General features: G+C 67.8%; 56 protein-coding genes and 1 pseudogene (2 of these 57 cut by a window edge). 45 read left to right on the plus strand and 12 right to left on the minus strand.

What is annotated here, in order from left to right:
- On the minus strand, positions 1-572 hold the 5' portion of the coding sequence (locus MHN84_RS13700) for a DinB family protein (RefSeq protein ID WP_241205095.1). Its footprint begins 25 nt before the window's first position; only the first 572 of its 597 coding nucleotides appear in the window; it begins with the start codon at positions 570-572; the stop codon falls past the left edge of the window.
- A gap of 1 nt (position 573) precedes the next feature.
- Positions 574-1107, minus strand: coding sequence for a DinB family protein (locus tag MHN84_RS13705; protein ID WP_241205096.1), 534 nt, complete (start codon positions 1105-1107; stop codon positions 574-576).
- 61 nt (positions 1108-1168) lie between these two features.
- Here MHN84_RS13705 and MHN84_RS13710 point away from each other — a divergent pair, with 61 nt between their 5' ends.
- From MHN84_RS13710 to MHN84_RS13745, 8 genes are all read left to right on the plus strand, one after another.
- Entirely contained in the window at positions 1169-2125 is a 957-nt protein-coding gene (locus MHN84_RS13710) for a YafY family protein (RefSeq protein WP_241205097.1), read from the plus strand.
- A 4-nt stretch (positions 2126-2129) separates the two neighbouring features.
- Positions 2130-3032 carry an ROK family protein gene (locus tag MHN84_RS13715; protein WP_241205164.1) on the plus strand — a complete coding sequence of 301 codons (903 nt, stop codon included), beginning with the start codon at positions 2130-2132 and terminating at the stop codon, positions 3030-3032.
- Between the two features lie 236 nt (positions 3033-3268).
- Positions 3269-3796 (plus strand): 50S ribosomal protein L10, encoded by a 528-nt coding sequence (gene rplJ, locus MHN84_RS13720; protein WP_221358156.1) that lies wholly within the window; start codon positions 3269-3271, stop codon positions 3794-3796.
- Positions 3797-3850: 54 nt separating this feature from the next.
- On the plus strand, positions 3851-4240 hold the full coding sequence (rplL, locus tag MHN84_RS13725) for a 50S ribosomal protein L7/L12 (protein WP_221358155.1): 390 nt from the start codon (positions 3851-3853) through the stop codon (positions 4238-4240).
- A 187-nt stretch (positions 4241-4427) separates the two neighbouring features.
- Complete coding sequence (locus MHN84_RS13730) at positions 4428-5507, plus strand: ABC transporter ATP-binding protein (RefSeq protein WP_241205098.1); 1080 nt, start codon at positions 4428-4430, stop codon at positions 5505-5507.
- A gap of 293 nt (positions 5508-5800) precedes the next feature.
- The gene (locus MHN84_RS13735; RefSeq protein WP_241205099.1) at positions 5801-7375 is read left to right on the plus strand and encodes an alpha/beta hydrolase; all 1575 of its coding nucleotides are present in this window, start codon (positions 5801-5803) and stop codon (positions 7373-7375) included.
- Between the two features lie 350 nt (positions 7376-7725).
- Positions 7726-11220 (plus strand): DNA-directed RNA polymerase subunit beta, encoded by a 3495-nt coding sequence (locus MHN84_RS13740; RefSeq protein ID WP_241205100.1) that lies wholly within the window; start codon positions 7726-7728, stop codon positions 11218-11220.
- Between the two features lie 49 nt (positions 11221-11269).
- Positions 11270-15223 carry a DNA-directed RNA polymerase subunit beta' gene (locus MHN84_RS13745; protein ID WP_241205101.1) on the plus strand — a complete coding sequence of 1318 codons (3954 nt, stop codon included), beginning with the start codon at positions 11270-11272 and terminating at the stop codon, positions 15221-15223.
- A 55-nt stretch (positions 15224-15278) separates the two neighbouring features.
- Here the strand turns inward: MHN84_RS13745 and sthA are convergent, their stop codons facing one another.
- Entirely contained in the window at positions 15279-16694 is a 1416-nt protein-coding gene (gene sthA, locus MHN84_RS13750; protein WP_241205102.1) for a Si-specific NAD(P)(+) transhydrogenase, read from the minus strand.
- Between the two features lie 73 nt (positions 16695-16767).
- On the opposite strand from sthA, the gene MHN84_RS13755 reads away from it, so the two are divergent.
- From MHN84_RS13755 to MHN84_RS13780, 6 genes are all read left to right on the plus strand, one after another.
- The gene (locus MHN84_RS13755; protein ID WP_241205103.1) at positions 16768-17520 is read left to right on the plus strand and encodes a deoxyribonuclease IV; all 753 of its coding nucleotides are present in this window, start codon (positions 16768-16770) and stop codon (positions 17518-17520) included.
- A 103-nt stretch (positions 17521-17623) separates the two neighbouring features.
- A complete protein-coding gene (locus MHN84_RS13760) occupies positions 17624-18694 on the plus strand; it encodes a phosphatase PAP2 family protein (protein ID WP_241205104.1) in 1071 nt (356 codons plus the stop codon).
- A gap of 27 nt (positions 18695-18721) precedes the next feature.
- On the plus strand, positions 18722-20353 hold the full coding sequence (locus MHN84_RS13765) for an acyl-CoA dehydrogenase family protein (protein ID WP_241205105.1): 1632 nt from the start codon (positions 18722-18724) through the stop codon (positions 20351-20353).
- Positions 20350-21288: a crotonase/enoyl-CoA hydratase family protein gene (locus MHN84_RS13770; protein ID WP_241205106.1), complete on the plus strand. Its 939-nt coding sequence runs from the start codon at positions 20350-20352 to the stop codon at positions 21286-21288. The genes MHN84_RS13765 and MHN84_RS13770 overlap by 4 nt, the downstream gene beginning before the upstream one ends.
- A gap of 12 nt (positions 21289-21300) precedes the next feature.
- A complete protein-coding gene (locus MHN84_RS13775; protein WP_374238367.1) occupies positions 21301-22017 on the plus strand; it encodes a PaaX family transcriptional regulator C-terminal domain-containing protein in 717 nt (238 codons plus the stop codon).
- The gene (locus MHN84_RS13780; RefSeq protein ID WP_241205165.1) at positions 22017-22799 is read left to right on the plus strand and encodes a crotonase/enoyl-CoA hydratase family protein; all 783 of its coding nucleotides are present in this window, start codon (positions 22017-22019) and stop codon (positions 22797-22799) included. Before MHN84_RS13775 ends, MHN84_RS13780 begins: the two co-directional genes overlap by 1 nt.
- Before the next feature lie 8 nt (positions 22800-22807).
- Here the strand turns inward: MHN84_RS13780 and MHN84_RS13785 are convergent, their stop codons facing one another.
- Together MHN84_RS13785 and MHN84_RS13790 are read right to left on the minus strand one after the other, a co-directional pair.
- On the minus strand, positions 22808-23209 hold the full coding sequence (locus MHN84_RS13785) for a DUF3060 domain-containing protein (protein ID WP_241205108.1): 402 nt from the start codon (positions 23207-23209) through the stop codon (positions 22808-22810).
- A gap of 2 nt (positions 23210-23211) precedes the next feature.
- The gene (locus MHN84_RS13790) at positions 23212-23523 is read right to left on the minus strand and encodes a DUF3060 domain-containing protein (RefSeq protein WP_241205166.1); all 312 of its coding nucleotides are present in this window, start codon (positions 23521-23523) and stop codon (positions 23212-23214) included.
- 120 nt (positions 23524-23643) lie between these two features.
- Between MHN84_RS13790 and MHN84_RS13795 the strand changes: the two genes are divergently transcribed.
- From MHN84_RS13795 to MHN84_RS13840, 10 genes are all read left to right on the plus strand, one after another.
- On the plus strand, positions 23644-24201 hold the full coding sequence (locus MHN84_RS13795) for a DUF3558 domain-containing protein (protein ID WP_241205109.1): 558 nt from the start codon (positions 23644-23646) through the stop codon (positions 24199-24201).
- A 1-nt stretch (position 24202) separates the two neighbouring features.
- Positions 24203-24736, plus strand: coding sequence for a DUF3558 family protein (locus MHN84_RS13800; RefSeq protein WP_241205110.1), 534 nt, complete (start codon positions 24203-24205; stop codon positions 24734-24736).
- Positions 24737-24784: 48 nt separating this feature from the next.
- A complete protein-coding gene (locus MHN84_RS13805; protein ID WP_241205111.1) occupies positions 24785-25360 on the plus strand; it encodes a TetR/AcrR family transcriptional regulator in 576 nt (191 codons plus the stop codon).
- 253 nt (positions 25361-25613) lie between these two features.
- The gene (rpsL, locus tag MHN84_RS13810; protein WP_046361107.1) at positions 25614-25988 is read left to right on the plus strand and encodes a 30S ribosomal protein S12; all 375 of its coding nucleotides are present in this window, start codon (positions 25614-25616) and stop codon (positions 25986-25988) included.
- On the plus strand, positions 25988-26458 hold the full coding sequence (gene rpsG, locus MHN84_RS13815; RefSeq protein WP_221358132.1) for a 30S ribosomal protein S7: 471 nt from the start codon (positions 25988-25990) through the stop codon (positions 26456-26458). The genes rpsL and rpsG overlap by 1 nt, the downstream gene beginning before the upstream one ends.
- 78 nt (positions 26459-26536) lie before the next feature.
- Complete coding sequence (gene fusA / locus MHN84_RS13820; protein WP_308192944.1) at positions 26537-28639, plus strand: elongation factor G; 2103 nt, start codon at positions 26537-26539, stop codon at positions 28637-28639.
- Positions 28640-28723: 84 nt separating this feature from the next.
- Positions 28724-29914, plus strand: coding sequence for an elongation factor Tu (gene tuf, locus MHN84_RS13825; protein WP_221358128.1), 1191 nt, complete (start codon positions 28724-28726; stop codon positions 29912-29914).
- 213 nt (positions 29915-30127) lie between these two features.
- Complete coding sequence (locus tag MHN84_RS13830; RefSeq protein WP_241205168.1) at positions 30128-30916, plus strand: cutinase family protein; 789 nt, start codon at positions 30128-30130, stop codon at positions 30914-30916.
- A gap of 23 nt (positions 30917-30939) precedes the next feature.
- Positions 30940-31767, plus strand: a complete 828-nt coding sequence (locus MHN84_RS13835) for an SHOCT domain-containing protein (RefSeq protein ID WP_241205112.1) — start codon at positions 30940-30942, stop codon at positions 31765-31767.
- A gap of 49 nt (positions 31768-31816) precedes the next feature.
- Positions 31817-32650: a mycofactocin-coupled SDR family oxidoreductase gene (locus MHN84_RS13840; RefSeq protein ID WP_255730421.1), complete on the plus strand. Its 834-nt coding sequence runs from the start codon at positions 31817-31819 to the stop codon at positions 32648-32650.
- Here MHN84_RS13840 and rocD read toward each other — a convergent pair.
- Together rocD and ddaH are read right to left on the minus strand one after the other, a co-directional pair.
- The gene (gene rocD / locus MHN84_RS13845; protein ID WP_304654315.1) at positions 32647-33864 is read right to left on the minus strand and encodes an ornithine--oxo-acid transaminase; all 1218 of its coding nucleotides are present in this window, start codon (positions 33862-33864) and stop codon (positions 32647-32649) included. The two genes, MHN84_RS13840 and rocD, sit on opposite strands and share 4 nt — an antisense overlap.
- Positions 33861-34715: a dimethylargininase gene (ddaH, locus tag MHN84_RS13850; RefSeq protein ID WP_241205114.1), complete on the minus strand. Its 855-nt coding sequence runs from the start codon at positions 34713-34715 to the stop codon at positions 33861-33863. Before ddaH ends, rocD begins: the two co-directional genes overlap by 4 nt.
- Before the next feature lie 118 nt (positions 34716-34833).
- Between ddaH and MHN84_RS13855 the strand changes: the two genes are divergently transcribed.
- The 3 genes from MHN84_RS13855 (at position 34834) to MHN84_RS13865 (ending at position 38152) form a co-directional block, all read left to right on the plus strand.
- Positions 34834-35283, plus strand: a complete 450-nt coding sequence (locus MHN84_RS13855) for an Lrp/AsnC family transcriptional regulator (protein WP_241205115.1) — start codon at positions 34834-34836, stop codon at positions 35281-35283.
- Positions 35284-35338: 55 nt separating this feature from the next.
- Positions 35339-36511 carry an NAD(P)/FAD-dependent oxidoreductase gene (locus MHN84_RS13860; protein ID WP_241205116.1) on the plus strand — a complete coding sequence of 391 codons (1173 nt, stop codon included), beginning with the start codon at positions 35339-35341 and terminating at the stop codon, positions 36509-36511.
- Positions 36512-36616: 105 nt separating this feature from the next.
- Positions 36617-38152 carry an HNH endonuclease signature motif containing protein gene (locus tag MHN84_RS13865; protein ID WP_241205117.1) on the plus strand — a complete coding sequence of 512 codons (1536 nt, stop codon included), beginning with the start codon at positions 36617-36619 and terminating at the stop codon, positions 38150-38152.
- Here the strand turns inward: MHN84_RS13865 and mftR are convergent.
- Complete coding sequence (mftR, locus tag MHN84_RS13870) at positions 38137-38742, minus strand: mycofactocin system transcriptional regulator (RefSeq protein WP_241205170.1); 606 nt, start codon at positions 38740-38742, stop codon at positions 38137-38139. The genes MHN84_RS13865 and mftR overlap by 16 nt on opposite strands.
- Positions 38743-38832: 90 nt before the next feature.
- Between mftR and mftA the strand changes: the two genes are divergently transcribed.
- The 7 genes from mftA to mftG all read left to right on the plus strand — a co-directional run bounded on the left by mftA (position 38833) and on the right by mftG (position 45230).
- A complete protein-coding gene (mftA, locus tag MHN84_RS13875; protein ID WP_073682527.1) occupies positions 38833-38925 on the plus strand; it encodes a mycofactocin precursor MftA in 93 nt (30 codons plus the stop codon).
- A 2-nt stretch (positions 38926-38927) separates the two neighbouring features.
- Complete coding sequence (mftB, locus tag MHN84_RS13880; protein WP_143818615.1) at positions 38928-39212, plus strand: mycofactocin biosynthesis chaperone MftB; 285 nt, start codon at positions 38928-38930, stop codon at positions 39210-39212.
- A complete protein-coding gene (gene mftC / locus MHN84_RS13885; RefSeq protein ID WP_241205118.1) occupies positions 39209-40396 on the plus strand; it encodes a mycofactocin radical SAM maturase in 1188 nt (395 codons plus the stop codon). Before mftB ends, mftC begins: the two co-directional genes overlap by 4 nt.
- A gap of 6 nt (positions 40397-40402) precedes the next feature.
- Positions 40403-41578 carry a pre-mycofactocin synthase MftD gene (gene mftD / locus MHN84_RS13890; RefSeq protein ID WP_241205119.1) on the plus strand — a complete coding sequence of 392 codons (1176 nt, stop codon included), beginning with the start codon at positions 40403-40405 and terminating at the stop codon, positions 41576-41578.
- Positions 41579-41657: 79 nt separating this feature from the next.
- Complete coding sequence (gene mftE / locus MHN84_RS13895) at positions 41658-42389, plus strand: mycofactocin biosynthesis peptidyl-dipeptidase MftE (protein ID WP_241205120.1); 732 nt, start codon at positions 41658-41660, stop codon at positions 42387-42389.
- The gene (gene mftF / locus MHN84_RS13900) at positions 42386-43801 is read left to right on the plus strand and encodes a mycofactocin biosynthesis glycosyltransferase MftF (protein WP_241205121.1); all 1416 of its coding nucleotides are present in this window, start codon (positions 42386-42388) and stop codon (positions 43799-43801) included. The genes mftE and mftF overlap by 4 nt, the downstream gene beginning before the upstream one ends.
- Positions 43802-43808: 7 nt before the next feature.
- Positions 43809-45230, plus strand: coding sequence for a mycofactocin system GMC family oxidoreductase MftG (gene mftG, locus MHN84_RS13905; protein WP_241205122.1), 1422 nt, complete (start codon positions 43809-43811; stop codon positions 45228-45230).
- Here mftG and MHN84_RS13910 read toward each other — a convergent pair.
- Positions 45220-46776: an MFS transporter gene (locus tag MHN84_RS13910; protein WP_241205123.1), complete on the minus strand. Its 1557-nt coding sequence runs from the start codon at positions 46774-46776 to the stop codon at positions 45220-45222. The two genes, mftG and MHN84_RS13910, sit on opposite strands and share 11 nt — an antisense overlap.
- 86 nt (positions 46777-46862) lie before the next feature.
- Between MHN84_RS13910 and MHN84_RS13915 the strand changes: the two genes are divergently transcribed.
- Positions 46863-47480 (plus strand): TetR/AcrR family transcriptional regulator, encoded by a 618-nt coding sequence (locus MHN84_RS13915; RefSeq protein ID WP_241205124.1) that lies wholly within the window; start codon positions 46863-46865, stop codon positions 47478-47480.
- Here the strand turns inward: MHN84_RS13915 and MHN84_RS13920 are convergent.
- Positions 47446-48699 carry a cytochrome P450 gene (locus tag MHN84_RS13920; protein WP_241205125.1) on the minus strand — a complete coding sequence of 418 codons (1254 nt, stop codon included), beginning with the start codon at positions 48697-48699 and terminating at the stop codon, positions 47446-47448. The two genes, MHN84_RS13915 and MHN84_RS13920, sit on opposite strands and share 35 nt — an antisense overlap.
- A 75-nt stretch (positions 48700-48774) precedes the next feature.
- Positions 48775-50136, minus strand: a complete 1362-nt coding sequence (locus MHN84_RS13925; RefSeq protein ID WP_241205126.1) for an FAD-dependent oxidoreductase — start codon at positions 50134-50136, stop codon at positions 48775-48777.
- 101 nt (positions 50137-50237) lie between these two features.
- On the opposite strand from MHN84_RS13925, the gene MHN84_RS13930 reads away from it, so the two are divergent.
- The gene (locus tag MHN84_RS13930; protein WP_241205171.1) at positions 50238-51779 is read left to right on the plus strand and encodes a carboxylesterase/lipase family protein; all 1542 of its coding nucleotides are present in this window, start codon (positions 50238-50240) and stop codon (positions 51777-51779) included.
- A 1-nt stretch (position 51780) separates the two neighbouring features.
- On the opposite strand, the pseudogene MHN84_RS13935 reads toward MHN84_RS13930, so the two are convergent.
- A pseudogene (locus MHN84_RS13935) lies at positions 51781-52186 on the minus strand (hotdog fold domain-containing protein).
- A gap of 261 nt (positions 52187-52447) precedes the next feature.
- Between MHN84_RS13935 and rpsJ the strand changes: the two are divergent.
- The 9 genes in view from rpsJ to rplP are tightly spaced (at most 23 nt apart) and all read left to right on the plus strand, a layout consistent with a single transcriptional unit that may run on beyond the window.
- Positions 52448-52753 carry a 30S ribosomal protein S10 gene (gene rpsJ / locus MHN84_RS13940; protein WP_003883485.1) on the plus strand — a complete coding sequence of 102 codons (306 nt, stop codon included), beginning with the start codon at positions 52448-52450 and terminating at the stop codon, positions 52751-52753.
- Between the two features lie 15 nt (positions 52754-52768).
- Positions 52769-53425: a 50S ribosomal protein L3 gene (gene rplC, locus MHN84_RS13945; protein ID WP_241205127.1), complete on the plus strand. Its 657-nt coding sequence runs from the start codon at positions 52769-52771 to the stop codon at positions 53423-53425.
- On the plus strand, positions 53422-54072 hold the full coding sequence (rplD, locus tag MHN84_RS13950; protein ID WP_241205128.1) for a 50S ribosomal protein L4: 651 nt from the start codon (positions 53422-53424) through the stop codon (positions 54070-54072). The genes rplC and rplD overlap by 4 nt, the downstream gene beginning before the upstream one ends.
- Positions 54072-54374 carry a 50S ribosomal protein L23 gene (gene rplW, locus MHN84_RS13955; protein WP_143818599.1) on the plus strand — a complete coding sequence of 101 codons (303 nt, stop codon included), beginning with the start codon at positions 54072-54074 and terminating at the stop codon, positions 54372-54374. Before rplD ends, rplW begins: the two co-directional genes overlap by 1 nt.
- A gap of 23 nt (positions 54375-54397) precedes the next feature.
- Complete coding sequence (gene rplB / locus MHN84_RS13960; RefSeq protein ID WP_221358066.1) at positions 54398-55234, plus strand: 50S ribosomal protein L2; 837 nt, start codon at positions 54398-54400, stop codon at positions 55232-55234.
- An 11-nt stretch (positions 55235-55245) separates the two neighbouring features.
- Positions 55246-55527: a 30S ribosomal protein S19 gene (rpsS, locus tag MHN84_RS13965; RefSeq protein ID WP_011739061.1), complete on the plus strand. Its 282-nt coding sequence runs from the start codon at positions 55246-55248 to the stop codon at positions 55525-55527.
- A gap of 2 nt (positions 55528-55529) precedes the next feature.
- Positions 55530-55982 carry a 50S ribosomal protein L22 gene (gene rplV / locus MHN84_RS13970; protein ID WP_241205129.1) on the plus strand — a complete coding sequence of 151 codons (453 nt, stop codon included), beginning with the start codon at positions 55530-55532 and terminating at the stop codon, positions 55980-55982.
- Positions 55982-56818, plus strand: coding sequence for a 30S ribosomal protein S3 (gene rpsC, locus MHN84_RS13975; protein WP_221358063.1), 837 nt, complete (start codon positions 55982-55984; stop codon positions 56816-56818). Before rplV ends, rpsC begins: the two co-directional genes overlap by 1 nt.
- 2 nt (positions 56819-56820) lie before the next feature.
- Positions 56821-57120: the 5' portion of a 50S ribosomal protein L16 gene (gene rplP, locus MHN84_RS13980; RefSeq protein ID WP_221358061.1), read on the plus strand. 117 nt of this gene lie beyond the right edge of the window; only the first 300 of its 417 coding nucleotides appear in the window; the start codon lies at positions 56821-56823; the stop codon falls past the right edge of the window.

The raw sequence follows: 57120 nt of genomic DNA on the forward strand, positions 1-57120 counted from the left end.
ATGAAATCGGTCTCGGGCCATTCCTCGTGAGCGGCCATCAACTCGTACATCGTTGCGCCATCGCATGTTTCGCGGATGATGTCGGCGTGGCCGGCGTGCCGGGTCAGCTCCTCGATCAGATGCAGCGCCACCCAGCGCACGCTCCAGAAGTCGACGTCGCCGGGGAACCACGGCACCTCGTGGGGCACGGGGACGGGGGTGTCGAGGTCTTTCTCGGCGAACGCGGCCAGCACGTCGTCGTTGACCGCGCGCAGGGCGTCGAGCAGCCCGGTGAGTGTCTCGTGCTCGCCCATCACGTACTCGTCGGCGTACTCGGCCATCTGCTCCTCGAGTGGCCGCGGGTCCGGCGGCGGAAAGTCGGGGGCGGCGACGACGCGCGCGAGCCAGCCGCGCTGCACACCGGCAGCGTGCTTGATCAAACCGCCGATCGACAGCGCGCTCGCCGACGGGGTCGCGCGGGCCTGATCGTCGGTCAGGCCGTGCGCCACCGCGAAGAAGGCGTTCTGATTGAACCTGAGGAACTCGATCAGCGTCTGTCGTTCGGTGTCGGCGGGCGGGGGCAGTCCGGGCATCTCACTTCTCCTTGTCTCGTGCGTGCAGGGTGTGTGCGTAAAGGTCACGGATGCAGGCGATTTCAGCACCGTGGTGGATCATCTCCCGGTTGATGTGGAGCACCAGCGTCATCATCGAACGCTCGGCATAGGGACCTTCGGCCGGTCCGCAGGGCCGCGCCAGTGCCTCGGCGTCGAGCGTGCGGACACCGCGCAGCCACCGCTCGTACTCCTCGTCGAGTTGAGCGAGTGCCGCTGCGGCGTCGGTGGCATAGGGCCATGACGAGTAGTCGGCAGGCGGTCCGCTGAAGTGGGCATGGCTGCGGGTGGCCAGCACGCCGACGATCAGGTGCGCCATCCGCCACCCGATCGTGGTGAACGGTTCTGGCTGCGGAGGCGGGAACGCGAAGTCGACGCGCCCGTCGCGGTGCACCGTCCAGCAGTCATGGACCGGCTGCCAGAAGTACTCGTCGTCGGTGAGCCCGGCCAGTCGCGGCCGCAGCTGCGACCGCCAATGCAGATCCAGTTGGTCGATCAGTTCGTCGGTGACGTCCATGACGCAAGCGTCGCATCCATTCAGGACAGTTTCGGTCCGCAATCTCTGACAGGCTGACGGGGTGTCCGAGACGACGAGCCGCGTGCTGACGCTGCTCGGTCTGTTGCAGTCACGGCGGGTCTGGACGGGGGAGGAGCTCGCCACTCGGCTGGGGGTCACCACCCGCAGCGTGCGTCGCGATGTCGAGCGGCTGCGCGACCTCGGCTATCCCGTCGCCGCCAGCCGGGGACACGGCGGCGGTTACCAGCTGGGCGCAGGGGCGGCGCTTCCGCCGCTGCTTCTGGATCCCGACGAGGCCGTCGCGATGGCGGTCTGCCTTCGGCTCGCGGCCGGGGGCAGCGTCGCGGGCGTGGGCGAATCGGCCCTGCGGGCCCTCAGCAAGCTCGATCAAGTGATGCCGCGGCGGCTGCGGTCCCAGGTCTCGGCCGTCCACGAGGCCACGGTCACGCTGACGTCGGGCGCCCCGGAGTCCGTCGTCGAACCCGATGTGTTGATGACGCTCGCCCGGGCCAGCCGAGACCGCGAACACGTCACCGCCGGCTACGTGGACCGGGACGGCGCCGCGACTCGGCGTCGTCTCGAGCCTTATCAGCTGGTGACCACCGGTCGGCGCTGGTATCTGCTCGCCTACGACCGCGACCGGGAGGATTGGCGGAGCCTGCGGCTGGACCGGATGTCCGACGTCGCGGCGGTCGGCAGCACGTTCGTCGGGCGGGAGGCTCCCGACGCGGCCGCCTACGTGCGCCGGTCCATCAGCACGTCGCCCTATCGGTACGTGGCCCGCGTCCGCTATCACGCTCCCGTCGGCGCCGTCGCCCCGTACTTCCCGGCCGGCTCGGTGGACATCGAACCCGACGGACCCGACGCGACCATCGTCACCGCAGGCGCCGACGATCCGAGCCACCTTGTTCCGTGGCTCGCGAGGGTCGACGCCGACCTCGAGATCCTGGAGTCTCCGGAGTTGGCCGACGCGATGGTGGCGATGGCGGAGCGGATGCGACGTGCCACGGGAGAATGACCGGATGCTCACGCTCGCCCTTGATGTCGGTGGCACGAAGCTGGCGGTCGGCCTGGTCGACGACTCCGGCGCGCTGCGGCACCGCGCCGAGGCGCCGACCCCGCGCGCCGATGCCGAGACCATCTGGGCCGTCGCCCAGGCCCTGCTCGTCGATGCGCTGGCCGCCGCCGGCGGCACGGTGGACGCGGCCGGCATCTCGTCGGCCGGCCCGATCGACGTCCCCGCCGGCACGGTGAGTCCGATCAACATCGTTGGCTGGCAAGCCTTTCCGATCGTGGCTCGTGTTCACGAGCTCACCGGCGCGCCCGCGCGTCTCGGCGGCGACGGGTTGTGCATGGCGCTGGGGGAGCAGTGGCGCGGTGCGGCCAAGGGGGCACGGTTCCTGCTCGGCATGGTCGTCTCGACCGGAGTGGGCGGCGGACTCGTCCTCGACGGCGCCCCGTTCCACGGACGGACGGGTAACGCCGGCCATGTCGGCCACGTCGTGGTGGAACCCGACGGGGCGCCGTGCACGTGCGGCGGGCACGGGTGTGTGGAGACGGTCGCCGCCGGACCGTGGCTGGCGCGGTGGGCCCGCGAGCACGGCTGGCAGGCCCCGCCCGAGGCCGGCGCCAGGGAACTCGCCGAGGACGCGCGGCGGGGCGACCCCCTGGCGCTGCAGACGTTCGGCCGCGGCGCCGACGCGCTGGCCCGCATGATCGCGTCTGTCGGGGCGACCTGCGACCTGGACCGTGTGGTCATCGGTGGTGGCGTGGCCGGCGCCGGAGACCTGCTCTTCGACCCGCTGCGGGCGGCGCTGAGGCGCTATGCGGGCTTGAGTTTCCTGCGCGGCCTGCAGGTGGCACCGGCCCTCCTCGGTGGTGACGCCGGGCTGATCGGTGCGGCGGCCCTCGGCCGTTTTGGCTGATCGGGGCGCGGCAGGCTATTCTGGCTGGCGTTCCACCGAAGACCGTCGGTCACCAGTCACATGGTTGAAGGTCCGGGTTCCACCCGGCGGCCCACGCAGGAGGACGAGGCACGTACCTCAGTTGTGTGCGCCCCGACCTGTCTGTGTCGGGGCGTTCGTCATTTCACGACCTTCCTCTTGCGCCCGGCCCGCGCTCCTCGATGGGACATCCGTACACCCACCACGAGGAGGCATGCATGGCCAAGGCTGAAAAGGCCACCGCGGTCGCCGACATCGCCGAGCAGTTCAAGGAGGCGACGGCGACGCTCGTCACCGAATACCGCGGACTGACGGTCGCCAACCTCGCGCAGCTGCGCCGCTCGCTCGGCGACTCCGCCACCTACACCGTTGCCAAGAACACCTTGGTCAAGCGTGCGGCGGCAGAGGCCGGCATCGAAGGTCTCGACGAACTGTTCGCCGGTCCCACCGCGATCGCGTTCGTCACAGGTGAGGCCGTCGACGCCGCCAAAGCGATCAAGACCTTCGCCAAGGACAACAAGGCGCTGGTCATCAAGGGCGGCTACATGGACGGCCGCGCGCTGTCCGTCGACGAGGTCAACCGCATCGCGGACCTCGAGTCGCGCGAGGTGCTGCTGGCCAAGCTGGCCGGCGCGATGAAGGGCAACCTGACCAAGGCCGCCGGGCTGTTCAACGCTCCGGCGTCGCAGGTCGCACGTCTGGCTGCCGCACTGCAGGAAAAGAAGGCCGCCGAGGAAGCTGCGTAGCAGCGCTCCGGCACACCCCCACCGACATCAAGAAGTAACGAAGGAAGGACCATCATGGCCAAGCTGTCCACTGAAGAGCTGCTCGACGCGTTCAAGGAGCTCACCCTGCTCGAGCTGAGCGAGTTCGTGAAGGCGTTCGAGGAGACCTTCGAGGTCACCGCTGCGGCGCCCGTCGCCGTCGCCGCTGCCGGCCCCGCCGGCGGTGCGCCCGCCGAGGCCGCCGAGGAGCAGTCGGAGTTCGACGTCATCCTCGAGGGTGCCGGCGACAAGAAGATCGGCGTCATCAAGGTCGTCCGCGAGATCGTCTCCGGCCTGGGCCTGAAGGAAGCCAAGGATCTCGTCGACAGCGCGCCCAAGCCGCTGCTCGAGAAGGTCACCAAGGAGGCCGCCGAGGACGCCAAGGCCAAGCTCGAGGCCGCCGGCGCGTCGGTGTCCGTCAAGTAAGACACATCACGGAGCCGTCGCAACTGACGGTGACGTCAGTCGTGGGGCTGGTCTGGCAAACAGACCAGCCCCACGCTGCGTTCGGGCCCGGTCCGGCTTCGTGGCGTGGGCGGGTAGGTTACAGTGACTCAAGCCACAGGCGGGGAATCAGTGGCGAGCAGATGCTGAATTGGCGAGAGGAATTCGCGTGGGTATCGGTATCCAGATCGAGGGATTGACGAAGTCCTTCGGGTCTCAGCGAATCTGGGAAGACGTCACGTTCGATCTGCCCGCCGGCGAGGTGAGCGTGCTGCTGGGCCCGTCGGGTACCGGCAAGTCGGTGTTCTTGAAGTCGCTGATCGGGCTGCTGCGGCCCGAGCGCGGCAAGATCATCGTCGACGGCACGAACATCATCGAGTGCTCGGCCAAGGAGCTCTACGAGATCCGCACGCTGTTCGGCGTGATGTTCCAGGACGGCGCGCTGTTCGGCTCGATGAGCCTGTACGACAACACGGCGTTCCCGCTTCGTGAGCACACGAAGAAGAAGGAATCCGAGATCCGTCAGATCGTGATGGAGAAGTTGGACCTCGTGGGTCTGGGCGGGGACGAGAACAAGTTCCCGGGGGAGATCTCCGGTGGTATGCGCAAGCGCGCCGGTTTGGCGCGCTCGTTGGTGCTGGACCCGCAGATCATTCTCTGCGACGAGCCGGACTCGGGTCTGGACCCTGTGCGTACGGCGTACCTGTCGCAGTTGCTCATCGACATCAACGCGCAGATCGACTGCACGATCCTGATCGTGACCCACAACATCAACATCGCTCGCACCGTGCCCGACAACATGGGCATGTTGTTCCGCAAGCACCTGGTGATGTTCGGTCCGCGTGAGGTGCTGCTGACCAGTGACGAGCCGGTGGTCAAGCAGTTCCTCAACGGTCGCCGCATCGGTCCGATCGGTATGTCCGAGGAAAAGGACGAGTCGACGATGGCCGAGGAGCAGGCCATGATCGACGCCGGTCACCACGATGGTGGTGTCGAGGAGATCGAGGGTGTGCCGCCGCAGGTGATGGCGACCCCGGGTATGCCCGAGCGCAAGGCGGTGGGACGTCGTCAGGCGCGGGTTCGCGAGATCATGCACACCCTGCCCCCGGCCGCCCAGGAAGCGATCCGCGACGACCTCGAAGGCACGCACAAGTACCCCGTTCGTGATTACGACGGCGACCGTTCGTCGCGTCGTGACGAGGACGATGCGCCGACCGGTCGCATCCCTGTCGGCGGCGAGAACCGCTGAGTCCGCGCCCGCGCTGCGGGCGCCCCTTCCTCCTGGTCTGAGCTGCTTCGTCGTGCCCTGAACCAGGCCTACGCGGCGCCGTGGTTGGCGCATGTCAACTTTTCACCCGTCGTTCTCTTGCGGGGTCGTCACTGTGGCTATACAGTTTGCCAGAATCACGTTTGCGTGCGGAAAACCGCACTTGAGGCATGAAAACGTGGTTTCTCAGTGCTTTCTGAAACAGGAGAATAATGGTCGACCGCTATCGGGTCTGGGTTGGGGCAGGCGTATTAGCGGGGGGAATGTCAGCTGCAATGCTGACGACTGCAGGTGTTGCGGTGGCCGACGACGGGACGTCGTCGGGCACCGGCACCCAGGCATCATCGAACGCCGGCGGTGATGCGAAGCCGGCGAACACCGCGCGGGATCGCAAGCTGGGTGGAAAGCCGCGCCACGCCCGCACGTCGGAGTCCAAGAAAACGGAGTCCACGGAAACCGAATCCAAGGAAACCGAATCCAAGGAAACGGAGTCCGACAAGTCCGCACCGGACAAGCCCGAGAAGACCACCGCCCCCGAGGTGACGAGCCCGGAGGCGGCCGACCCGGCGGCTGAGGAAGCGGAGACCGGCAAGCCGGAACGCAAGCCCCTGCGGGACCTGTTCGGCGGTGGGAAGCACCGCGCGCCAGAGCCTGAGGCGGCGCCCGAGGCGGAGGTCGCCGCCGAGTCCGCCGTCGAGTCCGCCGTCGAGCCCGTGGTGGCGCCTGCCCCGGCCGAGGCCGTTGCTGAGCCGCAGCGTCGCGTCCGACCCAGCACGTTCGCCACCGGCGTCGAGACCGATCTGGGAGCGCCGGACGGCGCCATGGTGATGCGCATCGCCGCCGCCGACGCGCCGCCGGTGCAGACGCAGCCGACACTGCTGGACGTCCTCAACACCATCGGCAAGAAGTTCTACGACTTCTACACCGACACCATGCAGTTCTTCGCCGGTCCGGTCCGCGCACCCTTCGGCAGCAGTGTGCGAGTGGAATCCTCGACGCTGACCATCGGCGGTCACAAGGACGTCCCCGCCGACTGGTACTTCCCCGACACCGACACCCCCGCCGGACTGATCTACCTGCAGCACGGTTTCCTGGCCAACGCCTCGTTCTACAGTGCGACCGCGGCCTACCTGGCAGAGAAGACCGACAGCATCGTCGTGGTGCCGTCGCTGACGTGGAACCCGTTCGACGTCGAGAACTACCCGCTCGAATGGCCCAGCACCGGTCGGGCGATCGCGGCCCTGTTCGCCGGTGACCGTGCAGCGCTGACCGCCAGCGCCCGCGCCGCCGGGTACGACGGCGTGTTGCCGACCAAGGTGGTCCTCGCCGGGCACTCGGCCGGTGGCGGTCTGGTGGCGATGGTCGGCAGATACATGGTCGAGACGGGCAACGCCGACGATCTCGCCGGGTTGATCATGTTCGACGGGGTCGGCACGCTCAGCTTCATGGGTCAGGACATCGCCGCGATCCCGACGTCGATCCCGGTGTACAACATCGCGGCCGGCCCCAGCTCCTGGAACTGGTACGGCGACACGAACCGCAAGCTGCGCTCCGTCCGGCCGGGCATGTTCACCGGCGTCACCTTCCGGGACGGGTCGCATGCCGACGGGATGCAGACCACCGCGCCGATCGTGCAGTACTTCGCCTACCTCGCGATGGGGCACTCGTCGCCGCTGGATGTGCTGGCGAACAAGGTGCTCGCCGCGGGCTGGATCAACGACATGCTCGACGGCACCCACACCGACCGGCTCTACGACAGCGACGCCTCGGCGTGGAGCGTCGTGACCGGCTGGTGGTGGGATCAGCTGACCTCGTCGTCGACCCGGCGCGTCCGCACGGTCACGCTCTGATGCGGGAATTACCCCCAAACACCGCGTTGTCTCTTGACGGAAGGGCGAAACCGGGCCAATCTATTGCCCAGCATGTTTGCACGGGATGAGGACGCCAGCCAGCGACCGCGCCTCCATAGCATGCGGTCTGTGGTGCGATGTTGAGGAATAGCCCGTCCTGCGCTATCGTTGGACGTTGCGCTGGCTGCATCCTGCCCACCTCATCCGCACCGCCCACGTAGTCGAAGCCTGAGCCCTGCTCAGCGATCTAGACGCGTGCCGTGCGCCGGAGGCGGCTCGTGGAGCCAGCCGAACCGACGCAGAATCGCGGCACGACGGTCCGGTGTCCACCGGTACTACGGTCGCATGAGGTGCTGGAAGGATGCATCTTGGCAGGGTCCCGCCAGATCGAGTCAGTAACCAACAACTCCGTTCCCGGAGCACCAAACAGGATTTCTTTCGCGAAACTCCGTGAGCCCCTCGAGGTTCCCGGGCTTCTCGACGTCCAAACCGAGTCGTTCGAATGGCTGGTCGGCGCCGAGGACTGGTTCCAGCGCGCCGTCGATCGCGGCGACGTAGACCCCAAGGGTGGTCTGCAGGAGGTCCTCGAGGAGCTGTCCCCGATCGAGGACTTCTCGGGTTCGATGTCGCTGTCCTTCTCCGATCCGCGCTTCGACGAGGTCAAGGCACCCGTCGACGAGTGCAAAGACAAGGACATGACGTACGCGGCGCCGCTGTTCGTCACCGCCGAGTTCATCAACAACAACACCGGCGAGATCAAGAGCCAGACGGTGTTCATGGGTGACTTCCCGATGATGACGGAGAAGGGCACCTTCATCATCAACGGCACCGAGCGTGTCGTGGTGAGCCAGCTGGTCCGCTCGCCGGGTGTGTACTTCGACGAGACGATCGACAAGTCCACCGAGAAGACGCTGCACAGCGTCAAGGTGATCCCCGGCCGCGGTGCGTGGCTGGAGTTCGACGTCGACAAGCGCGACACCGTCGGCGTCCGCATCGACCGCAAGCGCCGCCAGCCCGTCACCGTGCTCCTCAAGGCACTGGGCTGGACCAACGAGCAGATCACCGAGCGCTTCGGCTTCTCCGAGATCATGATGGGCACGCTGGAGAAGGACAACACCGCAGGCACCGACGAGGCGCTGCTCGACATCTACCGCAAGTTGCGGCCGGGCGAGCCCCCGACCAAGGAGTCGGCGCAGACCCTGCTGGAGAACCTGTTCTTCAAGGAGAAGCGCTACGACCTGGCCCGCGTGGGTCGCTACAAGGTGAACAAGAAGCTGGGGCTGAACGCCGGCCAGCCGATCACCAGCTCGACGCTGACCGAAGAGGACGTCGTCGCCACCATCGAGTACCTGGTCCGTCTGCACGACGGCCAGACCACGATGACGGTGCCCGGCGGTGTCGAGGTGCCGGTCGAGGTCGACGACATCGACCACTTCGGCAACCGTCGCCTGCGCACCGTCGGCGAGCTGATCCAGAACCAGATCCGGGTCGGCCTCTCGCGGATGGAGCGTGTCGTGCGTGAGCGCATGACCACCCAGGATGTCGAGGCGATCACGCCGCAGACCCTGATCAACATCCGTCCCGTCGTGGCGGCGATCAAGGAGTTCTTCGGCACGTCGCAGCTGAGCCAGTTCATGGACCAGAACAACCCGCTGTCGGGTCTGACCCACAAGCGCCGCCTGTCGGCGCTGGGCCCCGGCGGTCTGTCCCGTGAGCGCGCCGGCCTCGAGGTCCGCGACGTGCACTCCAGCCACTACGGCCGCATGTGCCCGATCGAGACCCCGGAAGGCCCGAACATCGGCCTGATCGGTTCGCTATCGGTGTACGCGCGGGTCAACCCGTTCGGTTTCATCGAGACCCCGTACCGCAAGGTCATCGACGGCAAGGTCTCCGACCAGATCGACTACCTGACCGCCGACGAGGAGGACCGCCACGTCGTGGCGCAGGCCAACTCGCCGCTTGACGGTGAGGGGCGCTTCGAAGAGGAGCGCGTGCTCGTCCGACGCAAGGGCGGGGAGGTCGAGTTCGTCTCGGCCGCCGAGGTCGACTACATGGACGTCTCGCCGCGCCAGATGGTGTCGGTCGCGACCGCGATGATCCCGTTCCTCGAGCACGACGACGCCAACCGTGCCCTGATGGGTGCCAACATGCAGCGCCAGGCCGTTCCGCTGGTCCGCAGCGAGGCCCCGCTGGTCGGCACCGGTATGGAGCTGCGCGCCGCGATCGATGCCGGCGACGTCATCGTCGCCGACAAGGCGGGCGTCATCGAAGAGGTGTCGGCGGACTACATCACCGTGATGGCCGACGACGGCTCCCGGCACACCTACCGGATGCGCAAGTTCGCCCGCTCCAACCACGGCACGTGCGCCAACCAGCGCCCGATCGTGGACGCCGGGCAGCGTGTCGAGGCGGGCCAGGTGCTCGCCGACGGTCCGTGCACCGAGAACGGTGAGATGGCGCTGGGCAAGAACCTGCTCGTCGCCGTCATGCCGTGGGAGGGGCACAACTACGAGGACGCGATCATCCTCTCCAACCGTCTGGTCGAAGAGGACGTGCTGACCTCGATCCACATTGAGGAGCACGAGATCGATGCCCGCGACACCAAGCTGGGCGCCGAGGAGATCACCCGGGACATCCCGAACGTCTCCGATGAGGTGCTGGCCGATCTCGACGAGCGCGGCATCATCCGCATCGGCGCCGAGGTCCGCGACGGCGACATCCTGGTCGGCAAGGTCACCCCGAAGGGCGAGACCGAGCTGACCCCCGAGGAGCGCCTGCTGCGTGCCATCTTCGGTGAGAAGGCCCGCGAGGTCCGCGACACGTCGCTCAAGGTGCCCCACGGTGAGTCCGGCAAGGTCATCGGCATCCGCGTGTTCTCCCGTGAGGACGACGACGAGCTGCCGGCCGGTGTCAACGAGCTGGTCCGCGTCTACGTGGCCCAGAAGCGCAAGATCTCCGACGGCGACAAGCTCGCCGGACGCCACGGCAACAAGGGCGTCATCGGCAAGATCCTGCCCGTCGAGGACATGCCGTTCCTTCCGGACGGCACCCCGGTCGACATCATCCTGAACACCCACGGTGTGCCGCGTCGTATGAACATCGGTCAGATCCTGGAGACCCACCTCGGGTGGGTCGCCAAGGCCGGCTGGAACATCGAGGGCAGCCCCGAGTGGGCCGCGAACCTGCCGGAGGACCTGAAGTCGGCCCCCGCCGACAGCATCGTCGCCACCCCGGTGTTCGACGGTGCCCGCGAGGGTGAGCTGGAGGGTCTGCTCGGTGCGACGCTGCCCAACCGCGACGGTGACGTCATGGTCAACGCCGAGGGCAAGGCGACGTTGTTCGACGGCCGCAGTGGTGAACCGTTCCCGTACCCGGTGACGGTCGGCTACATGTACATCCTGAAGCTGCACCACCTGGTCGACGACAAGATCCACGCCCGCTCGACCGGTCCGTACTCGATGATCACTCAGCAGCCGCTCGGTGGTAAGGCGCAGTTCGGTGGTCAGCGCTTCGGTGAGATGGAGTGCTGGGCCATGCAGGCCTACGGTGCGGCGTACACGCTGCAGGAGCTGCTCACCATCAAGTCCGACGACACGGTGGGCCGCGTCAAGGTCTACGAGGCGATCGTCAAGGGCGAGAACATCCCGGAGCCCGGTATCCCGGAATCTTTCAAGGTGCTTCTCAAGGAGCTGCAGTCGCTCTGCCTCAACGTCGAGGTCCTGTCTTCGGACGGGGCGGCGATCGAAATGCGCGACGGCGACGACGAGGATCTGGAACGCGCTGCGGCCAACCTCGGAATCAACCTGTCCCGCAACGAATCCGCTTCAGTCGAAGACCTCGCCTGATCTCGCCCAGTAGTCACGTTTCTAATCCCGAAAGGGGAAAGGGAGTTACGTGTTAGACGTCAACTTCTTCGATGAACTCCGCATCGGTCTGGCCACCGCGGACGACATCCGTAACTGGTCCTACGGTGAGGTCAAGAAGCCGGAGACCATCAACTACCGCACGCTCAAGCCGGAAAAGGACGGCCTGTTCTGCGAGAAGATCTTCGGACCTACTCGCGACTGGGAGTGCTACTGCGGTAAGTACAAGCGCGTCCGCTTCAAGGGCATCATCTGTGAGCGCTGCGGCGTCGAGGTGACCAGAGCCAAGGTGCGCCGTGAGCGGATGGGCCACATCGAGCTGGCCGCGCCCGTCACGCACATCTGGTACTTCAAGGGTGTGCCGTCGCGGTTGGGCTACCTGCTCGACCTGGCTCCGAAGGATCTCGAGAAGATCATCTACTTCGCGGCCTACGTCATCACCGCGGTCGACGACGAGATGCGGCACAACGAGCTGTCCACGCTCGAGGCCGAGATGGCCGTCGAGCGCAAGGCTCTCGAGGATCAGCGCGACGCCGACCTCGAGGCCCGGGCGCAGAAGCTCGAAGCCGACATGAAGGAACTCGAGGACGAGGGCGCCAAGTCCGACGTCAAGCGCAAGGTCCGCGACGGCGGTGAGCGCGAGATGCGTCAGCTGCGCGACCGGGCCCAGCGTGAGCTGGACCGGCTCGAGGAGATCTGGACGACCTTCACCAAGCTGGCCCCCAAGCAGCTGATCGTCGACGAGCAGCTCTACCGCGAGCTGCAGGACCGCTACGGCGAGTACTTCGAGGGCGCCATGGGTGCCGAGTCGATCAAGAAGCTCATCGAGAACTTCGACATCGACGCCGAAGCCGAGTCGTTGCGCGACACCATCCGCAACGGCAAGGGTCAGAAGAAGCTGCGTGCGCTCAAGCGGCTCAAGGTCGTCGCGGCGTTCCAGAGCAACGCGAACTCGCCGATGGGCATGGTGCTCGACGCCGTTCCGGTGATCCCGCCGGAGCTGCGCCCGATGGTCCAGCTCGACGGTGGCCGCTTCGCGACCTCCGACCTCAACGACCTGTACCGCCGCGTCATCAACCGCAACAACCGCCTCAAGCGACTGATCGACCTCGGCGCGCCCGAGATCATCGTCAACAACGAGAAGCGGATGCTGCAGGAGTCCGTCGACGCGCTGTTCGACAACGGCCGCCGCGGCCGCCCGGTCACCGGGCCGGGCAACCGCCCGCTCAAGTCGCTGTCCGACCTGCTCAAGGGCAAGCAGGGCCGGTTCCGTCAGAACCTGCTCGGCAAGCGTGTCGACTACTCGGGCCGTTCGGTCATCGTGGTCGGTCCGCAGCTCAAGCTGCACCAGTGCGGTCTGCCGAAGCTGATGGCTCTCGAGCTGTTCAAGCCGTTCGTGATGAAGCGTCTGGTCGACCTGAACCATGCGCAGAACATCAAGAGCGCCAAGCGGATGGTGGAGCGTCAGCGCCCGCAGGTGTGGGATGTCCTCGAAGAGGTCATCGGCGAGCACCCCGTGCTGCTGAACCGCGCACCCACGCTGCACCGCCTGGGCATCCAGGCCTTCGAGCCGCAGCTGGTCGAGGGCAAGGCCATCCAGCTGCACCCGCTGGTGTGTGAGGCCTTCAACGCCGACTTCGACGGTGACCAGATGGCTGTGCACCTCCCGCTGAGCGCGGAGGCGCAGGCCGAGGCCCGCATCCTGATGCTGTCGTCGAACAACATCCTGTCTCCCGCGTCGGGCCGCCCGCTGGCCATGCCGCGTCTGGACATGGTGACCGGCTTGTACTACCTGACCACCGAGATCGAGGGCGACACCGGCGCGTACGCGCCTGCCGCCAAGGATCAGCCGGAGACGGGTGTGTACAGCAGCCCGGCCGAGGCCATCATGGCGCTCGATCGTGGCGCGCTGTCGGTACGGGCGAAGATCCGCGTCCGGTTGACGCAGCAGCGTCCGCCGGCCGACCTGGAAGCCCAGCTGTTCGAGAACGGCTGGACCCCGGGCGACGCCTGGACCGCGGACACGACGCTGGGTCGGGTCCTGTTCAACGAGCTGCTGCCCAAGGGCTATGCGTTCGTCAACGAGCAGATGCACAAGAAGGTGCAGGCCCGGATCATCAACGACCTGGCCGAGCGCTACCCGATGATCGTGGTCGCGCAGACCGTCGACAAGCTCAAGGACGCCGGCTTCTACTGGGCCACGCGTTCCGGGGTGACGGTCTCGATGGCCGACGTTCTGGTGCCGCCGCAGAAGCAGGAGATCCTCGACCGGTACGAGAAGGAAGCCGACGGGATCGAGAAGAAGTACCAGCGCGGTGCGCTCAACCACGACGAGCGCAACGAGGCCCTGGTCAAGATCTGGCAGGACGCGACCGAAGAGGTCGGTAAGGCGCTGGAGGACTACTACCCCGAGGACAACCCGATCATCACGATCGTGAAGTCCGGTGCGACGGGTAACCTCACGCAGACCCGCACCCTGGCCGGCATGAAGGGCCTGGTGACGAACCCGAAGGGTGAGTTCATCCCGCGTCCGATCAAGTCCTCGTTCCGCGAGGGCCTGACGGTGCTGGAGTACTTCATCAACACCCACGGTGCTCGTAAGGGTCTGGCCGACACCGCGCTGCGTACCGCCGACTCGGGTTACCTGACCCGTCGTCTGGTGGACGTGTCGCAGGACGTCATCGTCCGCGAGAACGACTGCGAGACCGAGCGCGGCATCAACGTCACGCTGGCCGAGCGGCAGGACGACGGCACGCTGGTGCGCGATCAGCACATCGAGACGTCGGCCTACGCCCGCACCCTGGCGACCGACGCGGTCGACGCCGACGGCAACGTCGTCGTGGAGCGCGGTCACGACCTGGGCGACCCGGCGATCGACGCACTGCTGGCCGCCGGCATCACCGAGGTCAAGGTGCGGTCGGTGCTGACCTGCACGACGGGCACCGGCGTGTGCGCGATGTGCTACGGCCGTTCGATGGCGACCGGCAAGCTGGTCGACATCGGCGAGGCCGTCGGCATCGTGGCCGCGCAGTCCATCGGTGAGCCCGGCACGCAGCTGACGATGCGTACCTTCCACCAGGGTGGCGTCACCGGCGGGCAGGACATCGTCGGTGGTCTGCCCCGCGTGCAGGAGCTGTTCGAGGCCCGCGTGCCCCGTAACCGCGCACCGATCGCCGACGTCTCCGGGCGGATTCGCCTTGAGGAGAGCGACAAGTTCTACAAGATCACCATCGTTCCCGATGACGGGGGCGAAGAGGTCGTGTACGACAAGCTCTCGCGGCGTCAGCGTCTGAAGGTGTTCAAGCACGACGACGGTTCCGAGCGTCTGCTGACCGACGGCGACCACGTCGAGGTGGGCCAGCAGCTGATGGAAGGCTCGGCCGACCCGCACGAGGTGTTGCGCGTCCAGGGTCCCCGCGAGGTGCAGATCCACCTCGTCAAGGAGGTCCAGGAGGTGTACCGCGCGCAGGGTGTGTCGATCCACGACAAGCACATCGAGGTCATCGTCCGGCAGATGCTGCGTCGCGTCACGATCATCGATTCGGGTGCGACGGAGTTCCTGCCCGGCTCGCTGACCGAGCGTGGCGAGTTCGAGACGGAGAACCGTCGGGTCGTCGCCGAGGGTGGCGAGCCTGCGGCGGGTCGTCCGGTGCTGATGGGTATCACGAAGGCATCGCTGGCCACGGACTCGTGGCTGTCGGCGGCGTCGTTCCAGGAGACCACGCGCGTGCTGACCGATGCGGCGATCAACTGCCGCAGCGACAAGCTGCAGGGTCTGAAGGAGAACGTGATCATCGGCAAGCTGATCCCGGCCGGTACCGGCATCAACCGGTACCGCAACATCCAGGTTCAGCCGACCGAAGAGGCCCGTGCTGCGGCGTACACGATCCCGTCCTACGAGGATCAGTACTACAGCCCGGACTTCGGCCAGGCGACCGGCGCTGCGGTGCCGCTGGACGATTACGGCTACAGCGATTACCGGTAAGACCTACCGCTAGTCACACAGGGAGAACCCCCACCCACCAGGGTGGGGGTTCTTTCTATTTCTGGAACTCTTCGACGGCGCGCAGCTTGTTCGTGACGTCGAGGGCGGCGATCTTGTACGCCTCGGAGAACGTCGGGTAGTTCAGCACCGCGTCGACGAGGTAGTCAACGGTGCCGCCGCAGCCCATCACGGCCTGCCCGATGTGGATCAGCTCGGTGGCGTTGCTGCCGAAGATGTGGACTCCCAACAGCTTTCGGTCCTCGGTGGACACCAGCAGTTTGAGCATGCCGTGGGAGTCGCCGGCGATCTGCCCGCGGGCCAGTTCGCGGTAGCGGGCCACGCCGAACTCGTAGGGCACGGACTGCTCGGTCAGCTCGGCTTCGGTGGCGCCGACGAACGACACCTCCGGGATCGTGTAGATCCCGATCGGCTGCAACGCGGTCATGTCGTTGGCCGGCTCGTCGAACGCGTGATAGGCCGCGAGGCGCCCCTGATCCATCGAGGTGGCCGCCAGGGCAGGGAAACCGATGACGTCGCCGACGGCGTAGATGTGGTCGACCGAGGTGCGGAAGTCGTCGTCGACCTGTAGCCGCCCCCGCTTGTCCGCCTCGAGCCCCGCCGCCTCGAGGTCCAGCGTCTCGGTCAGGCCTTGGCGCCCGGCCGAGTACATCACGGTGTCTGCGGCGATCCGCTTGCCCGAGGCGAGGGTCGTCAGTGTGGTGTCCTCGCCGATCTCCACGCCGGTCACCTCCTCGCCGAAGCGGAACGTCACCGCCAGATCGCGTAGGTGGAACGTCAACGCCTCGACGATCTCGGAGTCGACGAAGTCCAGCATCGACGGCCGCTTCTCGATGACGGTCACCTTGGTGCCCAGCGCGGCGAAGATCGAGGCGTATTCGATACCGATGACCCCGGCTCCGACCACCACCATCGACAACGGCACCTTCTTCAGGCCGAGGATCCCGTCGGAATCGAGCACGTGCTCGTCGTCGAACTCGATGTCGTCCGGTCGGGCCGGTTTGGTGCCGGTGGCGATCACGATGTTCTCGGCGCTGACGGTGACGTGCTCGCTGTCGTTGTCGTTCTCGACGAGGACGGTGTGGGGGTCGACGAATCGGCCGTGCCCGGTGAACAGGTCGATCCGGTTGCGGATCAGCTGGGAGCGGACCACGTCGATCTCCCGGGTGATGACGTGCTGGGTGCGCTGATGCAGATCGTCGGTGGTGATGTGTTCCTTGACCCGGTAGCTGGTGCCGTAGAGCTCGCGCTGGTTCATGCCGGTCAGGTAGATGACGGCCTCGCGCAGCGTCTTCGACGGGATGGTGCCGGTGTTGACGCACACGCCGCCCAGCATCCAGCCCCGCTCGATCACCGCGACCGACTTGCCGAGTTTTGCCGCGGCCACCGCCGCCTTCTGCCCGCCCGGGCCCGAGCCGATGACCACCAGGTCGTATTCCGTCTGCGACGCCATGCCCCTACCTTTCCCCATTTCGGCCGGCTACACCCCACACTCGTCGCGGGAGCGCCCGCCTAAACTGGGCCGGGTGCTGATCGGATCCCATGTCCACGGTGACGACCCCCTGTCGGCGGCAGCCGCTGACGGCGCCGACGTCGTCCAGTTCTTCCTCGGCGATCCGCAGAGCTGGAAGAAGCCGAAACCGCGGGAGGACGCCGACACGCTGCGCGCCGCGCGTACGCCCATCTACGTCCACGCGCCGTATCTGATCAATGTGGCGTCGGCGAACAACCGGGTGCGCATTCCGTCGCGCAAGATCCTGCAGGACACGTGCGACGCGGCCGCCGACGTCGGCGCCACCGCGGTGATCGTGCACGGCGGCCATGCGGACGACAACGACATGGATGCCGGGTTCGAGCGCTGGGTGAAGGCCCTGGACTACCTCGAAACCGAGGTGCCCGTCTATCTCGAGAACACCGCCGGCGGTGACCACGCGATGGCCCGTCATTTCGACACCATCGCCCGGCTGTGGGATCACATCGGGGACAAGGGCATCGGTTTCTGTCTGGACACCTGCCACGCCTGGGCGGCCGGTGAGGCGCTGGTCGACGCGGTGGAGCGCATCAAGGCGATCACCGGCCGCATCGACCTGGTGCACTGCAACGACTCCCGCGACGCCGCCGGGTCGGGCGCGGACCGGCACGCGAACTTCGGGACCGGGCAGATCGATCCCCAGCTGCTGGTCGCGGTGGTGTCCGCGGCCGGCGCACCGGTGATCTGCGAGACCGCCGACGAGGGCCGCAAGGACGACATCGCCTTTCTGCGCGAGAACCTGACCTGACGGTCACAACTTCATAGCTGACCCGCTGTTGAACGGCAGCTGGCCGTGAGGTTAATTAGTCTGACGCCGGGAATCCTCGCCCTTCCCGTGTCGAAAGGCTCACGTGTCCGCAATCGAACAGACGTCGATTGCTCCTGTGTGCGCGCCCGACACCCCGCCGCGCCGCATCAGCCGCCTACGCATCCTGCGGTGGATCGCCGTCGTGGTGTGGGCCGCCGTCGTGGCCTACCGGACGGTGACCGACGGTCTGGCGTTCAACCGCGAGCTGCTGCTGCTCTACATCTGCACCGGATTGCTGGCCGCCAGCATCGGACAGGCCCGCCGGATGATCGCGGTGATCCGCGACTGGCTGCCCTTCGCTCTGGTGCTCATCGCGTATGACCTGAGCAGGGGAGCCGCCACGCTGGTCGGCCGCCCGACGCTGTGGCACTGGCAGGCCGACGCCGACCGCGCGATGTTCAACGGCGAAATGCCCACGGTGTGGCTACAGGAGCGCTTGAAGATGCCCACGCCGCCCTGGTGGGAGGTGGTGATCAGCGCGGTCTACATGTCGTTCTTCATCCTGCCGTATGTGATCGCGGCGGTGCTGTGGCTGCGGGACCGGGAGGAATGGAAGGCGTTCGTCCGGCTGTTCGTCGGCCTGAACCTGATCGCGCTGCTGATCTATGCGCTGGTGCCCGCGGCCCCGCCGTGGGCTGCCGCGCGCTGCACGCCCGGTGACGTCGCGGGCGGACCGTCCGGTCCGCGCTGCATGTTCCGCTCGGCCCGCGGTGTGCCCGACGGTGGTCTGCTCGGCTCGTTGCAGTTCAGCCAGGACGGCGCCCACCAATGGGTCGAGCGCATCGTCGGCCGGGGTTGGGGCAAGCTCAACCTCCATTCCGCCACCGCGTTGCTGGACCAGGGTCAGGCGAGCGTGAACCTGGTGGCCGCGATCCCGTCACTGCACGCCGGCATGTCGGCGGCGCTGGCCGCCTTCCTGTGGACCCGGGTGCAGCGTCGCTGGCGCCCCCTGCTGGTGGCCTATCCACTGGTCATGGCGTTCACGCTGGTCTACAGCGCCGAGCATTACGTCACCGACCTGCTGCTGGGGTGGGCGCTGGCGGCGGTGGTCATGATCGGGCTGCATCGCTACGACATGTGGCGACGCCGTCCGGTTGTTACAGATCTTGTATGACCGTCCAAAAGATGTAACAGTGTGGGCATGGACACGCACGTCGTCACCAATCAGGTCCCGCCCCTGGAGGACTTCAACCCCGCCGCCTCGCCCGTCCTCGCCGAGGCGCTGATACGGGAAGGCGGCGAGTGGGGCGTCGACGAGGTGCACGACCTCGGTGCGCTCGGCGGCTCCACGGCAGCGCAGCGCTGGGGTGAGCTGGCGGACCGCAATCGGCCCGTGCTGCACACCCACGACCGCGTCGGGCACCGCATCGACGAGATCGAGTTCGACCCGGCCTACCACCAGCTGATGACCGTGGCGATCAGCCACGGCCTGCACGCCGCGCCGTGGGCCGACGAGCGGCCGGGCGCACACGTCGTGCGGGCCGCCAAGACCTCGGTCTGGACTCCCGAGCCCGGCCACATCTGCCCGATCTCGATGACCTATGCCGTGGTCCCCGCGCTGCGGCACAACCCGGACCTGGCGGCGATCTACGAGCCGCTGCTCACCAGCCGCAGCTACGACCCCGAGCTGAAGGTGCCGACCACCAAGGCCGGTATCACCGCCGGCATGTCGATGACGGAGAAGCAGGGCGGGTCCGACGTCCGCGCGGGAACCACCCAGGCCACCCCCAACGGCGACGGCACCTACTCGCTGCGCGGGCACAAATGGTTCACCTCCGCGCCGATGTGCGACATCTTCTTGGTGCTCGCGCAGGCGCCTGCGGGGCTGAGCTGCTTCCTGCTGCCCCGGGTGCTGCCCGACGGCAGCCGCAACCGGATGTTCCTGCAGCGGCTCAAGGACAAGCTCGGCAACCACGCGAACGCCTCCAGCGAGGTCGAGTACGACGGAGCGACGGCGTGGCTGGTGGGGGAGGAAGGCCGCGGCGTACCGACCATCATCGAGATGGTCAACCTCACCCGCCTGGACTGCACGCTGGGGAGCGCCACCAGCATGCGCACCGGGCTGATGCGCGCCATCCACCACGCCCAGCACCGCTCGGCATTCGGCGCCTACCTGATCGATCAGCCGCTGATGCGCAACGTGCTGGCCGATCTCGCGGTGGAGGCCGAGGCGGCGACGATGCTGGCGATGCGGATGGCCGGGGCCACCGACCATGCGGTCCGCGGGGACGAGCGCGAGACCCTGCTGCGCAGGATCGGGTTGGCCGCCGCCAAGTACTGGGTGTGCAAGCGCGCGACACCGCACGCCGCCGAGGCGATGGAGTGCCTGGGCGGCAACGGCTACGTCGAGGACTCGGGCATGCCGCGCCTGTACCGGGAAGCGCCACTGATGGGCATCTGGGAGGGCTCGGGCAATGTGAGCGCGCTGGACACGTTGCGCGCCATGGCGACCCGGCCCGAGTGCATCGACGTGCTGTTCGACGAACTGGGCGCGACGGCGGGACACGATCCGCGGCTGGACGCGCACGTCGCCGGGCTCCGGCAGTCGCTGGCCGACTTCGATCCGGCGACGATCCAGTACCGGGCCCGCCAGGTCGCCGAGGACATCGCCCTGGCCCTGCAGGGCGCCCTGCTGGTGCGCCACGGCCACCCCGCTGTCGCGGAAGCGTTCCTCGCCACGCGGATGGGTGGACAGTGGGGCGGTGCGTTCGGCACGCTGCCCACCGGGCTGGATCTCGCGCCGATCCTCGAGCGCGCGATGGTCAAGGCATGACCCATTCGATCAGGCCGGTGGATTTCGACGACCTGAAGACGATGACCTACGAGGTCACCGACCGCGTCGCCCGGATCACGTTCAACCGACCGGAGAAGGGCAACGCGATCGTCGCCGACACTCCGCTGGAGTTGTCGGCGCTGGTCGAGCGCGCCGATCTCGACCCGGACGTGCACGTCGTCCTGGTCTCCGGACGCGGCGAAGGGTTCTGCGCCGGGTTCGACCTGTCGGCCTATGCGGAGGGCTCGTCGTCGGCCGGTGGTGGCAACCCGTACCGGGACACCGTGCTGTCGGGCAAGACACAGGCCATCAACCATCTGCCCGATCAGCCGTGGGATCCGATGATCGACTACCAGATGATGAGCCGCTTCGTGCGGGGCTTCGCGAGCCTCATGCACGCCGACAAGCCGACGGTGGTGAAGATCCATGGCTACTGCGTGGCCGGTGGCACCGACATCGCGCTGCACGCCGACCAGGTGATCGCCGCAGCGGACGCCAAGATCGGATATCCGCCCACGCGGGTGTGGGGTGTGCCGGCTGCGGGCCTGTGGGCGCACCGCCTCGGTGACCAGCGCGCGAAAAGGCTTCTGCTGACCGGCGATTGCATCACCGGAGCGCAGGCCGCCGAATGGGGGCTTGCGGTGGAGGCGCCTGCGCCGGAAGACCTCGACGAGCGCACCGAACGTCTCGTCGAGCGCATCGCCGCGATGCCGGTCAACCAGCTCATCATGGTCAAGCTCGCGATGAACAGCGCGCTGTCCAGCCAGGGCGTCGCCACCAGCGCGATGGTCTCGACCGTGTTCGACGGCATCGCGCGGCACACGCCGGAGGGGCATGCATTCGTCGCGCAGGCCCGCGAGCACGGGTTCCGGGAAGCGGTACGTCGCCGCGACGAACCGTTCGGCGACTACGGGCGCGCCACGTCGGGGGTGTGAATGCCCCAGCCGGTGAGGCGGATGACCGCACGCTCGGTGGTGCTCAGCGTGCTGTTGGGGGCGCACCCGGCCTGGGCGACGGCAAGTGAATTGCTGCGTCTCACGGCCGATTTCGACCTGAAAGAACCGACGGTGCGGGTCGCGTTGACCAGGATGGTCGGTGCGGGTGACCTGGTGCGCTCCGATGACGGTTATCGCCTGTCCGACCGGCTGTTGGCCCGTCAGCGTCGCCAGGACGATGCGATCGACCCACGCACGCGGCCCTGGGACGGCTCCTGGATCGCCGTGGTGGTGACCAGCGTCGGCAACGACGCACGCACCCGTTCGGCGATGCGAACGGCTCTGCACGACAGCAGGTTCGGCGAACTCCGCGAAGGGGTGTGGCTACGCCCGGCCAACCTCGACGTGGTGCTGCCCGACGACGTGCGCGCGCACACCCGGGTACTGCGCGTACACGACGACGATCCGGCCGGTCTGGCCGCCGCGCTGTGGGATCTTCCGGGGTGGGCGGACGCCGGTCACGAGCTGCTCGCCGAGATGGCCGCCGCCCCTGACGTTCCCGGTCGCTTCATTGCCGCCGCGGGCATCGTGCGGCATCTGCGCACCGACCCGGTGCTGCCCGGTGGCATGCTCCCGGCGCACTGGCCCGGCGCAGCGTTGCGGGCGGCGTATCAGGATTTCGCCGCGGAACTGGCCGCGCGGCGTCACGAAGAGATCATGGAGGCATGATGACGGGCACGGTGAGCGAGCACGGAGTGCGGGTCGAGAAGAACGGCCCGGTGACCACGGTGATCATGAACCGGCCGCACGCCCGCAACGCGGTCAACGGCCCGGCGGCGGCCGCGCTGCACGCCGCCTTCGACGAGTTCGACCGCGACGAGACCGCAGCGGTGGCCGTGCTGTGGGGCGACAACGGAACCTTCTGCGCCGGAGCCGATCTCAAAGCTTTCGGCACCCCCGAGGTCAATGCGGTGCATCGCAGCGGCCCTGGGCCGATGGGGCCGAGCCGCATGGTGCTGTCCAAACCGGTGATCGCGGCCGTGAGCGGCTACGCCGTCGCCGGCGGACTCGAGTTGGCCGTGTGGTGCGATCTGCGCGTGGTCGAACAGGACGCCGTGATGGGGGTGTTCTGCCGGCGGTGGGGTGTACCGCTCATCGACGGCGGCACGGTGCGTCTGCCCCGGCTCATCGGGCAGAGCCGCGCGATGGACATGATCCTGACGGGGCGGGCCGTCGAGGCCGACGAAGCGCTCGCGATCGGGTTGGCCAACCGCGTCGTGCCGACGGGGCAGGCCCGCGCCGCCGCCGAGGAGCTCGCCGCGGAGCTGGCTCGGCTACCGCAGGCCTGCATGCGCAGTGACCGGCTCTCGGCGCTCCATCAGTGGGGGCACTCGGAGGCCGAGGCGATGGACTTCGAGTTCGCCAGCATGTCGCGCGTCTCAGCGGAATCCATGAGGGGCGCACAGCGTTTCGCGGCCGGCGAGGGCAGGCACGGCGCGAGCGCGACCTGAGCCGGGGTTCAGCCCTTGCTGATGGTGTTGTTGCTGCCGGTGTCGTTGACTTTCGGATCGCCATCGCGGTAGGTGACCGTGTTGTTGATCCCCACCACCGACAGTTCCTTGTCCACGCGGTCGAAGGTGATCTTGTTGTCGGCGCCGCCGATGTTCACGTTCGCGCAGGTGCCCCTCACCGTGAGCGTGTTGTTCGACCCGCCGACGTTCAGCGACTTGCCGTCGGCGCAGTCGAGGTCGGCCGTCGTACCGAGCGAGCCGTAGTTGATCGTGTTGCCGATCTCGATCTGCGCGCCCGAGGAACCGGCCGTCGCGGTGGGCTGATCGGTGTCAGAACTGGTGGAGCCGCACGCCGAGAGGCCGAGAACCGCCGCGCACAGCGCCGTGCCGCCGAGGAGTAGTCGTTTCACGGCTACGCGGGTACCCGGTCCACCCGGTTTGTCATCCCCAGTTCGCGGCCGCGGTCCCACACGATCGGTGAGCCGTTCTTGTAGAACACCGCCTGGTCGTAGCCGTACACCGTGACGTCGTTGATGACGTTGTCGGCGACGATCACGTTGCTCGAGCCCTGCACCGTCACCGCCCAGCACGTTCCGAGCGCGTTGATTTGATTACCGGTGCCCACCACGATCAGCGTCGCGTTGTTGCAGTCGATGGTTCTGCTGATGCCCTGCCCGGTGATGTGCGTGTCGCCGTTCTTGGCCTGCGCGAGCGGGGAGGCCATCAGCACGGCAGACGCCGTCAGCACGACCGCGGCCAGCACTCGTCCCGAAGTGGTCACCCCGGCAGCCTACGACGTCGAGCGAGTCGCCACAGCGAGTTGCGCTGGGTACCGTGAGCTGCGATGCGCCAGCCTGTGAGCCAACGTGTGGTGGATGCCCTCACCGTTGCTGTCGCCGCTGTCCTCGTGACGGCGACGGCGGGTGGGTGCGCGCACACGGTGGGCGGCACAGCGCAACGGGCGGAGGGCTCCGTGCCCGACCCCGACCGGTCCTACGGATACGTCGACGATCGGTGCGGTCTGCTCGACGACAGCACCGTACAGGCGACGCTGGAGGCGAACAACGTGATCCGGCCCTACAGCGGCGCGGTGTGTCAGTACATTCTGTCCCGGCCGGGCGCGGCGACCGTGGATGTGACGTTTGCATGGTTCGCCGACGGTTCGCTGCGGCGCGAGCGCGACGTGGCCGCGGGTCGCGGAGCCGACGTGAGGGACACGGTGATCGAGCGGCACCAGGCGTTCTCGGCGCGCCGCGACATCACCGGTGCGGCCTGTTCGGCGACCGCCGCAGCCGGCACCGGCGTGCTGAGCTGGTGGGTGCAGTTCCGCGGCCAGAAATCCGGCGATCCGTGCGTCGACGCCGTGAAACTCCTGACGGCGACCCTGCGCTCGGACATGTGACATGAGAAGTCTGCGCATGGCCGCCGCGGGCCTGGCTCTCGGCGCGTCGACGATCCTGGTCGCCTGTGGCGGACCGGCCGGTCCCGCGGCGCCGTCGGCCGACGCCGGCGCCGCCGCCGGTGGCGGCTTCCGCAGCGTCGACTGCAACGGCATCTCCGACTCCGACGTCGCCGCGGCGGCCGGCCCGAGCCTGTTCACCCGTGCCGTGGTCAGCGACACCGGGTGCTTCTGGCAGGAGAACACGATGATCGGCGACGTCGGCGCCGGCATGGGCATCTCGACCTGGTGGTACCGCGGCAGCGACATGGACACCGAGCGTGAACTCGAGCAGCAGGCCGGCCGCACCGTGACCGAGCTGTCGCTGGACGGCAACAAGGGTTTCAAGGCCTTCGACGATTCGGCGTGCAGCATCTACGTGGCCAAGGGCAGCGACGTCATCACCTGGTCGATCCAGACCCTGAACTCGCAGACCCTGCCCGACCTCTGCACGATCGTCGGACAGCTTGCCCAGCTCAGCCAGGAGCGCGTGAACTAGAGTCTCTCGTCGACCCGCATGGACGGGCCGTGAAGGGGGAACGACGAGATGGCTACTCGGCCGCCGCGTACGGCGAGGCTGAGCCGTGAGGCCATCGTCAACGCCGCGCTGACGTTCCTCGACCGCGAAGGCTGGGACGCGCTGACCATCAACGCGCTGGCCAATCAACTCGGCACCAAGGGTCCGTCGCTGTACAACCACGTGCACAGCCTCGACGACCTGCGCCGGTCGGTGCGGATGCGGGTGGTGGGCGACATCATCGACATGCTCAACACGGTGGGGCAGGGGCGGACGCCCGACGACGCGGTGATGGTGATGGCCGGCGCCTACCGCAGCTACGCCCACCACCACCCGGGTCGCTATTCGGCGTTCACGCGGATGCCGTTGGGGGGTGACGACCCGGAGTTCACCGAGGCCACCCACGCCGCCGCAGCGCCGGTCATCTCGGTGCTCTCCACCTACGGGCTGACCGAGGAGTCGGCGTTCTACGCCGCCCTGGAGTTCTGGTCGGCGATGCACGGGTTCGTGCTGCTGGAGATGACCGGGGTGATGAGCGGTATCGACACCGATGCCGTGTTCAGCGATATGGTGATGCGACTCGCCGCCGGCATGCGCCATCGATGACCGCGCAGGTCAGCGGGTTTTGTCGAGGTCGCGAGCCCTGGTATCGTGGACCGTCGTGCCTGGCAGACTAGGCGCTTGAGGCTTGTTCGAGTCACAAGCACGCCTGCACGCCGGGCAGCTTCGCATGTCTAGCGCCGCGGCGCCTTGGAAAATACTCCGAGAACGCGCGGTGTCCGCATGCGACACGCCCGGATGCGGGGTAGCCCGCAACACGAAACTTGTAGAAGACGAAAGCAACACAGGAAGCCGGTACATGCCAACGATCAATCAGCTGGTCCGCAAGGGTCGCCACGACAAGGTCGCCAAGGTGAAGACCGCGGCGCTGAAGGGAAGCCCCCAGCGTCGCGGCGTGTGCACCCGCGTGTACACCACGACCCCCAAGAAGCCGAACTCCGCGCTGCGCAAGGTCGCGCGCGTCCGGCTGACCAGCTCGGTCGAGGTCACCGCCTACATCCCCGGTGAGGGCCACAACCTGCAGGAGCACTCGATGGTGCTGGTGCGCGGTGGTCGTGTGAAGGACCTCCCCGGTGTGCGTTACAAGATCATCCGTGGGTCGCTCGACACCCAGGGCGTGAAGAACCGCAAGCAGGCCCGCAGCCGCTACGGCGCGAAGAAGGAGAAGAGCTGATGCCGCGCAAGGGACCCGCGCCCAAGCGTCCGTTGGTCAACGACCCCGTCTACGGGTCGCAGCTGGTCACCCAGCTGGTCAACAAAGTCCTGCTGGACGGGAAGAAATCGCTGGCCGAACGCATTGTTTATGGTGCGCTCGAACAGGCCCGCGACAAGACCGGCACCGATCCGGTGGTCACGCTCAAGCGGGCCATGGACAACGTGAAGCCCTCGCTCGAGGTGCGCAGCCGCCGCGTCGGCGGTGCCACCTACCAGGTCCCCGTCGAGGTCCGCCCGGACCGCTCGGTGACGCTGGCGCTGCGCTGGCTGGTCAGCTTCTCCAAGGCTCGCCGCGAGAAGACCATGATCGAGCGTCTGGCCAACGAGATCCTCGATGCCAGTAACGGCCTGGGTGCCGCGGTCAAGCGCCGCGAGGACACCCACAAGATGGCCGAGGCGAACCGCGCCTTCGCGCACTACCGCTGGTGATTTAGCACCCCCGGCAGTGTTGCCGAGGGTGGTGCAAGACGACAGCAAACAAGCAAGCGAAAGAGTGGGAATCTAGCCGTGGCACAGGACGTGCTGACCGACCTCACGAAGGTCCGCAACATCGGCATCATGGCGCACATCGATGCCGGCAAGACGACGACGACCGAACGCATCCTCTACTACACCGGTATCAGCTACAAGATCGGTGAGGTGCACGACGGTGCCGCCACGATGGACTGGATGGAGCAGGAACAGGAGCGGGGTATCACCATCACCTCGGCTGCCACCACCTGCTTCTGGAACGGCAACCAGATCAACATCATCGACACCCCGGGCCACGTGGACTTCACCGTCGAGGTGGAGCGCAGCCTGCGCGTGCTCGACGGCGCCGTTGCCGTCTTCGACGGCAAGGAAGGCGTCGAGCCGCAGTCCGAGCAGGTGTGGCGCCAGGCCGACAAGTACGACGTGCCGCGCATCTGCTTCGTCAACAAGATGGACAAGCTGGGTGCCGACTTCTACTTCTCGGTACGCACGATGGAAGAGCGCCTGGGCGCCAACGTCATCCCGATCCAGCTGCCCATCGGCTCCGAAGGTGATTTCGCCGGCATCGTCGACCTGGTCGAGATGAACGCCAAGGTGTGGAGCGCCGAGGCCAAGCTCGGCGAGAAGTACGACACCGTCGAGATCCCGGCCGATCTGGCCGAGAAGGCCGACGAGTACCGCACCAAGCTGCTCGAGGCCGTCGCCGAGACCGACGACGCGCTGATGGAGAAGTACTTCGGCGGCGAGGAGCTCACCGTCGAGGAGATCAAGGCTGCGCTGCGCAAGCTGACGATCAACTCCGAGGCCTACCTGGTGCTGTGCGGCAGCGCGTTCAAGAACAAGGGCGTGCAGCCCATGCTCGACGCGGTCATCGACTACCTGCCGTCGCCGCTGGACGTGCCGCCCGCCGAGGGCCACGTCCCCGGCAAGGAAGACGAGCTGATCACGCGTAACCCGTCGGTCGACGAGCCGTTCTCGGGTCTGGCGTTCAAGGTCGCCACGCACCCGTTCTTCGGCAAGCTGACCTACGTCCGCGTGTACTCCGGCAAGGTCGACTCCGGCTCGCAGGTCGTCAACGCGACCAAGGGCAAGAAGGAGCGCCTGGGCAAGCTGTTCCAGATGCACTCCAACAAGGAGAACCCGGTCGAGACGGCCAGCGCCGGTCACATCTACGCGGTCATCGGCCTCAAGGACACCACCACCGGTGACACGCTGAGCGACGCGAACCAGCAGATCGTGCTGGAGTCCATGACCTTCCCGGATCCGGTCATCGAGGTCGCCATCGAGCCCAAGACCAAGAGCGACCAAGAGAAGCTGGGCACCGCGATCCAGAAGCTCGCCGAAGAGGACCCCACCTTCAAGGTGCACCTCGACCAGGAGACCGGCCAGACCGTCATCGGCGGTATGGGCGAGCTCCACCTCGACATCCTCGTCGACCGCATGCGTCGCGAGTTCAAGGTCGAGGCCAACGTCGGCAAGCCGCAGGTGGCCTACCGCGAGACCATCCGCCGCAAGGTGGAGAAGGTCGAGTTCACCCACAAGAAGCAGACGGGTGGCTCGGGCCAGTTCGCGAAGGTGCTCATCGACCTCGAGCCGTTCAGCGGCGAGGACGGTGCGACCTACGAATTCGAGAACAAGGTCACCGGTGGCCGTATCCCGCGCGAGTACATTCCGTCGGTCGACGCCGGTGCGCAGGACGCCATGCAGTACGGCGTGCTGGCCGGCTACCCGCTGGTGAACATCAAGGTCACCCTGCTCGACGGCGCGTTCCACGAGGTCGACTCGTCGGAAATGGCGTTCAAGGTGGCCGGCTCGCAGGTGCTCAAGAAGGCCGCGCAGGCTGCGCAGCCCGTCATTCTCGAGCCCATCATGGCCGTCGAGGTCACCACCCCCGAGGACTACATGGGTGACGTGATCGGCGACCTGAACTCCCGCCGTGGTCAGATCCAGGCCATGGAGGAGCGCAGCGGTGCGCGTGTCGTCAAGGCGCAGGTGCCGCTGTCGGAGATGTTCGGCTACGTCGGAGACCTTCGGTCGAAGACCCAGGGCCGGGCCAACTACTCCATGGTGTTCGACTCGTACGCCGAAGTTCCGGCGAACGTGTCGAAGGAGATCATCGCGAAGGCCACCGGGCAGTAGCCCGGTTGCCTCGCGGCGAACCACAACTGCAAAGATCAACCCTGCTTCAGTAAGAGCACCAACACAGTCCAGGAGGACAACACAGTGGCGAAGGCGAAGTTCGAGCGGACGAAGCCGCACGTCAACATCGGGACCATCGGTCACGTTGACCACGGCAAGACCACGCTGACTGCAGCAATCACCAAGGTTCTGCACGACAAGTACCCCGATTTGAACGAGTCGCGCGCATTCGACCAGATCGACAATGCGCCCGAGGAGCGTCAGCGCGGTATCACGATCAACATCTCCCACGTGGAGTACCAGACCGACAAGCGTCACTACGCACACGTCGACGCCCCCGGTCACGCTGACTACATCAAGAACATGATCACCGGTGCCGCCCAGATGGACGGCGCGATCCTGGTGGTCGCCGCCACCGACGGCCCGATGCCGCAGACCCGTGAGCACGTGCTGCTCGCCCGCCAGGTCGGCGTGCCCTACATCCTGGTCGCGCTGAACAAGTCGGACATGGTCGACGACGAGGAACTCCTCGAGCTCGTCGAGATGGAGGTCCGCGAACTGCTGGCCGCCCAGGACTTCGACGAGGACGCCCCGGTCGTGCGCGTGTCGGCGCTCAAGGCTCTCGAAGGCGACGCCCAGTGGGTGAAGTCGGTCGAGGACCTGATGGAGGCTGTCGACGAGTCGATCCCGGACCCGGTCCGCGAGACCGACAAGCCGTTCCTGATGCCCGTCGAGGACGTCTTCACCATCACCGGCCGCGGCACCGTGGTCACCGGTCGTGTGGAACGCGGCGTGATCAACGTGAACGAGGAAGTCGAGATCGTCGGCATCCGCCCGGGCGTCACCAAGACCACCGTCACCGGTGTCGAGATGTTCCGCAAGCTGCTCGATCAGGGCCAGGCCGGTGACAACGTCGGTCTGCTGGTCCGTGGTATCAAGCGCGAGGACGTCGAGCGCGGCCAGGTCATCGTCAAGCCCGGCACCACCACCCCGCACACCGAGTTCGAGGGCAGCGTCTACATCCTGTCCAAGGACGAGGGTGGCCGCCACACGCCGTTCTTCAACAACTACCGTCCGCAGTTCTACTTCCGGACCACGGACGTGACCGGCGTGGTGACCCTGCCCGAGGGCACCGAGATGGTGATGCCCGGTGACAACACCGACATCTCCGTCAAGCTGATCCAGCCCGTCGCCATGGACGAGGGCCTGCGCTTCGCGATCCGCGAGGGCGGCCGTACCGTCGGCGCCGGCCGCGTGTCGAAGATCATCAAGTAGGTTCCGCCTGCAGGAGTGGCGCTCACCCGAGAGGGTGGGCGCCACTTTTGTGTGTCCACCTGCTGTAACGCCACCGAGGCCGACGGCGATGTACTTCACGGCGGCGGTCGAGGGGTCCGCCGCCTTCATCTTGTGTCGAAGGTTGGGATCAGGTTCTTGAGTATTCGTTCCGTCGCTGCAACCGCGGCCGCTGCCCTCGTCGCCGGCGCCGCGATGATGGGTCTGTCCGCCGGTACCGCTGCCGCGCAACCGGGCTGCCCCGACGTGCACTGGATCGGTGCGGCCGGCTCCGGTGAGCGCACCCCCGCCGACATCGCCGCCGATGACGGCATGGGTCGGGTGGTCAACACCTCCTATCGCGACTTCGCGCAGTTGGTCCAGCAGAGCGGTCGCACGATCACCGCCGAAGCGGTGAACTATCCCGCCGTCCCCGTGCCGCCCGACGGTGGCGCGATGGCGTGGCTGGGGTTCATGGGCAGCGTCGACACCGGCGCAGCTGCGCTGGGCGCGCAGTACGCCGCGTTCGTCGCGCAGTGCCCGACGACGCAGGTGGTGCTCGCCGGCTATTCGCAGGGCGCCATGGTGGTGCACCGCAACCTGGCCGCACTGGAGACCAGCCCCAACCTCGCCGCCGCGCTGCTCGTCGCCGACGGCGACCGTCTCCCGGCCGATCCGACACTGAACCTGGGCTCGGTCACGGCCGTTCCCGGACGCGGCAAGGGTGTCGCGCAGGACTGGCCGATCCTGGCGCACACGCCCGCCCCGCTGACCCCCACCATGGGTGCCCGCACGATCAGCGTGTGCGATCTCGGGGATGCGGTCTGCGACTACGACCCGGACGCCGAGGACGACATGAACCCGGCCGCGGTGGCCGTCCACACCAGCTATGCGCGGACCCCGTCGTCGGCCGACGCATGGGTGGCGCCGTTGTACCAGCTCGTCCAGCAGCATCCGGTCCCGGTTCCCGACGCCAATCCCGTTCAGGTACCTCCCGGTTCCTGACCTGCCGGGTCATAATCTGACCCGTGTCGACAATCTGGCGCTACGTCAAGGTGCAGCTGTTCGTCCTGCTGTGCGGCATCGTCGGGCCCATCTTCCTGGTGATCTACTTCGCCAGTGGCCGCGACCCGATGATGAGCTGGCTGTTCTGGGGCGGTCTGATCATCACCGCGGTCGACATCCTGATCGCTTTGGCCATCACCGGCTTCGGAGCCCGGTCGGCCGCCAAGACTCAGGAGCTCGAGGCCGGCGGGGTGTTGGCGCTGGCACAGGTCGTCGGGATTCACGAGACCAACACGCGGATCAACGAACAACCGCTGGTGAAGCTGGATCTGAGGGTCTCCGGTCCCGGCATCACGCCGTTCGCCACCCAGGAAAAGGTGGTGGCATCGATGAGCCGCCAGCCGATGATCATGAGTCGCAGGCTGGCGGTCCTGGTCGATCCGGTCACCCAGGACTACCAGATCGACTGGGAGCGCAGCGCGCTGATCAGTGGGTTGATGCCGGCGACATTCACCATCGCCGAGGACAACCGGACCTACGACCTCACCGGCCAGACCGAGCCGCTGATGGAGATCCTGGCTGTCCTCAAAGCCTATGGGATCGGGATCGACAGCATGGTCGACCTGCGGTCCAATCCCGCCGCGCGCCAGCAGGTGCAGGCGATCGTGCGGCGGGCCGCCGCGCAGCAGGTGCCGCCGCCCGTTCCGGCCACCCCGTCGGCGCCGCCGATGGCAGCCCCCGCCCCGACCGTCGCGCAGCGACTCCAGGAGTTGGAAACCCTGCGCGCGACCGGCACCATCAGCGAGGCCGAGTACACCGCCAAGAGGCAGCAGATCATCGCCGAGCTCTAGGGACTAGAACGCGTTCTAGTTCTGCTGTTAGCCTGAGCCGGTGACATCACTGGAAGGGCGCGTCGCGCTGATCACCGGGGCGGCGCGGGGGCAGGGCCGCGCGCATGCCGTCAGGTTGGCCGCCGAGGGCGCCGACATCATCGCGATCGATGTCTGCAAGGCGGTCACCGACACCGTCACCTATCCGATGCCCACCGCCGAGGATCTCGCCGAGACCGCACGGCTGGTGGAAGAGGCCGGCCGCAAGGTGCTGACCCGCGAGGTCGACATCCGGGATCTCGCCGCGCAGCAGCAGCTCGTCGCCGACGGCGTCGAGCAGTTCGGCAGGCTCGACATCGTGGTGGCCAACGCCGGGATCCTGAGCTGGGGCCGGATCTGGGAGATGTCGGAAGAGCAGTGGGACACCGTCATCGACGTCAACCTCAACGGGACGTGGCGCACCATCAGGGCGGCGGTCCCGGCGATGATCGAAGCGGGCAACGGCGGCTCGATCATCATCGTCAGTTCCTCGGCGGGGACGAAGGCGACCCCGGGCAATGCCCACTATTCGGCGTCCAAGCACGGGCTGGTGGCGCTGACGAACGCGCTCGCGATCGAGGCCGGTGAGTTCGGCATCCGGGTGAACTCGATCCATCCGTACTCGATCGACACACCGATGGTGCAGCCCGAGGCGATGATGGAGATCTTCGGCAAGTATCCGGCGTTCCTGCACAGCTTCTCGCCGATGCCGTATCAGCCGGTGCACCACGAGGGCAAGAAAGGTCTCAAGGAGTTCATGACTCCCGAGGAGGTGTCCGACGTGGTCGCATGGCTGGCCGGTGACGGTTCGGCGACCATCTCCGGCTCGCAGATCGCCGTCGACCGGGGCACGGCCAAGTACTAAGCCAGGACGTCGGCCAATTGACCGCCGGCCCATACGATCTCGTCCTCGGTGACGACGATCGGGGGCGCGAAGCGCAGTGTCGACCCGTGGGTGTCCTTGACCAGCACGCCGCGCTCGGCCAGCCGCAGGCTGATCTGCTTGCCAGTGCCGTGCACCGGGTCGATGTCCACCCCGGCCCACAGCCCCTTGCCGCGCACGCTCAGCACGCCGCGGCCGACGAGCTCACTCAGCCGGCCGTGCAGGACGGCGCCGAGTTCGGCTGCGCGGCGCTGAAAGTCGCCGGGCGCGAGCATCTCGACCACGGTGTGGCCGATCGCGGCGGCCAACGGGTTGCCGCCGAACGTCGACCCGTGCTCGCCCGGATGCAAGACGCCGAGCACCTCACGGTCGGCGACCACGGCCGACAGCGGTACCACCCCGCCGCCGAGCGCCTTACCCAGCAGATAGATGTCAGGGACGACGTTCCAGTGGTCGCAGGCGAACGTCGCGCCGGTGCGGGCGAGACCGGACTGGATCTCGTCCGCGATAAACAGAACCCCGCGCTCGGTGCACAGCGCGCGCACCTGTGGCAGGTAGCCGTCCGGCGGCACGATGATGCCGGCCTCGCCTTGGATGGGTTCGAGCAACACAGCGACGGTGTGGTCGTCGATCGCGGCGGCCAGCGCGTCGGCGTCACCGAACGGGACGGACCGGAAGCCGGGGGTGTACGGGCCGAACCCGCGCCGCGCCGTCTCGTCGTCGGAAAAACTGATGATGGTCGTGGTTCGGCCGTGAAAGTTGTTGCGCGCCACGATGATGTTCGAGGTGCCTGCGGGCACTCCCTTGACGTCGTGGCCCCACTTGCGGGCCACCTTGATGCCGCTCTCGACGGCCTCGGCGCCGCTGTTCATCGGCAGCACCATCTCCTTGCCGCACAGTGCGGCAAGTGCGGCGCAGAACGGCGCGAGCGGCTCGGCGTGGAAGGCGCGGCTCACCAGCGTCACCCGGTCCAGCTGAGCGTGGGCGGCGGCGACGATCGTCGGATGGCGATGGCCGAAGTTGACCGCGGAGTACGCAGCCAGGCAGTCCAGATAGCGCCTGCCCTCGACATCGGTGATCCAGGCACCGTCAGCGTGTGCGGCGACAACCGGTAGCGGAGCGTAATTGTGTGCAACACAACGGTTGTCGAGGTCGATCGCGTTCTCGGTTCGGGTGGGGGCATGCATCGCGGTCATGAATGAACCTCCAGGGTGCAGCATTTCACCGAGCCGCCGCCCTTGAGCAACTCGGACAGATCGACGCCCACCGGCCGGAATCCGTGGTGGCGCAACTGCTCGGCGAAGCCGGCGGCTGCGGCGGGCATCACGACGTTGAGTCCGTCGGAGACGACGTTGAGGCCCAGCGCGTAGGCGTCGGCGCTGGCGACTTCGATGGCCTGCGGGTACAGCTGCCGCAGCGTGGCCAGTGAGTGGTCGGCGAACGCGGGCGGGTAGTAGGCGATGGTCGTGTCGTCGAGAACGGCCAGCGCCGTGTCGAGGTGGTAGAACCGCGGGTCGACCAGTTCCAGGCTGACGAGCGGCATCTGGAGGTGGTCGGCGATCTCCTGGTGGGCGCGTCGGTCAGTGCGAAACCCGTAGCCGGCGAGGATGGTCGAGCCGACGAGCAGGAGATCGCCCTGCCCTTCGTTGGTGTGGCGGGTCTGCATGCTCACGAAACCGTTGTCGAGCAACCAGGCTGCGTGCGCCGGCGCCTCGCCGGCGCGTTCAGGATGAGCGAATCGCGCCACCACCGCGCGACCGTTGACCACCATCCCGCCGTTGGCCGCGTACACCATGTCGGACAGGCCGGGCAGTGGGTGGACCTCCTCGACGGTGTGGCCGAGGTCGAGGTAGGCCTGCCGCAGTGCTTCCCACTGGGCGATCGCATGTGCGGTGTGGACGGGTGTGGACAGGTCCATCCAGGGGTTGATCACGTAGTCGACGGTGAAGTGGGTGGGGCGGACCATCACGAAGCGGCGCGGCCGCTGGGCACGCGCGGTCGCCGACTCGGGGCGGGGGAGCGCAGCGGCGGCGATGTCGATCGGCATGACTGAACGATATTTTGGCGGGGGCGGCGCAATCAATCTTCAGCTGTTGCGTGTCTATGCGTGGTTTGTTGTGCCAAAATCGCTTTGGTGGCGATTTGTTGTTCTGAGGACGTGCGCGGTGGCTGATCGGCTGGACCAGACCGATGAACTCATACTCGCGGAGTTGGCGGACAACGCCCGGGCGACGTTCGCCGAGATCGGGCAGCGGGTGAATCTCTCGGCGCCGGCGGTCAAACGGCGGGTCGATCGGATGCTCGACGACGGGGTGATCCGCACCTTCACCACCGTCATCGATCGCACCGCGCTGGGCTGGACCACGGAGGCCTACGTACAGGTGTTCTGCCACGGGACGATCGCGCCGGATCAGCTGCGTGCCGCGTGGCAGGACATCCCCGAGGTGGTCAGTGCCGCCACCGTGACCGGCACGGCCGATGCGATGCTGCATGTGCTGGCCCGCGACATGCGCCATCTGGAAGAGGCGCTCGAACGTATCCGGTCGAGCGCCGACATCGAACGCAGCGAGAGCATCGTGGTGTTGTCGAACATCATCGAGCGGGCGCGCCGATGAGTGTGCGACGCGGGGTGGCGCTCACCGAACAGCGCTGATGAGGTAGAAAACCCAGATGAGCACTTCTGGTGTCGTGATCGTCGGGGGCGGCTTGGCGGCGGCGCGGACGGCTGAGCAGTTGCGTCGCGCCGAGTATGCGGGGCCGGTGACCATCGTCGGCGACGAGGAGCATCTGCCCTACGACCGGCCGCCGCTGTCCAAGGAGGTGTTGCGGGCGGAGCTGGACGAGACGACGCTCAAGCCGGCCAACTTCTACGCCGAGAAGGACATCACCCTCGTCCTCGGCACGGCGGCGCGCACCGTGGACACCGCGGCGCGGACGGTCACGCTGGCCGACGGGTCGCAGCTCGGCTACGACGAGCTCGTGATCGCGACGGGGCTGGTGCCCAAGCGGATTCGATCGTTCCCCGACCTGGCCGGAATTCACGTACTGCGCAACGTCGACGAGAGCCTGGCGCTGCGCCGCGAGTCGGCCGACGCGCGTCGCGCAGTGGTGATCGGAGCGGGTTTCATCGGCTGCGAGGTAGCGGCCAGCCTGCGTGCACGAGGTGTCGAGGTGGTACTGGTCGAGCCGCAGCCCGCGCCTCTGGCGTCGGTGTTGGGGGAGCAGATCGGCGCCTTGGTGACGCGATTGCATCAGGCCGAGGGAGTGGACGTGCGCTGCGGGGTCGGGGTGGACACCGTCAGCGGGGATTCCCGGGTGCGCTCGGTGACCCTGTCCGACGGTGCGCAGATCGACGCCGACCTCGTCGTCGTGGGCATCGGATCCCATCCGGCCACCGAGTGGCTCGAGGGCAGCGGTATCGCCGTGGACAACGGCGTCGTGTGCGACCATGTCGGCCGCGCCAGTGCGCCGCACGTGTGGGCCATCGGCGACGTCGCCTCCTGGCGTGATCACACGAAAGGCCAAGTGCGAGTAGAGCATTGGAGTAACGTCGCCGATCAGGCGCGGGCGCTGGTGCCGGCGCTGTTGGGTCAGGACGCGCCTGCGACGGCAACGGTGCCGTACTTCTGGAGCGATCAGTACGACGTCAAGATCCAGGCCCTGGGTGAACCGGAAGCCACCGACACCGTGCACCTCGTCGTGGACGACGGGCGCAAGTTCCTGGCCTACTACGAGCGCGACGGAGTCGTGGTCGGCGTGGTGGGCGGCGGCATGCCCGGCAAGGTCATGAAAGTGCGGGCCAAGATCGCCGCGGGCGCGCCGATCAGCGACGTCCTGGGCTGAGCCTTCACCGCGACACTTATCCCCAATCCGGTTTCCATCCACAGCCGGCGGGCCGGGGCCGTGCGGGCTCGTCGATTCGTCGGCGTCCGGCGGCATACTCGAGGCATGTTCGAACAGATGTTCGCCGACCTTGCCGATGAGGCACTGGTGGGCGCGATCGAACAGGCGGCGGTCGAGGAGGGTCGAGCCTGCGCGCGGCGGCTGGCCGCCATCGCCGAACTGACCCGTCGCAGCGTCGACGACGACGATGACCGCGCGCGCTGGGCCTTCGACCTGTGGGCCGTGACCGCAGCGCGGATCGGCGCGGCGCTCACCATCGGGCAACGGCGCGCATCGGCGCAGATGCGTATCGCGATGGCGCTGCGTGACCGGCTGCCCCGGGTCGCGGCGCTGTTCTGCGAGGGTCGGATCAGCATTCGGGTGATCAGCGAGCTGACGTGGCGCACCCATCTGGTCGACGACGACCGGGTGCTGGCCGAGATCGATGCGGCGCTGGCCGGCCATGCGGTGTCGTGGGGCGCCCTATCCGACGAGAAGCTGACCGCGGCGGTCAACGCTCTCATCGAACGCTATGACCCCGATGCGGTGCGGTTGGCGAAAAATGCATTGAGCGACCGCGACTTTCGGATCGGTGCCCACGAGGACGGCGCGGAGACCACCTCGGCGTGGGGCACACTGATGGCCGCCGATGGCGTTGCGGCCGAACGGCGCATCCTCGCCATGATCAACGGAGTGTGCGAAAACGATCCGCGCAGCGTGGGGGAGCGTCGCTCGGATGCCGCGGGTGCACTGCTCAATGGTCGCGAGCAGCTGCCCTGCCGCTGCGGGTCAACCGACTGCCCGAAGGCCGATGTCGGATCTCCTGCGTCGCACATTGTCGTCCACGTGATCGCCGACCGGGCTGCAGTCGACGCTGTCGAGGAGCAGGCTGCTGAGAAGCCCGCTGTCACCCGACCCGAAGAAATAGCAGATTGCGTAGCCGAAGACGAAAGCGAGTGCACGCCGCCGCCCTTGAGCGACACCGGAGTGGCGCTCCTGCCCGGGCTGAAGGTCATGCCGGCAGTCGCGTTGGCCGACGCCATTGCCGGCGGCGCGAAGGTGGCGCCGCTGTGGCTACCCGGGCCAGATCCGGAACCGCACTACCGCCCCTCTTCGCGGCTGGCGCAGTTCGTCCGCTTGCGCGACATGTTCTGCCGGTTCCCCGGTTGCGATGTGCCCGCTGATCGCTGCGACGTCGACCATTGCGTGCCGTGGCCGTACGGCCCCACGCACCCGTCGAACCTGAATTGCAAGTGCCGGGCGCACCACCTGATGAAGACATTCTGCTTCGACCTCGACGGCTGGACCGAGGTCCAATTAGCCGACGGCTCAGTCACATTCACTGACCCCGACGGCCGCAGCCACACCACCAAACCGGGCAGTGCGCTGTTCTTCCCGCAGTTCCCGGTGCACACCGCCGAGCTCGCGCCGCCACCGCCCCGGCCACCCGATCCGATGCGGACCGCGAGGATTCCGAAGCGCCGCCGCCTGCGCAGCGCCGACGTTGCCGCACGCGTGAAAGCCGAACGCGCGCAGAACCGTGAAGTGCGCGCAGCACTGGCGAATCCGCGGTATGGGCCCGAGGGTCACCCCCCGTTCTGAGCCTCCAAACCGGCCAATCCACCGGCCAGCAGATCGAAGGCACCGCCGAGTGCGGCGGCCAGGGAGACCGACTCGTCGGCGAGCCACTGCTCATATGCCGTCAGCGCCACCGCCAGCATGGCCCAGGCCACCGTCTGCGGAATCAAGTCACCGGGGGAGATCTCGAGGCGGCGCGCGACATAAGCGGCCACAACGGCGCGCCAGCCTGCGTACATCGTCATCGAATAGGCCTGCAAGGCTTCCGTTTCGAGGATCAGGCGCATCCGTTGTCGGTGCCGGTCGGCATCGTCGAAATCGTTGAACGCCAACAGGGCGACGCGCAGGGCTTCGTGAATCGGAGCGGCGGGGTCGGTGGCCGCCAGCAGCCCCTTCATCCGGTCCAGATGGGCATCGAAATCGCCCCACGGCAGCGCGTTCTTCGAGGGGTAGTACCGGAACAGGGTGCGGCGGGCGATCCCCGCGGCCGTCGCGACGTCATCGACGCTGACGTCGTCGAAGCCGCGCTCGGTGAACAGATCGATCGCGACCGCGCTGATGTGTTCCCAGCTGGTCGATCGGCGACGGCCGACACGTGCCTTGGCGGTTGGCATCGGCATCCCTCTTCCATTTCGGCACCCGGTGCCTTATTGTTGCGATCTGCGTCACAAATGTCGAGCCCCACCGAACAGAAAGGCAGTGCCATGGAGCCGAGTCAGCACACCGAGAACGACGAGCTCGTCACCGAGAGCCTGGTCGAAGAGGTGTCCATCGACGGGATGTGCGGGGTCTACTGATCATGACCGCGCCGACCTTCGATCCGGACCAGCGCTGGCGGCTGCATCCGCAGGTGGCCGTCCGGCCCGAGCCGTTCGGCGCGCTGCTGTACCACTTCGGGACCCGCAAACTGTCGTTCCTGAAGAACCGGACGATCGTCGAGGTGATCAACTCGCTGTCCGATCACCCCGACGCTCGCTCCGCCTGTCGCGCAGCAGGACTCGAAGACGATCAACTGACGCCGTACCTGCACGCAATGGGTGTGCTGGTCTCGTCGAACATGCTCATCGCAGGAGAGGACCGATGACCGTCACCGCACCCGTGCCCCGGCTGGTCGACCAGTTCGAACGCGGCCTCGACGCCCCGATCTGCCTGACGTGGGAACTCACCTACGCCTGCAACCTGTCCTGTGTGCACTGCCTGTCCTCGTCGGGCAAGCGTGACCCTCGCGAGCTGACCACCCAGCAGTGCAAGGACATCATCGACGAGCTCGAGCGCATGCAGGTCTTCTACGTCAACATCGGCGGCGGCGAGCCGACGGTGCGGTCGGATTTCTGGGAGCTCGTCGATTACGCGACCGCCCACCACGTCGGGGTCAAGTTCTCCACCAACGGCGTGCGCATCACCGAAGAGGTCGCCGCGAAGCTGGCCGCCAGCGACTACGTCGACGTGCAGATCTCCCTCGACGGCGCCACCGCCGAGGTCAACGACGCGGTCCGGGGCCCGGGCAGCTTCGCGATGGCCACGCGCGCGCTGGAGAACCTGCGAGCCGCTGGCTTCGAAGACGCCAAGATCTCCGTCGTCGTGACGCGGCACAACGTCGACCAGCTCGACGACTTCAAGGCCCTTGCCGACTCGTACGGCGCCACGCTGCGCATCACCCGGCTGCGCCCCTCGGGCCGCGGCGCCGACGTCTGGGACGAACTGCACCCCACCGCCGCGCAGCAGGTCCAGCTCTACGACTGGCTCGTCGCCCACGGCGAGGGCGTGCTCACCGGCGACTCGTTCTTCCACCTGTCCGGTCTCGGTGAGCCCGGCGCCTTGGCAGGTCTGAACTTGTGCGGCGCGGGCCGGGTGGTCTGCCTGATCGACCCCGTCGGCGACGTCTACGCCTGCCCGTTCGCCATCCACGACACGTTTCTGGCCGGAAACATCCTCACCGACAACGGCTTCCAGAGCGTGTGGCAGAACTCCGAGCTCTTCCGTGAGCTTCGGGAGCCGCAGTCGGCCGGCGCGTGCGGCAGCTGCGGACACTACGACGCCTGCCGCGGCGGCTGCATGGCGGCGAAGTTCTTCACCGGCCTGCCCCTCGACGGCCCCGACCCCGAGTGCGTGCAGGGCTACGGCGAGCCCGCCCTCGCGTTGGACAGGAACAAGCCCAAGCCCAGCGTCGACCACTCCCGCAGCGGCGGCCGCACGCCCAAGGGCCCCATTCCGCTCACCCTGCTGAGCGCCCCTCCCAAGAAATTCTGTAACGAAAGTCCGGTCTAGCCCATCATGGCTCGTGATACCTGGTTCGAAACCGTCGCCATCGCCCAACAGAGGGCCAAGAAGCGCTTGCCGAAATCGGCATACTCGTCGCTGATCTCCGCCAGCGAGAAGGGGGTGACAGTCGGCGCCAACGTCGAGTCGTTCTCCGAACTCGGTTTCGCACCGCACGTCATCGGTGCCACCGAGAAGCGCGACATGGCGACAACGGTGATGGGACAGGACATTTCGCTGCCCGTCATCATCTCTCCGACCGGTGTGCAGGCGATCGATCCGGACGGCGAGGTGGCCGTCGCGCGCGCCGCGGCCGCTCGGGGCACCGCGATGGGTCTCTCCTCGTTCGCGAGCAAGCCGATGGAGGAGGTCACCGCGGTCAACGACAAGATCTTCTTCCAGATCTACTGGCTCGGCAGCCGCGACGACATCCTCGCGCGCATGGAGCGGGCTCGCGCCGCCGGGGCCAAGGGCCTGATCTTGACCACCGACTGGAGTTTCGCGCACGGCCGCGATTGGGGCAGCCCGAAGATCCCCGAGCAGATGGATCTGAAGACCATGATCCGGATGTCTCCGGAGGTCATCACCAAGCCGCGTTGGTTCTTCAGCTTCGCCAAGCATCTCCGGCCGCCCGATCTGCGGGTTCCCAACCAGGGCCGGCGTGGAGAGCCGGGGCCGACGTTCTTCGAGGCCTACGGGCAGTGGATGGGCACCCCGCCTCCCACCTGGGAGGATGTCGCCTGGCTGCGCGAGCAGTGGGGCGGTCCGTTCCTGCTCAAAGGCACCGTGCGCGTCGACGACGCCAAACGGGCTGTGGATGCCGGTGTTTCGGCGATCACGGTGTCGAATCACGGCGGCAACAACCTCGACGGCACTCCCGCGGCGATCCGCTGCCTGCCCGCCATCGCCGACGCCGTCGGCGACCAGGTCGAAGTTTTGCTGGACGGCGGTATCCGGCGGGGCAGCGACGTCGTCAAGGCGGTAGCTCTGGGGGCCCGGGCCGTCATGATCGGGCGCGCCTACCTGTGGGGCCTGGCGGCCAACGGGCAGGCCGGGGTCGAGAACGTCCTCGACATCATGCGTGGCGGGATCGATTCCGCGCTGATGGGGCTGGGGAAGTCCTCGATCCATGATCTGACCCGCGACGACGTCCTGATCCCCGACGGGTTCACCCGTACGTTGGGGGTGTGACGGACGGGGCACGAGGTGATGCCCTGACCGGCCGCGGAAATCTCGTGCTGCGCATGCGCCAACAACTGGCGCACAACAGGTGAATTCGGCCTACCATGCTCGCGTGGCTTCACCCCACGAGCTCGGGAACTCGACGTCGAGACAGCTGCAGGATTCTGCGTCCGCGCTCATCGTTCCCGTGGGGTCCACCGAGCAGCACGGCCCTCATCTGCCGCTGGACACCGATACGCGGATCGCGACCGCCGTCGCTGACGTCGTGGTCAATCGGCTGGCGGGCCCATGGTTGGTTGCTCCCGCGATCGCCTACGGCGCCAGCGGCGAGCACGAGGGATTCGCCGGGACCGTCTCGATCGGCACAGCGGCATTGACACAACTCCTCGTCGAATTCGCCCGGTCGGCCTGTCGGTGGGCGTCGCGGCTGGTGTTCGTCAACGGGCACGGCGGCAATGTCAGCGCGTTGCGCGAGGCGGTGTCGCTGCTGCGCTACGAGGGCCGCGAGGTCGCCTGGTGCTCCTGCGTGGCGGTCGGCGGCGACGCCCACGCGGGGCACACCGAAACCTCTGTATTACTACATATTTCGCCCGGTGTGGTCCGCGAGGATCTGCGAGTGCCGGGTAACAGGGGGGCGCTGGCGGAGTTGATGCCGCAGATGCGCCGAGGGGGAGTTGCCGCCGTCAGTTCGCTGGGTATTCTCGGTGATCCGACGACGGCGACGGCTGAAGAGGGGGGCAGGATCTTTGCTGGCATGGTCGACGCCGGGGTTGACCGGATCACACGCTGGGCGCCGGACGGCCAGGGGATGTTGAGGTGACGGGACAGCGGCTGCCCGACGGTTTCGCCGTTCAAGTGGATCGCCGCGTGCGCGTCCTGGGGGAGGGGGCAGCGCTGCTCGGCGGTTCGCCGACGCGCCTGCTGCGGCTGGCGCCCGCCGCGCAGACCATGCTCAACGGCGGCCGGCTCGAGGTGCACGACGCGGTCAGTGCGCAGTTGGCGCGCACCCTGCTCGACGCCACGGTCGCACATCCGCGGCCGCTGAGCGGGCCGTCGCACCGGGACGTCACCGTGGTGATCCCGGTGCGCGACAACCCATCGGGGTTGTACCGCCTTCTCGGCGCCCTGCGTGGGTTGAGGGTGGTGATCGTCGACGACGGTTCGGCGATTCCCGTGCAGGAGAACGACTTCGTCGACACCCACTGTGACGTCCGGGTGCTCCGGTTCGAGCGCAACCGCGGCCCGGCGGCCGCGCGCAACGCCGGGCTGATGGCGTGCGACACCGACTTCGTCGCATTCCTGGACTCCGATGTGGTGCCGCGACGAGGCTGGCTCGAGGCGCTGCTCGGGCACTTCTGCGATCCCGCAGTAGCGCTTGTGGCACCGCGCATCGTCGCCCTCGCGCCGTCGGACAACGTGGTCGCGCGGTACGAGGCGGTCCGGTCGTCACTGGACCTGGGATTGCGTGAGGCGCCGGTGGTTCCGTTCGGCACGGTCTCCTATGTGCCCAGTGCGGCGATCATCTGTCGGCGGCGCGCCTTGCTGGAGGTGGGTGGTTTCGACGAGACGTTGACCTCCGGTGAGGACGTCGATCTGTGCTGGCGGCTCAACGAGGCCGGTGCCCGGCTGCGCTACGAACCGATCGCGTTGGTGGCCCACGATCATCGGGTCGAGCTGCGAAAGTGGTTCGCGCGTAAGTCCTTCTACGGTGGATCGGCGGCGCCGCTGTCCATCCGTCACCCCGGCAAGACCGCTCCGCTGGTGATCTCGGGGTGGACCTTGGTGGTGTGGCTCCTCGTCGCGCTGGGATCGCGGCTCGGCTACCTGGGGTCGATCGCGGTGGCGGTGTTCACGGGCCGCCGGCTCGCACGGTCGCTGGCCAGTGTGCGCACCGAACCGATGGAAGTGGCTGTGGTCGCGGCCCACGGGTTGTGGGCTGCAGCGCTGCAGTTGGCCTCGGCGATCTGTCGGCACTACTGGCCGGTGGCCCTGGTGGCCGCGGTGTGCTCCCGGCGCTGCCGACAGGTGGTGCTGGTGGCCGCGGTCCTCGACGGGGTCTTCGACTGGGCGACCCGCGGCCACAGCGGTGTCGACGACGACACCAAGCGGGTCGGCATCATCACCTTCCTGCTGCTCAAGCGGCTCGACGACATCGCCTACGGTCTCGGCCTGTGGGCCGGAGTCATTCGCGAACGTCATGCCGGGGCGCTCAAGCCGCAGATCAGAACCTGACGCGGCGTTGGATGTCCTGATCGTCGGAGCCGGCAGCGCCGGTTCCGTTCTGGCGGAGCGACTCTCCGCCGACGAACGCTGCAGCGTCACCGTCGTCGAGGCGGGTCCGTCGCCGAGCGATCCACGGGTGCGGCGGCAGATCACCGATGCGCTACGCCTGCCGCTCGGCGAGGCGAGCGCTGTGGTGCGGCGCTACACGGCCGAGCTGACCGGGGCGCCGCGCCGCACCGCCCAGATCATGCGGGGTGCCGTGGTGGGCGGGTCGGGCGCGGTCAACGGCGGGTATTTCTGTCGGGCGCTGCCGTCCGATATCGACGGTTGGGCGCTGCCGGGATGGACGTGGCGCGACGCCTTGGATCACTTCATCGCGATCGAGCGGGACCTGGACTTCTCGGGGGAGCTGCACGGTGACCGCGGACCGATCACCGTTCGTCGTGTCTCCGAGTTCGACGGGTGCACAGCGTCTTTCGTCCGGTCGGCACTCGACGCGGGATTCGCCCGAGTGGACGATCTGAACGGGTCGACCCCGCAGGCGCCGGTGCCGCCGGGGGTGGGCGCGGTGCCCCTGAACATCGACCGGGGTACCCGCGTGGGGCCGGGCGGCGCGTTCCTCGAGCCGGCGATGAACCGGTCCAATCTGACGGTGCTCACCGACACCCGGGTGCTGCGGCTACGGGTCGACGGCCGACGGGTAATCGGTGCCGAGTGCGTCGGGCCGAACGGTCCGACGGTGCTCGAGGCTGACCGGGTCGTCCTCAGTGCGGGCGCGATCGGCTCAGCGCACCTGTTGATGCTCTCGGGCATCGGACCCGCGTCGTCGCTGAGCGAGGTCGGGGTGCCGGTGGTGGCCGACCTGCCGGTGGGCGTCGACACGGTCGACCACCCCGAATGGGTGCTCCCCGTCAGCTGGTCCGCCACCCACGGGGTGCCGCCGCTCGAGGCGGTGTTGACCACCGAGGACGGTATCGAAATCCGGCCCTACACAGCGGGATTCGGCGCGATGACAAGTGACCGACGCGACGATCCCACCGATCGGCCCCACCTGGGGGTGACGCTCATGAGGCCCGCCTCGCGGGGACGGGTCACGCTGGCATCGGCCGACCCGCACGTCGACCCCCTGATCGAGCAGCGGTACGACACGGCGCCCGCCGATGTCGAACTGCTGCGCCGAGGGGCCGATCTCGCGATCGAGATCGCTTCTGGCACCGTGCAATCGGGATCCACATGGGCAACGTCGCAACATCTGTGCGGTACCGCGAGAATGGGCCGCGACGGCGATCCGGCCGCGGTTGTGGACCCCCGCTGCCGGGTGGTCGGTGTCGACGGCCTGTGGGTGGTCGACGGGTCCATCCTGCCGTCCATCCCGAGTCGGGGGCCGCACGCGACGATCGTCATGGCCGCACACCGAGCCGCGGAATTCATTTCCTGAACAGCTGCCTGCCGTCGCGGCCCGGCGCCCACGCCGCGACGAAAAGGGCTGCCGCCACGATGATCCCGGCGAGTGCGAGCATCGCATGGTCGGACGCCTGCACGAACGCCGAGCGGGCCGCGTCACTCAGCGCCTGACCCTGGGGGCCCATCCGTTCCGACAGGGACAGGGCGTAGGCCAGCGAGTCGGTCGCGGTATCGCGTACCTGCGGCGGGAATGCGGAGAGGTGCGGGGCCAACGAGGTCCGGTAGGACGCGGCGAGGATGGATCCGGCCACGGCGATGCCGACCGCGGCGCCGACCTCGCGAGTCGCATCGTTGACCGCTGATGCCACGCCTTGCTTCTCGTCGGGCACGGCGTTCATGATCGCCGACGTCGTCGGCGCGGTGCAGAGTCCGACGCCGGCGGCGATGATCAGCATCGGCCACATGACGTCCAGGTACACCGCGTCCGCATCGGCGAACCGCATGCAGTACAACCCGGTCGCGATCAGCAGCAGGCCGACGGTGACCGTCCACCGGAAGCCGACCCTGGGCAGGATGAGGTGCACCGTGACGCTGAGCACCATCACGGGAACCACCAACGGAGCCAGCGCGAACGCGGTGCCCAGCGCCGAGTACCCCATCACCAGTTGCAGGAATTGCATGCCGAGGTAGAAGAACCCGAAGTTGGCCAGGAAGAGCATGGTGACGCCGATGGCGCCGGTGGCGAAATCGGGCCTGCCGAACAATCGTATGTCGAGCAGCGGGTGGCGGCGGCGAAGCGCAACGGCGCCGAAGGCCACCGCCAGCAGGATGCCGACCACGAGGCCGCCGAGCACCAGCGGATCGGTCCAGCCGCGCATGGGTGCCTCCACCACCGCCACGACGAACACCGCGAGCGCACTGCCGATCAGTGCGGCGCCCAGCCAGTCGATGGGCGTCGCCTCGGGATCGCGCGAGCTGCCGATGGTGCAGGCGAGCACGAAGACGAGCACCGCCTCGGCGGCCAGCGCGATGAACACCGACTGCCATGGGTGGTACTGCAGCAGCAGGCCGGTGCCGAGGAAGCCGACGATGGCACCGGAGCCTGCCACTCCCGCCCAGATTCCGATGGCTTTGTGCCGCTGCGATTTCGGGAACGCCGCGGTGAGCAGAGAGAGCGTCGCGGGCATGACGAACGCCGCGCCGACGCCGGTCAGCGCGCGGGCGGCGATCAGCTGGGTGGGGGTGTCGAGCGCGATGGGCGCCGCGGAGGCCACACCGAAGACCACCAGACCCACCAGCAGCGCGCCCCTGCGGCCATAGCGGTCGCCGAGGGCGCCGGCGGGTAGCAACAGGCAGGCCATGGCCAGCGTGTACGCGTCGACGATCCAGGTCAGCTGTGCCTGCGTCGCCGAGGTCTCCCGGGCGATGTCGGGCAACGCGGCGTTGAGGGCCACCATCGAGGAGATCACCAGCAGCAGCGCCAGGCTGGCCACGGTGAGCAGCCAGCGCCGCGCGCGCGGCGACAGGGCGGCGATCTCGGCGTCGATATCCTGATCGGACGGCGTGCTCGTGTCTGTCATGGACTCTCTCTCGCCGGGGTTTCGAGACTAACAGTCTCGGTACAAGACCGATAGTCTCTATACCCGTCGACGAGAAAGGACACACCATGACGGCCGGCGGTGGCGATCCCAGGCCGGCCCGTTCGCGCGCGCGATTGCTCGAGGCCGCGACCGCGTTGCTGCGCACGGGTGGCCCGGGTGCGGTGACTATCGACGCGGTGACCCGGCACGCCAACGTCGCCCGCGCGACCCTCTACCGCCACTTCCCGAGCTCGAACGACCTTGTCGCAGCGGCGTTCATGAGCTTGATCCCGCCGGCGCCCATGCCGCCGACGGACGGCACCCTGCGCGAGCGTCTCATCGCTGTGGTGGGCGGTTGGGCAGAGGCGATCGCCGAGGCGCCGACGCTGCTGACGGCCATGGCGTGGCTGTCCCTGGGGCCCGACATCGCCGAGGTGCCCACCGCCGGCGGGGCGGTGGGGTCACTGCGGGAGCGCATCGCCGAGCAGTACTCGGCGCCGTTCGACGCCATCTTCGACAGCCTCGACGCCCCCGAGCACCTCGGCCGCGTCGACAGAACCACGGCGTTCGCGCTGCTCATCGGCCCGCTGGTGTTCGGCCGGATCAGCACGCTGTCCGAATTCGATTACCGCGCAACGGCTGTCGCGGCCGTCGACGGCTTCCTCGCAGTCAGCGCACGGAGTAGCGGATCGGAAGGTGCTTGAGCCCGCCGACGAACGTCGTCGCGGCCAGTTCGGGCTCGCCGGCCAGCTCGATCGACTCGAGCCGGGGTACCAGCTCGGTGAACAGGCTGTTCATCTCCATCCGCGCCAGGGCGGCGCCCAGGCAGAAGTGCACGCCGTAGCCGAAGGACACATGCCGGTTGGGGTCGCGGGCGATGTCGAAGCGGAACGGTTCGTCGAAGATCTCCTCGTCCCGGTTGCCCGAGACGTAGGCCAGGTACACCGATTCGCCCTGTGCGATGGGCACGCCGCGCACCGTGGTGTCCTCGGCGGCGGTCCGCATGAACTCTTTGACCGGCGTGGTCCAGCGGATCATCTCCTCGACCGCCGTCGGCATCAGATCCATGTTCGTCCGCAGCCGCGCCAGCTCACCGGGGTTCTCGATCAGCGCGAGCAGTCCGCCGGAGATGGCGTCCTTGGTGGTGTCGTGACCGGCGCTGGCGACGATCACGTAGTACGACGCGGTGTCGATGTCGGAGAGGGGCTCACCGTCGATGCGACCGTTGGCGATCGCCGACGCCAGGTCGTCGGTCGGGGTCTCCCGGCGTGAGGCGGTCAGCGTGGAGAAGTAGGCGAAGAAGTCGAGCAGCACGGCCATCTGCTCCTCGGGGCTGATGCCGCGCTTGTACTCGTCGTCGTCGCCGCCGAACATCTCCTGGGTCAGTGCGTGCATCCGGCCGTAATCCTCCTCGGGCAGCCCGAGCAGCGACATGATCACGTAGAGCGGGAACTGCACCGCGATGTCGGTGACGAAATCGCATTCGGGCCCGATGTCGCGCATCCGGTCGACATATCGCTTGGCCAGCTCGTCGACCCGCACCTTCAGGTCGCGCATCGCCTTCGGGCGGAACCAGTCGGCGCCGATCGAGCGCACCTTGCGGTGGTGCGGATCGTCCATGTGGATCAGCGTGCGCAGCCCCATGCCGGCTTCCATCTGCTGGGCCATGTAGTCGTCGGCGGCCGCGGTGGCCAGCAGTGGGCGCGGTTCGGAGAGCCACAGGTCGTTGGCCCGCTCGATGGCCATGATGTCCGCGTGCTTGGTGATCGCCCAGAACGGCCGATACGGACCGTTGTCGACCCACGCCACCGGCTCGTTGGCGCGCAGGTGCGCCAACGCGGCGTGCAGCCGGGCGTCATCGGCGTAGGCCGTCGGATCGGCCAGGACTTTCGCGGCATCGTCCATCGTGCGGGGGTCGCTCATTCGCATCTCCTCGGGGCTACTTGACGCCTGTCAACTTACCCATTCTATGTGACGCGCGCCACCCTCGACGGCACATTAGGCGAGCGCGCCGAGGAGCTGATTGAAGGCCTCCGTCATCGAGGGGTGCGTGTAGATCTCGTCGCGCAACCGGGTCGCCGAGATGCCGTGGCGCATGGCGAGCGCGACGACGTTGATGACCTCGTGTGAATCGTGGCTGAGCAGCGCGGCGCCCAGGATCTGATCGGTGTCGGCGTCGACGACGACCTTCATCATTCCGTCGGGTTGTCCGACGATCCGCGCGCGCGGCACCGTGGCCATCATGGCCACCGGCAGGGCCGCGACCTTCAGCCGGCGGCCGTCAACGCGGGCGGCGCGTTCGGTCAGGCCCACCCGTGCCAGCGGCGGCGTCATGAACAGGACGTAGGGCACGGCCACCCGGTCGGCGGTGCTGCGCCGGCCCGTCCCGGAAAGCTGATCGAGGACCACGCGGTAGTCGTCGAGGGAGACGTAGGTGAACTGCGGTCCGCCGTTGACGTCGCCGACGGCGAAGATGTGGGGCTGGTTCGTGCGCAAGTGGTCGTCGACGACGACGGAGCCGTCGGCGCGGGTGTCGACCCCGGCCCGGTCCAACCCGAGGTCTGCGGTGACGGGCCGGCGGCCCAGTGCCACCAGGATGCGCTCACCCGTGGCAGAGGCCGATATCCCCTCGACGTCGTAGTGCACGGTTGCCCCGTCGACGGACGTCACCGCCGCCGAGGTGACGACTTTGACTCCGGCGGCGGCCAGCAGGTCGGCGGCCATCGCGGCGACATCGTCGTCCTCCTGGCCGAGGATCGCCGAATGACGTTCCAGGACAGTCACTTCCGCACCGTAGCGGGCGTACATCGCGGCGAACTCCAGCCCGACGTAGCCGCCGCCCAGCACCACCAGCTGACGCGGCAGATCCTCGGTCGTGAGCAGGTCGGTGCTCGTCACCACGCGATCGTTGCCGCGCAGCCCGGGGATGTCCGGCACCACGGGTTCCGATCCGGTGCTGATGACGATGTGCTCACCGGTCACCGTGACCTCGCCGTCGGCGGTCTGCACCGAGACGGTGTGGGCGTCGGTGAAGGCGGCGGATCCGGTGACCACGTCGACGCTCGCCAGACTGTCCAGCATCGCGAAGTTCTTGGCGCGCAGATCGGCGGTCAGGTCGGCGGTCGCATGCACGGCACGGGTATAGCTGGTGGGGTCTGGGCGGCTGAGGTGCTCGGCCGCGAACACCATCGATTTGGTGGGCACGCAGCCGATGTTGATGCACGTGCCGCCGTACATCTGCGCCGAGCGCTCGATCATCACGACCCGTCGGCCCTGGGCGCCCAGCGTCGCGGCGAGGGTCTTCGCCCCCTTGCCGAAACCGATGGTCACCAGGTCCGCGTCCAGGTGCCGTTGCGCCATGGGTGTTCCTTTCGTCGAGTTGTCGATCATCATGACCATCTAGGCTCGCCACTGTGCGATGGACGCGGCTGCCGGCCTGCCTGACAGCCTTCCTGGCGGCGATGGTGCTCTTGGCCGGTTGCGTCCGCAGTGACGGACAGAGCGCGCCCGCGGCCTCCCCGCCGGCCGATCCGGCGGTGGTGCAGACCGCGTCGGGCATTCTTCGCGGTGTCGTCACACCGGACCACCGCCTGTTCGCCGATGTGCCCTACGCCGCTCCGCCCGTCGGCCCGCTGCGCTTCGCCGATCCGCAGCCACCGGCACCGTGGCCGGGCGTTCGCGACGCCACCACCTTCGGTCCCCGGTGCATGCAGAGTCTCGGCGGAGACATCGAGTTGGGCCGGCAGACCGACGAGGACTGCCTGAGCCTCAATGTGTGGACCCCGCCGGCCTCCGGGCAGAAACGCCCGGTGATGGTGTGGATTCACGGCGGGGCGTTCGTCAACGGCAGCGGACGCATCTACGACGCCCACCGGCTGGCCGCACGCGGCGACATCGTCGTCGTCACCCTCAATTACCGCCTGGGCGCGCTCGGGTTCCTGGCCCACCCTGCACTCGGCCCGCCCGGACAGACCGGCAACTACGGGCTGGCCGATCAGCAGGCAGCGCTGCGGTGGGTGCGGGACAACATCGGCGCCTTCGGGGGTGACCCCGACCGCGTCACCGTTGCGGGGGAGTCCGCCGGCGGGATGTCGGTGTGCGATCACCTCGTCGCACCCGGCTCGCGGGGCCTGTTCGCCGCGGCCATCATCCAGAGCGGGCCGTGCCAGGCCCAGGCGGCCCTACCGGACGCACAGCAACGCTCGTTGGCCTACACCGCCGAGCGCGGATGCGGCGATCCGGCCGCGGCCGCCCGCTGTCTGAGGTCGCTGCCCGCCGACAAGCTCCGGGAGCCGGTGTGGCTCTACGGCATCGGCGACGACCAGCTCAGCGGGCCGGTCACCGGCTCCGCCGCGCTTCCAGTGGACCCCGTGCGGGCGATCGGCGGTCCCGACGCGCAGCGCGTTCCGGTGTTGATGGGTACTACCCGCGACGAGTTCACCCTGTTCGTCGGCATGCAGTATCTGCGCGACGGCGTGCGCTACGGCCCGCAGGATTACCCCCGCCTGCTGGCCGGCGCGTTCGGTCGCAACGCCGCAGCGGTCGAGGAGCACTATCCGCTCTCGGCCTACCCGGACGTGCCGCTCGCGTACTCCGCGGCCGTCACCGACGGCGTCTTCTCCTGCCTCGGCGATCGGATGGCCCGCCAGATCCGCGACGAACCCGTCTACTTCTACGAGTTCGACGACCGCGCCGCCCCGGCACCGGAACCGTTGAAGACCCTGCCGTTCCCCGTCGGCGCGAGCCACTCCCTGGAACTGCGGTACCTGTTCGACGTGGGGCCCGCGCTGCCGCTGAACCCCGCGCAGCAGAAGTTGGCCGACCAGATGATCGACTACTGGGCGTCGTTCGTGAAGACCCAGACACCGAACACCGACGGCCAGCCGCAGTGGGACGCGTTCTCCGACGGCAACCGGGCGATGTCGCTGCGGCCCGACGGCAGCCGCATGACCGGCGAGTTCCGCGCAACGCACCAGTGCGACTTCTGGGACGGCCTCGTGTAGCTCAAGCGGGAGTCACCCAGCAGGTGATGTCGGCGTGTACGGGTGAAGTCCGGCGGGTCCAGCCGCGCCGTCGCGCGCAAGGACGTCGTCGCCTTCTGCAGGTAGGCGACGGTCATCGACTTCGGGATCCAGCGGTGCGTCGTCGGCACCGTCGCCTCCATCAGCATCCCCATCGCCGCCTCCGCCGCGTTGCACGATGCGATGGCGTGCACCGTGCCGAGATGGTTGTAGAGGAAGAACCACTTGGGAACCGACACCTCGGCCACGCCGGGCTCCATCCGCCGGACATGAGGAAGGATCGACGCGAAGTACGGCACCCTGGCCATGGCGGCCAGTGAGAAGGCCCGGGATCCGCCGGGGACGCGAGTGAGGCGCTGCCATGCGCGGTAGGTGGGAGAACTGGTCATCATCGGGACCTTACTCGCCGGTAAGTTCCGTCTGACCAGGGATTTGGAGCACGCGCAGATCTGAGGCATACTGTTCGGGTTGCCTTGAGCCGGGTTCGCCTGGCCTCGGCATGCGACTGTCGCCCCTTGCGGGGCGCGTCCGGTCTCCTCTCGTGTGCGGGCGACACACCCGACCGCGGGGACCGGTGAACCACAGACAGGTAAACAGCGGCGGCACAGCCAGGCCCTTCGTGGGCCCGTTAGTAGTGAGGTAGGAGAAGCGTGGCGGGACAAAAGATCCGCATCAGGCTCAAGGCCTACGACCATGAGGCCATCGATGCCTCAGCGCGCAAGATCGTCGAGACGGTCACCCGGACGGGTGCGAGTGTGGTCGGCCCGGTGCCGCTGCCGACCGAGAAGAACGTGTACTGCGTCATTCGGTCCCCGCACAAGTACAAGGACTCGCGGGAGCACTTCGAGATGCGCACCCACAAGCGGTTGATCGACATCCTCGACCCCACGCCGAAGACGGTCGATGCGTTGATGCGCATCGACCTGCCGGCCAGCGTCGACGTCAACATCCAGTAGGAGAACCCGAAAAAAATGGCTAGACAAGGCATTTTGGGCACCAAGCTGGGCATGACGCAGGTGTTCGACGAGAACAACAAGGTCGTGCCGGTGACGGTCGTCAAGGCCGGGCCCAACGTCGTGACGCGCATCCGCACCCCGGAGCGTGACGGCTACAGCGCCGTGCAGCTCGCCTACGGCGAGATCAGCCCCCGCAAGGTCACCAAGCCGGTGACCGGTCAGTTCGCCGCCGCCGGGATCAACCCGCGCCGGCACCTCGCCGAGCTGCGGCTCGACGACGAGGCCGCGGCCGCCGAGTACGAGGTGGGCCAGGAACTGACCGCCGAGATCTTCGCCGACGGTGCGTACGTCGACGTGACCGGCACCAGCAAGGGCAAGGGCTTCGCGGGCACCATGAAGCGCCACGGCTTCCGTGGCCAGGGCGCCAGCCACGGCGCGCAGGCCGTGCACCGTCGGCCGGGCTCGATCGGTGGCTGCGCCACCCCGGGCCGCGTCTTCAAGGGCACGCGCATGTCGGGCCGCATGGGTAGCGACCGCGTGACCACGCAGAACCTGAAGGTGCACAAGGTGGACGCCGAGAACGGCGTGCTGCTGATCAAAGGTGCGGTCCCCGGGCGTAACGGTGGACTGGTCGTTGTCCGCAGCGCAATCAAGCGAGGCGAGAAGGCATGACACTCAACATTGATGTTCAGACCCCGGCCGGCACGAAGGACGGCTCGATCGAGCTGCCCGCCGAGCTGTTCGACGTCGAGCCCAACATCGCGCTGATGCACCAGGTGGTGACGGCGCAGCTCGCCGCCAAGCGCCAGGGCACGCACGCGACCAAGACCCGCGGCGACGTCTCCGGCGGCGGCAAGAAGCCGTACCGCCAGAAGGGCACCGGTCGCGCCCGTCAGGGTTCGACGCGCGCCCCGCAGTTCACCGGCGGCGGCGTCGTGCACGGCCCGCAGCCGCGCGACTACAGCCAGCGCACCCCCAAGAAGATGATCGCCGCTGCCCTGCGCAGCGCGCTGTCGGACCGGGCGCGCAACGACCGCATCCACGCGGTCACCGAGATCGTCGAGGGTCAGGCGCCGTCGACCAAGAGCGCGAAGTCGTTCCTGGCCACCCTGACCGATCGCAAGCAGGTTCTGGTCGTCATCGGCCGAGCCGACGAGACCAGCGCGCTGAGCGTGCGCAATCTGCCTGGCGTGCATGTGATCTCGCCGGACCAGCTGAACACCTACGACGTGCTCAAGGCCGACGACGTGGTCTTCAGCGTCGAGGCGCTCAACGCGTACATCGAGAGCGCGAGCAAGAAGAGTGAGGTGTCGGCCTGATGGCTACCGTGACCGATCCCCGCGACATCATCCTGTCCCCGGTGATCTCGGAGAAGTCCTACGGGCTCATCGAGGACAACGTGTACACGTTCGTCGTGCACCCGGACTCGAACAAGACGCAGATCAAGATCGCCATCGAGAAGATCTTCAACGTCAAGGTCGCCTCGGTGAACACGGCCAACCGGCAGGGCAAGCGCAAGCGCACCCGCACCGGTTTCGGCAAGCGCAAGGACACCAAGCGCGCGATCGTGACGCTCGCCGCGGGCAGCAAGCCCATCGACCTGTTCGGAGCGCCGGCCTAGCCGGCAGGGAGAACTAGAGAATCATGGCAATTCGCAAGTACAAGCCGACGACCCCCGGTCGCCGCGGTTCGAGCGTCTCCGATTTCGCCGAGATCACGCGTGACCATCCGGAGAAGTCGCTGGTTCGTCCGCTGCACGGCAAGGGCGGTCGCAACGCGCACGGGCGCATCACCACCCGCCACAAGGGTGGCGGCCACAAGCGCGCCTACCGGGTGATCGACTTCCGTCGCCACGACAAGGACGGCGTCAACGCCAAGGTCGCGCACATCGAGTACGACCCCAACCGCACCGCGAACATCGCGCTGCTGCACTACCTGGACGGCGAGAAGCGCTACATCATCGCGCCGCAGGGACTCAAGCAGGGTGCTGTCGTCGAGTCGGGCGCCAATGCCGACATCAAGCCCGGCAACAACCTGCCGCTGCGCAACATCCCCGCCGGCACCGTGATCCACGCGGTGGAGCTGCGGCCCGGCGGCGGCGCGAAGCTCGCCCGTTCGGCCGGTGTCAGCATCCAGCTGCTCGGCAAGGAGGGCACCTACGCCTCGCTGCGTATGCCCAGCGGTGAGATCCGCCGCGTCGACGTGCGCTGCCGCGCCACCGTCGGCGAGGTCGGCAACGCCGAGCAGGCCAACATCAACTGGGGTAAGGCCGGCCGCATGCGGTGGAAGGGCAAGCGCCCCACCGTCCGTGGTGTCGTGATGAACCCCGTCGACCACCCGCACGGCGGTGGCGAGGGCAAGACCTCCGGCGGCCGCCACCCGGTCAGCCCGTGGGGTAAGCCCGAGGGCCGCACCCGCAAGCCGAACAAGGCGAGCGACAAGCTCATCGTCCGTCGCCGGCGCACCGGCAAGAAGCGCTAGGGAGTAAAGCGATGCCACGCAGCCTCAAGAAGGGCCCGTTCGTCGACGACCATCTGCTCAAGAAGGTCGACGTGCAGAACGAGAAGAACACCAAGCAGGTCATCAAGACCTGGTCGCGCCGGTCCACCATCATCCCGGACTTCATCGGCCACACCTTCGCCGTCCACGACGGCCGCAAGCACGTGCCGGTGTTCGTCACCGAGTCGATGGTCGGGCACAAGCTGGGCGAGTTCGCCCCCACCCGCACCTTCAAGGGTCACATCAAGGACGACCGGAAGTCGAAGAGGCGCTAGTAATGACGACAGCCATCGAATATCCGTCCGCGAGCGCCAAGGCGCGCTTCGTGCGCGTCTCGGCCACCAAGGCCCGCCGCGTCATCGACCTGGTCCGCGGTAAGAGTGTCGAGGAAGCCCTCGACATCCTCCGCTGGGCGCCGCAGGCCGCCAGCGAGCCGGTTGCCAAGGTGATCGCGAGCGCTGCCGCCAACGCGCAGAACAACGAGGGGCTCGATCCCTCCACGCTGGTGGTCGCCACCGTCTACGCCGACGAGGGCCCGACGGCCAAGCGCATCCGGCCGCGCGCGCAGGGTCGCGCCTACCGGATTCGCAAGCGCACCAGCCACATCACCGTGATCGTGGAGAGCCGACCGGCCAAGAACGCAGGCAGGCAGGGTGCGTCTGCGTCCGCAGCACGCGCCCGCCGCGCGCAGGCCAGCAAGGCCGCCAGCAACAAGGGAGGCTCGGAGTAGTGGGTCAGAAGATCAATCCGCACGGTTTCCGTCTCGGCATCACCACCGAGTGGAAGTCGCGGTGGTTCGCCGACAAGCAGTACGCGGACTACATCAAGGAAGATGTGGCGATCCGCAAGCTGCTGGCCACGGGCCTGGAGCGCGCCGGCATCGCCGACGTGGAGATCGAGCGCACGCGTGATCGCGTGCGGGTCGACATCCACACCGCGCGTCCCGGCATCGTGATCGGTCGCCGCGGCACCGAGGCCGACCGCATCCGCGCCGACCTGGAGAAGCTCACCAAGAAGCAGGTGCAGCTGAACATCCTCGAGGTGAAGAACCCCGAGTCGGTGGCTCAGCTGGTGGCCCAGGGTGTGGCCGAGCAGCTGAGCAACCGCGTGGCGTTCCGCCGCGCGATGCGCAAGGCGATCCAGTCGGCGATGCGCCAGCCCAACGTCAAGGGCATCCGGGTGCAGTGCTCGGGCCGCCTGGGCGGCGCCGAGATGAGCCGCTCGGAGTTCTACCGCGAAGGTCGCGTGCCGCTGCACACGCTGCGCGCCGACATCGACTACGGCCTCTACGAGGCCAAGACCACCTTCGGCCGGATCGGCGTGAAGGTCTGGATCTACAAGGGCGACATCGTCGGAGGCAAGCGTGAGCTCGCCGCCGCCGCACCCGCCGCGGACCGCCCGCGTCGTGAGCGTCCGTCGGGCACCCGGCCGCGTCGCAGTGGCGCGTCGGGCACCACGGCGACCAGCACCGACGCCGGCCGGGCCGCTACCGAGAGCCCGGCAGAAGCGCCCGCCGAGGCCACCGCTGCTGCGGGCGCACCCGCCCCGGAAAACACGGAGAGCTAGTCATGCTGATTCCCCGCAAGGTCAAGCACCGCAAGCAGCACCACCCGCGGCAGCGCGGCGTCGCCAGCGGCGGCACCACGGTCAGCTTCGGTGACTACGGCATCCAGGCCCTGGAGCACGCCTACATCACCAACCGGCAGATCGAGTCCGCTCGTATCGCGATCAACCGGCACATCAAGCGTGGCGGCAAGGTGTGGATCAACATCTTCCCCGACCGTCCGCTGACCAAGAAGCCCGCCGAGACCCGCATGGGTTCCGGTAAGGGTTCGCCGGAATGGTGGGTGGCCAACGTCAAGCCCGGT

Origin of the sequence: Mycobacterium sp. PSTR-4-N, from assembly GCF_022348085.1 — a bacterium.
In the GTDB taxonomy this organism is placed as follows: Bacteria; Actinomycetota; Actinomycetes; order Mycobacteriales; family Mycobacteriaceae; genus Mycobacterium.

Coding starts and splice junctions, on each gene's coding strand:
- MHN84_RS13915 (WP_241205124.1), top strand. CDS start 46,863: ATGACGGCCGGCGGTGGCGATCCCAGGCCGGCCCGTTCGCGCGCGCGA.
- MHN84_RS13805 (WP_241205111.1), top strand. CDS start 24,785: ATGGCTACTCGGCCGCCGCGTACGGCGAGGCTGAGCCGTGAGGCCATC.
- rplB (WP_221358066.1), top strand. CDS start 54,398: ATGGCAATTCGCAAGTACAAGCCGACGACCCCCGGTCGCCGCGGTTCG.
- MHN84_RS13925 (WP_241205126.1), bottom strand. CDS start 50,136: ATGGCGCAACGGCACCTGGACGCGGACCTGGTGACCATCGGTTTCGGC.
- MHN84_RS13790 (WP_241205166.1), bottom strand. CDS start 23,523: ATGGCCTCCCCGCTCGCGCAGGCCAAGAACGGCGACACGCACATCACC.
- rpsS (WP_011739061.1), top strand. CDS start 55,246: ATGCCACGCAGCCTCAAGAAGGGCCCGTTCGTCGACGACCATCTGCTC.
- MHN84_RS13910 (WP_241205123.1), bottom strand. CDS start 46,776: ATGACAGACACGAGCACGCCGTCCGATCAGGATATCGACGCCGAGATC.
- MHN84_RS13715 (WP_241205164.1), top strand. CDS start 2,130: ATGCTCACGCTCGCCCTTGATGTCGGTGGCACGAAGCTGGCGGTCGGC.
- rplV (WP_241205129.1), top strand. CDS start 55,530: ATGACGACAGCCATCGAATATCCGTCCGCGAGCGCCAAGGCGCGCTTC.
- MHN84_RS13800 (WP_241205110.1), top strand. CDS start 24,203: ATGAGAAGTCTGCGCATGGCCGCCGCGGGCCTGGCTCTCGGCGCGTCG.
- MHN84_RS13780 (WP_241205165.1), top strand. CDS start 22,017: ATGACGGGCACGGTGAGCGAGCACGGAGTGCGGGTCGAGAAGAACGGC.
- rpsL (WP_046361107.1), top strand. CDS start 25,614: ATGCCAACGATCAATCAGCTGGTCCGCAAGGGTCGCCACGACAAGGTC.
- mftR (WP_241205170.1), bottom strand. CDS start 38,742: ATGCCAACCGCCAAGGCACGTGTCGGCCGTCGCCGATCGACCAGCTGG.
- rplD (WP_241205128.1), top strand. CDS start 53,422: ATGACACTCAACATTGATGTTCAGACCCCGGCCGGCACGAAGGACGGC.
- MHN84_RS13765 (WP_241205105.1), top strand. CDS start 18,722: ATGGACACGCACGTCGTCACCAATCAGGTCCCGCCCCTGGAGGACTTC.
- sthA (WP_241205102.1), bottom strand. CDS start 16,694: ATGGCGTCGCAGACGGAATACGACCTGGTGGTCATCGGCTCGGGCCCG.
- rplL (WP_221358155.1), top strand. CDS start 3,851: ATGGCCAAGCTGTCCACTGAAGAGCTGCTCGACGCGTTCAAGGAGCTC.
- mftD (WP_241205119.1), top strand. CDS start 40,403: ATGGCTCGTGATACCTGGTTCGAAACCGTCGCCATCGCCCAACAGAGG.
- MHN84_RS13795 (WP_241205109.1), top strand. CDS start 23,644: ATGCGCCAGCCTGTGAGCCAACGTGTGGTGGATGCCCTCACCGTTGCT.
- ddaH (WP_241205114.1), bottom strand. CDS start 34,715: ATGCCGATCGACATCGCCGCCGCTGCGCTCCCCCGCCCCGAGTCGGCG.
- mftB (WP_143818615.1), top strand. CDS start 38,928: ATGACCGCGCCGACCTTCGATCCGGACCAGCGCTGGCGGCTGCATCCG.
- MHN84_RS13770 (WP_241205106.1), top strand. CDS start 20,350: ATGACCCATTCGATCAGGCCGGTGGATTTCGACGACCTGAAGACGATG.
- rplC (WP_241205127.1), top strand. CDS start 52,769: ATGGCTAGACAAGGCATTTTGGGCACCAAGCTGGGCATGACGCAGGTG.
- MHN84_RS13930 (WP_241205171.1), top strand. CDS start 50,238: ATGGTGCTCTTGGCCGGTTGCGTCCGCAGTGACGGACAGAGCGCGCCC.
- MHN84_RS13735 (WP_241205099.1), top strand. CDS start 5,801: ATGCTGACGACTGCAGGTGTTGCGGTGGCCGACGACGGGACGTCGTCG.
- rplJ (WP_221358156.1), top strand. CDS start 3,269: ATGGCCAAGGCTGAAAAGGCCACCGCGGTCGCCGACATCGCCGAGCAG.
- MHN84_RS13920 (WP_241205125.1), bottom strand. CDS start 48,699: ATGAGCGACCCCCGCACGATGGACGATGCCGCGAAAGTCCTGGCCGAT.
- MHN84_RS13860 (WP_241205116.1), top strand. CDS start 35,339: ATGAGCACTTCTGGTGTCGTGATCGTCGGGGGCGGCTTGGCGGCGGCG.
- MHN84_RS13865 (WP_241205117.1), top strand. CDS start 36,617: ATGTTCGAACAGATGTTCGCCGACCTTGCCGATGAGGCACTGGTGGGC.
- MHN84_RS13830 (WP_241205168.1), top strand. CDS start 30,128: ATGATGGGTCTGTCCGCCGGTACCGCTGCCGCGCAACCGGGCTGCCCC.
- rpsG (WP_221358132.1), top strand. CDS start 25,988: ATGCCGCGCAAGGGACCCGCGCCCAAGCGTCCGTTGGTCAACGACCCC.
- MHN84_RS13705 (WP_241205096.1), bottom strand. CDS start 1,107: ATGGACGTCACCGACGAACTGATCGACCAACTGGATCTGCATTGGCGG.
- rplW (WP_143818599.1), top strand. CDS start 54,072: ATGGCTACCGTGACCGATCCCCGCGACATCATCCTGTCCCCGGTGATC.
- rocD (WP_304654315.1), bottom strand. CDS start 33,864: ATGACCGCGATGCATGCCCCCACCCGAACCGAGAACGCGATCGACCTC.
- mftC (WP_241205118.1), top strand. CDS start 39,209: ATGACCGTCACCGCACCCGTGCCCCGGCTGGTCGACCAGTTCGAACGC.
- mftA (WP_073682527.1), top strand. CDS start 38,833: ATGGAGCCGAGTCAGCACACCGAGAACGACGAGCTCGTCACCGAGAGC.